Genomic DNA, 57,671 nt, shown 5'->3' on the forward strand with positions numbered 1-57,671 from the left:
GACGGCGAGGCGATCCCGCCGATCCTGGCACTCGACATCGCCCGCAAGGGATCGATCGAGGACACCCGCACAATCTATTGCGGCAGTTTTTCGAAGACGCTGGCACCGGGTTTGCGGGTCGGCTTCGTGGTCGCCAATATGACGGTGATCCGCAAGCTGGTGCTGATGAAGCAGGCCGCCGACCTGCATTCCTCGACGATCAACCAGATGGCTATCGCCTATGTGGCGGAACGCCATTTCGAGGCGCAGGTCGCCAAGATCAGGTTAGCCTATAGCGCCAGGCGCGATGCGATGCTGGCGGCCCTCGACCGCTACATGCCGGCCGCTGCGGTCTGGACGAAGCCGGAGGGCGGCATGTTCATCTGGGTGACGCTGCCGGAGGGCATGGACGGCGCCGAGCTTCTGGAGCGCTCGATCCGGACCGAAAAAGTCGCCTTCGTGCCCGGGCAGGCGTTCTTCGCCGACCGATCCGGGGCCAATACGCTGCGGCTGTCCTTCTCCTGCGCCAACGAGGAGATGATCGAGGAAGGCATCAAGCGCCTCGGTCGGCTGATCGGCGGAGCCCTTTCGGAAGCCGCCTGACAGGTGCCGGGCACGGCATTGGCTTTGCCTCACCGGGCAAAGCGTTTGGCGCCCGCAACGCATCCGACGACGCAAAGCGTGACGATCAGCAAGGACGGGCTGACCGGCTCGTGCAGCAGCGAGGCGGCCAGCGCCAGGCCGAAGAAGGGCTGCAGCAATTGCAGCTGCCCGACGGCGGCTATGCCGCCTTGCGCCAGGCCGCGATACCAGAAGATGAAGCCGATCAGCATGCTGAACAGCGAGACATAGGCAAGGCCCGCCCAGGCGGGGCTGCCGATGGCGGCAAACGACGGCGGCTGCGTGAAAAGGCTGAGGGCCAGCATCATCGGCAGCGACAGCACCAGCGCCCAGCAAATCACCTGCCAGCCGCCGAGCGCGCGGGACAGTTTGGCGCCTTCGGCATAGCCAAGCCCGCAGACCACGATGGCCGCCAGCATCAGCAGGTCGCCGACCGGCGAGGCGGCAAGGCCTTGCGACACGGCAAAGCCTGCGACCAGCGCGCTGCCGAGGCAGGAGAAGACCCAGAACACCGGCTTGGGGTTTTCGCCGCCGCGCAACACGCCGAACACCGCCGTCGCTAAGGGCAGCAGCCCGACGAACACGATGGAATGGGCCGAGGTGACATGTTGCAGCGCCAGCGCCGTCAGCAGGGGAAAGCCGACGACCACGCCGAGCGCCACGACAGCCAGCGAGACGAGATCGCGACCCGTGGGGCGCTTCTGGCGGAAAGCCATGAGCAGGCCGAGGGCCAGAAGGCCGGCGATCGCGGCACGGGCGCCGGTCAGGAAGACCGGATCGAAGTCCATCACCGCCACTCGCGTGGCCGGCAGGGAGCCGCTGAAGATCAGGACGCCCAGAAATCCATTGAGCCAGCCGTTTGTCACCTTGTTCATTGCAGTCTCCATTTCTCCGTCCATGGATATCGACCGGATGGTGGTGGCTATTCCAGAGACAGTGCAGTACAATTTCTCCAAACTGTAATGGCTCCTGGATGGGTACGGATGGATCAGAAGCTGCAGATCGACACGCAGAGTGACACGCGGATCGCCGTCGTAATGCAGGCCATCCGGCAGATGATCGGCGTGCGCAGCCTGACGCCGGGCGCCAAGCTGCCGTCGATCCGCGCCTTCGCCGCGACCATGCGGGTATCGAAATCGACCGTGGTCGAGGCTTATGAGCGGCTGGTGGCCGAAGGAGTTATCCGGTCGCGTCCGGGATCCGGTTATTTCGTCGTCGCGCCGCTGGCGCCGCTATCGCTCGTTGAAACGGGACCGAAGTTCGACCGCGCTGTCGATCCGCTGTGGATCTCGCGCCAATCGCTGGAGGCTGGCCAAAGCATGCCGAAGCCCGGTTGCGGCTGGCTGCCGGCCGCATGGATGCCGCAGGATGCCATTCGTCGCGGGCTGCGCACGCTGTCGCGCGGTGATGATGCCGTGTTGACCGATTACGGGACGCCGCTTGGCCTTCTCGCCCTGCGCCAGGTGCTGTCGCGCCGCATGGCCGGCCACGGCATCGAGGCCTCGCCCTCGCAGATTATCTTAACCGAATCCGGCACCCAGGCGATCGACCTGATCTGCCGCTTTCTGATCGAGCCCGGCGATACGGTGCTGGTCGACGATCCCTGCTATTTCAACTTCCATGCCCTGCTGCGGGCGCATCGGGCCAAGGTCGTCAGCGTGCCCTATACGCCGACGGGTCCGGATGTCGAGCTTTTTGCACAGGTGCTGGCCGAGCACCGGCCGCGGCTCTACATCACCAATTCGGGGCTGCACAATCCGACCGGCGCTGTTCTGTCGCCGGTGACGGCGCATCGCGTGCTGCGGCTGGCTGAGCAATTCGAGTTGACCATCGTCGAGGACGACATTTTTGCCGATTTCGAGGTGGCGCCGGCGCCGCGGCTGGCCGCCTTCGACGGATTGGAGCGGGTCATCCAGATCGGCAGTTTTTCCAAAACGCTGTCGGCCTCGGTACGTTGCGGCTATATCGCGGCGCGGCCGGACTGGGTCGAGGGACTGATCGACCTGAAGATCGCCACCAGTTTCGGCGGCGCCAGTCTGTCGGCCGGGCTGGTGCTGGCGCTGTTGACCGACGGCAGTTATCGCAAGCACATGGAGTCGCTACGGCAACGGCTGGCGCGGGCGATGGCGGATGCATCCAGTAGGCTGAAAGCGATCGACATCGAGCCGTGGATCGAGCCGCCGGCCGGCATGTTTTTATGGTGCAGATTGCCGGAGGGGGTCGATGCCGCCGACGTGGCGCGCCATGCGCTGACCGAGCGTATCGTGCTGGCGCCCGGCAATGTGTTCAGCCTGTCGCAGACCGCCGGCAGCTTCATGCGCTTCAACGTTGCACAATTGTCGGATGCCCGCGTGTTGGCGGTGACGGACGCCGCGATCCGGGCGGCCCGGCGCCCGACAGTCGCCCGCTGAGGAAGTGGGTCTAATCGGCAGCCAGAACGATGACCATGTCCCGGTCGGTATAGGTCAGCATCTCGGAGCGCAAGGGATTGACCGTGACGCCGCCGAGGTTGCGGGTGTCGGGATCGTCGTCGCGCTGGCGCCGATAGCCGATCGCCACTTCGCCGCGCCGCAGTGCCGCCAGGGCCACGGTGAAGAAATTCACCGGCCTGTCGATCGCCACATAGTCGGCCATCGGCCGCATGTAGATTTCCGAGCCTTCTTCGTTCAGCAATTCGTCGAAGATGGCCGCCATATATTCGTTTTCGGAGGCCTGGGCGAGCATCAGGCTGACCAGCTTGTTGCTGACGACGAAATCGTCGGCACGGGTCACTTCGGCAAGCTCGCGGTTGCGCACGTCGATCATTTCGCTGACGACGCTGATGTGCCGGCCAGCCCGCTCGGCGATCTTGCGCAGCTGCAGCAGGGTGATCAGGGTGCGCGTATCGGCCGACTGCGCCGGCATGTCGTCGCTGTAGCCGAGAACGAGAACATGGTCGAAACCAGGGATGTCGAGCGCTTCGAGCGCCAGGCGGCTGCTGGTATCGATCACCCGATGGGCGACGGTCATGGTGTCCTTGGCGATCCTCAGCGCTTCGATATCGGCCTGAAACTGCGGCGTGGAGGCGGCAATGGTCAGCGACGAGCCGGGCGCGACATAGCGGGCGAGTTCGGTAGCGATGATCGGCCCGCGGCGGTTCCAGCCGAGGATCAGCGTCCGTTCCGCCACCGGCTTCTGCTTGACGACCGGCAGGATGGCATCCTTGGCAAGGTGGATATCGCCGGTCCACGGCCGGATCGAGGCGTCGTCCTCGGCAATGATGATGGCACGTTCGCCGGCCTGGAAGACGCGGTTGGGTGCCGGGTTGAGCTGCACCTGGCCCTTGGCGTCGCAAAGGCCGATCAGGGTGGAATTCTCGTAGGTCATGACGGCGGCGGCGAAGGACTTGCCGACGAGATCCGGCTGTTCCAGCGTGTAGATTTCACATCCGTCGAAATCGAGCAGTTCCGAATAGACGGCGCTGAGGCCGGACTGGCGGCTGGTATGGACGACGATCCGCGAAATCAGATCGTCGGCCAGCACCATCTGCATTTCCCGGCCACCGACGATTCTCGCCACGTCGGCGTTCTGCGCGTCGCGGATCTCGGCGGCGATCATATAGGGCTGGGTGCGCCGGTTCGGATCGTTGACCAGCGCCAGGACCGACTTGATCACCTGGGAATCCGGATCCTCGCCGTCGGGCGACAGCACGATGATCGAGCGCGATGTCTGGGGATTGACGATGTTGAGGTCGTAAAGGTCGGTCGGGTCGCCGCTGCGGCAGATGATCTTGGTGTTCTTCAGATCCTCGACCTTGGTGGCGATCTCGTCTTCCATCTCGACCTTGTCGCGATTGGCCATGATGATGATGCGCGGGCGGCGGCGGCTCTGGTTGGCGATCACCAGTTCGGAAATGACATCGAAGATCGACGGCGACCAGTTGAGGATGATGGTGTGGTCGCTTTCGAGGATGCGCGAGCGGCCCTTGCGCAATTCGTCCAGCTTGTTTTCAAGGCCCGAGCTGATGACGCCGATCAAGGCCGAGAAGACGAAAATGCCGGCGATGGTCACGACGAGTGCGACGCCACGGAAGCCCCAGCCCTGGTCGCCGCCCATGGTGCCGGCGTCGAAGGTGCGCATCAGGGATTCCCAGGTGCCTTCGATGAAGGAGACCGGTTCGCCGCCTTCCGGCGCGATGCCGGTGACCGCCAGAAACGCGCCCGCCAGCATGATGACGATCAGCGAGATCAGCGCGAGCCAGCCGATCAGCGCGATGGCACCGCCCGCCATGCTCTTATCGAATTCATAGCGCAGACGCGCCCGCCAATCGCTGCCAGTTTTCATGTCGTTTGTTCCGGTCTTGTCAATCGATGCCCAAGCGCTTCGAATTGCAGGAAATCGCTTCGACATCAATCTCTTGGCCAAGATCGGTCGGCGCACAACCCCATAAAAGTCATGGGAAGGACATTTTTCTTCTGGTTGAAGTACAGGGCGGGCAGTGCCGGCGCCCGGGCTCGGTGTCACATGACTGTTAAAGCGGTGTGTTTATGCATCGGCTTAAGCTTTTGTCAAAAAGGATTACCCCGATGAAAACCCTGCTCTCGGCTTTTACCGCCGTCGTTAGCCTCGGCCTTCTGGCCGTCAACGCCGATGCGGCCAATCTGGTGCTCTATACGAGCCAACCGAACGAGGACGCCCAGGCGACCGTCGATGGCTTCATGGCCGCCAATCCCGACATCAAGGTCGACTGGGTGCGCGACGGCACGCCGAAAATCATGGCCAAGCTGATGGCTGAAATCGAAGCCGGCAATCCGGGCGCCGACCTGTTGCTGATCGCCGACACGGTAACGCTGGAGCGTATGAAGCAGGCCGGCCAGCTGCTGGCCTACAAGTCGCCGGAAGCCGCCAACTATGATGCCAGCCTCTATGACGCCGATGGCGCCTATTACTCGACCAAGCTGATCACCACCGGCATCATGTACAATACCGCGGCCGGCATGAAGCCGACCAGCTGGAAGGATCTGGCCAAGCCGGAAGCCAAGGGCCTGGTGGCCATGCCGAGCCCGCTGACCTCGGGTGCGGCTCTCATCCACGCCCAGACGCTGGCCGGCGTCGATGGCCTCGGCTGGGACTATTACAAGCAGTTGCAGGCCAATGGCGCGACGGCGGCCGGCGGCAACGGTGCCATCCTGAAATCGGTGGCGTCAGGCGAGAAGGCCTATGGCATGGTCGTCGACTACATGCCGATCCGCGAAAAGGCCAAGGGCGCGCCCGTCGAGTTCGTGTTCCCGGAAGAGGGCGTTTCGGCCGTGACCGAGCCGGTCGCCATTCTGTCGACCACCAAGAATGCCGATTCTGCCAAGAAGTTCGTTGATTACGTGCTCTCCGAAAAAGGCCAGGAAGGCTTCCTGAAACTCGGCTACATCCCGGCCCGCAATGGCATGCCGGTTCCGGAAGGTTTTCCGGCCCGCGACACGATCAAGCTTCTGCCGATCAACGCAGCCGAGGCCCTCAAGGCCTCCGACGCGGATCTGAAGACCTTCTCCGGCATTTTCGGCACGAACTGATCCTGACGGTTCATGCCCTTGCCCTTCACCAAAGCGAACAGCCAGCCCCGCTGGCTGTTCCCCTTTGTCGCCACCGTCGTCTTCGCCTTTTGCGTCGTGCCGCTGCTGCGCCTGTTTCAGGCCGGGCTTGCCTCGATCTGGCGGGGCAGTGCCTGGGCGCTGATCTCTGAGGGTAGCGTCTGGACGGCGGCGCTCAACACGCTGTCGACCTCTTTCTTCGGCATGGTCATTTCGGTGATCATCGGCGGCGTTTTCGCGCTGGCACTGACGCTTGCCGATATCCGTGGCAAATGGCTTTTGAGCTTCCTGTTCATGCTGCCGACCATGATCCCGCCGCAGGTGACGGCATTGGCCTGGGTCGGCATGACCGGGCCGTCGAGCCCGCTGCTCAAAACGATCGGTCTGGCGCCGCCGCTGGGCAGTCCGCAGCCGCTCTATTCGATCGCCGGCATCGCGCTGCTGCTCGGAGTGCAGCATGCGCCGCTGGTGTTCCTGGCCCTGCGCGCCGGGCTGCTGGCCCTGCCGCGCGACGGCATCGAGGCGGCAAAGCTTGCCGGCGCTTCGCCGGGCCGAGTGCTGTTCGACATCATCCTGCCGCTGTCCTTGCCGGGGCTGATTGCCGGGGCGGCCATCGCCTTCGTATCTGGCGTCGGCAATTTCGGCATTCCGGCCATTCTCGGCATTCCCGCCTCGATCTTCACTTTGCCGACGCTGATCTACAGCCGCTTTGCCAGCTTCGGGAGCTCGACATTCGGTGATATCGCCATGCTGTCCGGCATGATCGCGGTGATTGCGGTCGCCGGCATCGCCGTCCAGGAACGGGCGCTGAGGGGCCGGGACTACCGGGTGATCGGACTTTCCGGCAGTGCTGCGACGTTTCGGCTCGGTTTCATCCGACCGGTGGTGGAGGCTTTGCTGTGGCTGGTGCTGGTGGCGATTCTCGTCCTGCCGCTGCTGGCACTGATCGCCGGATCGCTGGTGCCGGCCTATGGCGTCGTGCTGTCTTTCAAGAGCATCTCGTTCCATGCCTATGAAGAGATCCTGTTTCGCCAGAGCGTAACGCGGACGGCGTTTTCGAACTCGCTGTTTCTGGCCACCGTGACGTCGCTCGGCCTGTTGGTGATGTCCGTGCTGACGGCCTATGCGCTGACCCGCGGGCCTAGCCGCTTTACGACCATCGTCTCGGCGATGATCGAAATTCCGTACGCGCTGCCGGGCATCGTGATTTCCGTCGCCTTCATCCTGGTGTTCGCAGCTCCGATCCCGTTGCTTGGCGTGACGATCTACGGGACGATCTGGATCATCCTGGCAGCCTATGTCTCGAGCTTCTTTGCCGTCGGGCTGAAGCCTGTCATCAGCGCCTTTCGCCAGCTCGATCCGGCGCTGGAGGAGGCGGCACGGCTGTCGGGGGCTGGGCTCTATCGCCGGCTGGTCGATATCATCGTGCCGCTGATTGCGCCGGCTGCCGGTGCCTCGGTCGTTCTGGTCTTCCTGATCGCCTGCAACGAGCTGACCGTCTCGGCGCTGCTGTGGTCGGCCGGCACCCAGACGCTCGGCGTGGCGATCTACAATCTCGACGACAGCGGATCCTACGATCTGGCCGCCGCCCTGTCGGTGCTGGTGGTCGGCATGGTGACGGTCCTGATGCTGCTCTTGGAACTGATGGCAGCGACGCTGCCGAAAGGAGTCGTGCCTTGGCGCAACTGATATTGCACAAGCTGTGCAAGGACTATGGCACCGGAAAACCTGCTGTCAGCGACGTCTCGCTGACCGTGCGCGAAGGCGGTTTCCTGGCGCTGCTCGGGCCGTCCGGCTGCGGCAAGACCACCGTGCTGCGCATGGTCGCCGGCTTCGAGGCGCCGACAGACGGTTCCATCCTGCTCGGTGAGCGGCTTCTGGCGGATGCCACCGGCGTGGTGCCGCCGGAAAAGCGCAATATGGCGATGGTGTTCCAGTCCTATGCGCTCTGGCCGCATATGAGCGTTGCCGACAATGTCGGTTATCCCTTGAAGGTGCGTGGCATTTCGGGTGAGCGCTATCGGACAAGCGTTCGCGAGGCGCTGGCGACAGTGCGGCTGGAGCCGTATGCGGCGCGTCGTCCGGCGGATCTTTCAGGCGGTCAGCGGCAGCGTGTGGCTTTGGCACGCTGCCTGGTGACAGCGCCCGATGTGGTGCTGCTCGACGAGCCGCTCGCCAACCTCGACCGGCACCTGCGCCAGGAAATGGAGGAGACCTTTCGCGAGTTCCATATCCGGTCCGGCGCGACGATGATCTTTGTGACCCATGACCAGAGCGAGGCCATGGCGCTGGCAACCGATGTCGCCGTGATGTCGGAAGGGCGGCTGCTGCAGGTCGCGCCGCCAGCCGAAATCTATGCGCGGCCGGAGGGCCGAGCCGTCGGCGCGCTGGTCGGGAAGGGGGCCATTCTGCGACTCCCGATGGCCGATACATCCCGCCGCGACCTCGACTGGCCGGCGCTTTCTGCAGCACTGTCGCAGCCGGACGAGCGGCTGCCCAAGGTCGATGTTCTTGTGCGGCCGCAGGATGTCGAGATCGGTGCCGAAGGCGTTGCGGCAACGGTCGAGAGCGCCATTTTCGAGGGCGAGCGCTATGCCGTACGGCTGGCACTGTCCGACGGTCAGATGCTGCGCGCCTTCAGCCGAATTTCCATTCGGCAGGATGCGCCGGTCATGGTCGCGATCAGGGCCGGCTGGCGGCTATGACCGGGAATGGATGCGGGTCAGCGCGCGCCGGAACACTGCCAGCGGATCGTGCGGCAGCCGCGCGTGTTGCGGCTGCAGACCTTCATCGCCTCATATTCGGCGCGCGCCCGGTCGTCGCCCCAGCCCGAGCCCCAGCCGTTCGGGCCGGCAGCAAGGGCGCCGCAGGCATTCTTGAACCAGATGGCCACGCGGCAGTCGTCTGCGTATTGCGCGCAACCGTCGAGGGCCGTGCGTTCGGCGGCGCGTCGCGCGGTGTGCGAGTGCGACCAGCCGGTCGATCCGGTGGCGGGCGAATAGGCGAGCGCGCCAAAGCTGTCGGCGGAGGCGTGGACGGGCAGAAGCGTGGCCGTCAGGATGGCGAGGCAGGTCATGATCTTGGTGGTCGGCAGGCGCATCATCGAATTCTCCCCCTGGAATTACGAGGGGCATGATAGCGTCGGGATAAGGCGCTCCATAGCGGAATTTCGCCATGAGCCTGGCTTTAATTGGGTCTTGCCTTTGCGATTCCAGCCGGGGTCGTTAGGCTGCGGACCGCATCAACCGAAAGCACGTTCATGTCCCTGCGACTTGCCACCTTCAATGTCGAAAACCTGATGACCCGCTTCGATTTCACCGGCTTTCGCAACCAGTTGCGCCAGGACCGGGTGATGAAGCTGTTCGAGATCAGGGACGAACGGGCCTACGAGGCGTTGGAGGCGGCACGCGTGGTGGCATCCACCGACGATACCCGCCAGCTCTCGGCGCTGGCGATCGCCGATGCGGATGCCGACATTCTCTGCCTGCAGGAGATCGACAATATGGAGGCTTTGGCAGCCTTCGAATATGGCTATCTGTTCCGCATGGTCGGCAATGGCTATCGGCAGAAATACCTGGTCGAAGGCAATGACAGCCGCGGCATCGATGTCGGCGTGATGATGCGCGAGGAGACGCGCGACGGCCAGAAGATCGAACTGGTCGACATCAAGAGCCATGCGGCACTGACCTATCGCGATCTGAAGCCTTTCGTTCCGGGCCTTGTCAGCCCGAACACCGACGACGACAAGATCTTCAAGCGGGACTGCCTGGAACTCGACCTGCGGATCGGCGGGCAGCCGCTGACGCTCTATGTCGTGCATTTCAAATCGATGAGCGGCAATCGCGACGGCCTGGACGGGCGGACATCGACCATGCCGATCCGGGAGGCCGAAGCCAAGGCCGTGCGTCACATCATCGAGAACCGTTTCGGCCGTGATCGCACGGCAAAGATGAATTTTGCGATCTGCGGCGACATGAACGACTATCAGGAGCGCGTCGACGTGATCGGCAGCCGCAGGCTCGGCTACCGGTTCGAGCATTGCGCCGACCTGCCAAGCGCGCTTGACGTGTTCAGCCAGGATGGCTTTGCCGAAAATCCCATGCTGCGGCGTGATCCGCTGGACCGCTGGACGCTTTACCACGCGCGCGGGCCGGAGGAGCAGCATCTGTGCCAACTCGACTACATCTGGCTGTCGCCGGAATTGGCCCGCATGAACGCGACGCGCGCGCCAGACATCATCCGCGGCGGCCAGCCGTTCAGAACCGTCTTTCCACCCGGACAGGAGGTCGAGCGCTTTCCGCGCATCGGTTGGGATCGGCCCAAGGCCTCCGACCACTGCCCCATTGTCATGACCCTGGACCTGATATGACCCTGCACGCCATCGACGACCATCTGCACTGGCCGCCGGAAGAAACGGTTTTTCCGGTGTCGAAGATCCGGCTGCGGATCTCTATCGACGACTATCCCTTCACGCCCGCCGAGCAGGCTGAAGCCGCGGACAACTGGCACCGCGAGACCGCGGCCAATCCGGCGCTCTACAATGGCAAGATGCTGTTTCAGCATCGTCTGACGATGGGCGGCGACACGATTGCCGGGCAGGGGCATGTCGTGCCCTATTCGGCCTTTCTATGGTGGCGGCGGCAGCAGGTGCCGTCGTCCGGCTACCATCTGTTCGGCCTGCCCGTGCCGGTTTCCAGCGATGGCGCTGTCATCGCCGTGCGCATGTCGAACCACACCGCCAATCCGGGGCAGGTCTATTGCCCGGCCGGCTCGCTCGATCCGAGCGATATCGTCGACGGTTTCGCCGATATCGCCGGCAACATGGCGCGCGAGGTGAGTGAGGAAACCGGCCTTGCCCTTGGCGAGGCGGACGCCGATCCTCAGTTCTATGCAAGCCATCTGCGCCGCCGGGTCACCGTGTTTCGGCTCTACCGCTTTGCCTTGACGGCCGACGAGATGCTGGAGCGCATCGCGGCGCATATGGCGGTGGACGAGGAACAGGAGATTTCCGGGGCCGTTGCCATCCGCTCCGCCGATCCGCAGGCCCATCCCTACAATCGTGCCATGCTGCCGATGCTCGACTGGTATTTCAACAGCTTGAATTAGTGGCTTGCTTGCATGCCAATCGATGCTCGGGCAGTCTGCGGCATAAGATTGCAGGATAGAGGGAGAATCGATTGGCCCGCCAATATAGCGTCTATGACGTCTTCACCGACAGGAAGCTTGCCGGCAATCCGCTGGCCGTGATCTTCGACGGTGAAGGCCTGAGCGATGATGCCATGCAGGCCATTGCACGGGAACTCAATCTCTCCGAAACGGTGTTCGTGCAGGCGGCAGCCAATCCGACCCATGCCGCCAAGCTGCGCATCTTCACGCCAGGGCGCGAACTGCCGTTTGCCGGGCATCCGACCGTCGGCACGGCGATTGCGCTGGCAGAGCGCTCCTATGACGGCAGCAATGGCGGTCTGGACCTGGTCTCGGTGCTGGAGGAGAATGTCGGGCCAGTGCGCTGCGCGGTGCGCATCCGCGACGGCGAGGCGAGCTTTGCCGAATTCGACCTGCCGCGGACCTCGCAACAGGTCCGGCTGCCGCTCGACAAGCAGGGGCTGGCCGATGCTATCAGCGTCAAGGTGAGCGATATCGGCTTTGAAAACCATGTGCCGTCGGTCTGGAGCGCCGGCGTGCCGTTCCTGATGCTGCCACTGCACAATCTTGCCGCCGTCGAGGCAATCGAATTCGATCCGCAGCTTTGGGAGCGCACCGCGCCGTTCTACGACGGCGCACTGGCCTCGGCCTATGTCTATTGTCGCGGCGGCGTGCATCATGCCGCGAAGTTCCATGCGCGCATGTTCGGCGCCGGCATGGGCATTTCAGAGGACCCGGCAACGGGATCGGCGGTTGCGGCGCTATCGGGTGCCATCCACCATTTCGATGGGCTGCCGGACGGCCATCATCCGCTGCTGATCGAGCAGGGCGTGGAGATGGGACGGCCTTCCTTCATTCATCTGCATATCGACGCAAAGGACGGCGAGATTTCCCGGGCCCGGATCGGCGGCCAGGCAGTGCGGATTGCCACCGGAATGCTCGAGCTTTGAAATCAAAGGGTTTTCCGGCGTTTGTGGAAATTATTTGACAGAGAAACGAAGAATTTTCGCTTGCCCGCTGGACAAGCCCGCCGATCCTGTTTATACGCCCGGTCACGCCACCAGAACGGCGCGGATGGGTGATTAGCTCAGTTGGTAGAGCAGCTGACTCTTAATCAGCGGGTCGTAGGTTCGAACCCTACATCACCCACCAAATTACAAATTTCCGCTGAAAATTCAAATGCAGAAAAATAGCCGCCAGAGGCGGTGTCCCTGTTTGTTCCGGTCCGGATAGACTGATGTTCATCGGATGTTCCGGATTTTTTTCTCAGACTGTCAAAATTTGCCTGTGGATAACTGTGGATAACCTCTGAGCCGGCTAATTGCCGGTCAGCGGTGGCGGGATTGCGGCAGCACGTAGGGTATCCGGTCGGCAGGCGGTCGGCCGACGGCGCCGGATATGCCGTAGACATCGGCGATCACCGCGTCGTGGATCGTGTCGGCCGGCGGCCCTTCGGCAAAGATCCGTCCATGATGCATGACGACGAGATGATCGGCGAATTCGGCGGCGAGATTGAGGTCGTGCAGGATGGCCAGCACGGCGCCGCCGTCTCTGACAAAATCCCGGGCGATCTCCAGCACCGCAATCTGGTGGCCGATATCAAGGCTCGACGTCGGTTCATCGAGGAACAGGGCCTTGGCGCCGTGGTCGTCCGTGGCGGTCGGCACCTGCGCCAGCACCCTTGCAAACTGGACCCGCTGCTGCTCGCCGCCCGACAGCGCCCGATAGTGCCGGCCTTCGAAGCCGGCAAGTCCAACTCTCGCCAGCGCCTGACGGGCCGACCGGCCAGGGTCGGGGCTGCCATGGGCGATGGCCCCCATGCGCACGACTTCCAGCGCCGTGAAGGGGAAGGACAGGACCGTGCTTTGGGGCAGCACGGCGCGCCGTGCGGCAAGCGCGGCCGCCGTCATGCGGGCCACGGGACGATCCTCATAAAGAACCGTGCCATGGTCGGCCCTGATCTCTCCCGACAGCACCTTCAGCAGCGTCGACTTGCCGGCACCGTTGGGGCCGATGATCACGGTGAAGGTGTTTGGCCGAAGCGTCAGGGTGATGGTGTCGATCAGCCGGCGGCCGGAGCGGATGAGGGTGACATTGTCGGCTGTTATCATCAGAGACCCTCCATGGCGGATCGGCCGTTCTTGCCGAGCAGCAGCACGAGAAAGACCGGGGCGCCGAGCATGGCGGTGATGATGCCGATCGGCAGTTCGGCAGGTGCCACCACGGTGCGGGCCATGCTGTCGGCCAGTAACAGCAGGCTGGCACCGCCAAGCGCCGAGGCCGGCAGCAGGAAGCGGTGGGACGGGCCGATCAGCAGGCGCAACAGATGCGGCACGACGATGCCGACAAAGGAGATCGATCCGGCGACCGCCACCGTCGCGCCGCAGGCAGCCGCCACGGCCAGGATGACGATGCGCTTCAAGCGTTGCACCGGCACGCCCATATGGTAGGCCGCCGCATCGCCGAGCACCAGCGCGTCGAGGCTGCGGGCGACGAAGGGGATGGTGGCCAGCACCGCCAGGATGAAGGGCAGGATCGAGCCCGCCTTGGCATAGGTGGCGCCGCCGAGCGAGCCGAGGCTCCAGAAGGTGATATCGCGCAGCGCCCGGTCATCAGCCATGAAAATCAGCAGGCCGGTGCCGGCCGCGCACATGGCGCCGATGGCGATGCCGGACAGGATCAGCACGGTGGTCGAGGTCTGGCCATTGCGGGTGGCGATCGCATAGAGAAGAACCGTATTGGTCAGGCCACCGAAAAACGCCATCAGCGGCAGGAACTGATTGCCGAGCAGCATCTGCAACGGCGCCAGCACCGTCGTGCCCAGCACGATGGAGCAGACGGCGGCAAGGGCCGCGCCAGAGGTGACGCCGACGATGCCGGGGTCGGCGAGCGGGTTGCGGAACAGGCCCTGCATCATGGCGCCGGATACGCCAAGGCCGGCGCCGACCAGCAGCGCCAGCGCCGTGCGCGGCAGGCGCACCGCTTCGAGGATGACCAGATCTTGGGTGGCGAGCCCGCCGACGCCCATGAGATGGCGCCACAGGTCGCCAAGGCCGACGCCGGTCGGTCCGCTGGCCAGGGAGACGAGGCTGGCTAGTCCCAGGAGGGCGACCAGGGCGAGATTGACGGCAAGGCCGAAACCGCTGCGGTCTCCGCTCAAGCCGGCACTGGAGCGCAGCAGTGGCGGCAGGGTCACGGCTTGATGGTCTCGGGATAGAGTTTGGCAGCCAAGTCTCGCGCGGCTTCTGCCGTCCGGGGGCCGAGCCCGAGCAGGTAAAGGCCCTCCATGGCGATGAAGGCGCCACTCTGTCCGGCGGGGCTCGATTTCAATGCCGGAACGGCAAAGGCTTCTTCTGCGGTGATATGTCTGGCGGGGTGATCCATGACCAGCACGACATCGGGGGCCGCGGCAATCAGCGCCTCGTCGCTCATCGGCTTGTAGCCATGGGCATCGCCTGCCGCATTGACGCCGCCGGCTAGGGCGATCATCGCATCGGCGGCGGTTGCCGAACCGGCGGCCATGACGCGGCCATTGGCAAAGGACAGGACGAACAGGACACGCTTCTTCGGTACTGCGAGTGCATCGATATCGCTTTTCAGGGCCGCAAGCCGTGTCTCCACGGAGCGCGCCAGCGTCGCGGCCTCTTGCGACTTGCCGACGGCTGCGCCAACGGCTTCGATCTTCGGGGCGATGCCTTCGGCGTTCGGCGGCGCAGGAATGCTGACAACAGGCGTGCCGCTCGCTTCAAGGATCGCCATGGCTTCCACCGGGCCGGCGCCGGATTCCGCCAGGATCAGGTCGGGCTTCTGGGCAAGGATGCCTTCGGCGGACAGTTGCCGCATATAGCCGACATTCGGCTTCGCCGTGACAGCTTCAGGATAGGTGCTGGTTGTGTCGATGGCGACGATCCGGTCGCCGGCGCCCAGGGCATAGAGGATTTCCGTGACCGTCCCACCGATCGACACGATGCGCCGTGCATCGGGATAGGCGGTCTCCGCCAAAGTGGGACCGGCTGCCAACATGGAGGCGCCGGCAAGGGTTGCGATGCCAAGCGACAATGCGCCGAACAATCTTCTCAAGTGCATATGATCATTGTCCTATCTGCCGATCATGCCATCACGGTCTCTAAAGGGTGAGGGCATCCGGAGCCGAAAATGCGAAGGGAATGGCGCTGTATTTCAGCGACATTTAACTTGACTATAATGCACAAGTTTAAATAAGAAGGCAACACCGCAACGGATGCGGAACAGTGCTGCCGGCAACCCCGAATGAGGGATTTTCGGCTCATGGGCTTTGTCCGTTGCCCGTTTCAGGACTACCATCGGTGACCGCTACGGCTGCGATGGTCCGCCTTGCACCAGAACCGAAAGGAATTTCGATCCATGTATATCGCTATGAACCGTTTTCGCGTCGTCCCGGGTTTCGAAGACGCGTTCGAGGCCCAGTGGCTGGGTCGGCAGGGGCGTCTGTCGGAAGTGCCGGGCTATATCGAATTCCAGATGCTCAAGGGACCGAAGGCCGAGGATCATACCCTCTATGCATCGCACACGGTCTGGGACAGCTATGACTCCTTCGTTGCCTGGACGAAATCCGAGCAATTCCGTGCTGCCCATGCGCGCACCGGCGAGAGCAAGGTGCAGTATCTGTCCGGCCCGCATTTCGAAGGCTTTGAGGTGATCATCAGCGAAGACAGCGCCGGCAATCGCCGTTCGCAGGCGGCTTGATCGGCGCCATGGACACTGATGTGACTGACATGAATAGCCGGATCGAGCGGGCGAGGGCGGCCCTGGCCGAGAAGCCTGATGGCGTGGTCGAGGCCATTGCCACCGCGGCCGATGTGACGCCGGCCGAAGTTCTGGCGCTGCTTCCCGATGGGGCGGCGAAGATCGTGCCGGCCGATCTGTTTGCCGAGATCTGGCAGGAGTTCGGCAGCTGGGGCGAGGTGCTGATGATCGTCCACACGCAGGACATCGTGCTGGAAGTGGTCGGCGCGCTGCCGGCCGGCAGTGAAGGCCATGGCTGGTTCAACATCCATGGCGATAGCCCGATCGGCGGCCATATCCGCAAGGATCGCTGTGCCTCGATCGCCTTCATCGATCGCGCCTTCCACGGTCGGCGGTCGTGCTCGATCTGGTTCATGAATGCAGACGGGCATGCGATGTTCAAGCTGTTCGTGCGCCGTGACGAGCAGAAGGAACTGCTCGCCGACCAGCTGACAAAGTTCGAGGCGCTCAGCGCCCGCCTGGCAGCGTAGTCAAGCGACGGTGAGGTCCGGCTTGCCGGGCTTCACAGCAGAAAATCCGACGCCGTCAGGTCGTGATGGCCGATCAGGACGATTTTCAGATCGGCGGAGGCGTCGCCATTGACGTCGCCTTCGATGATCGTGCGGGCGCTGCTGCCGGTTCCGGTCTGCGACCATTTGAGCTCGCCGGCATGGTGGGCAAAGGCAGACCCTTCGCTCGCCAGAAAGGTGAAGGCATGGCCCGCAGCCACGCCGTTACCGTCGATATGCGACAGGTCGATGCGGTCCTGGCCGCTCACGAAGCCGGAGATTACGTCAGCCTGGCTCGGCCGGCTGTCGGACAGGGCGTTGAAATCGAAGGTATCGCGGCCGGCGCCGCCGAAAAGCTGGTCGGCCCCTGCGCCACCCTGCAGCCAGTCATTGCCGTTTCCGCCATAGAGCCTGTCATTGCCGGCATTGCCGATCAGCGCATCGTTTCCGTTTCCGCCCTCCAACCGGTTGGCGGCGGCGCTGCCCACCAAAAGATCGGAATCATTGGCCGCACTGTCGTGGCTTGTGCCATCGCCCTTCAGGGTGGTGAGCGAACCGCCGGCGACCTGTAGTTCCTCCAAAGCGAGGCCGGAGCCGATCTTGTAGGCGAGTTTCAGCCGAGCGATGGCCGGCGATAGTTCATCGAGGATCGCTTCGATGCCGGTTTCTCCCTTGATCCTTGCGGCGTCGGTCGGCGACCAGAGCGTTTCATAGGACAGGATCTTGTCGCGATGGACGGCATACATCGCGCCGGCCTCAAGGGCCTGCTTGGTGTTGGAATTGCCGTCGGTGTCGAACAGTTGGAAGCGCTCAGCCTCGACATAGCGGCGATTGGCGATGCCGGCGATCTTGCTGCCATTGGAATTGTAGCGGATCTCGTACCAGGCTTCGGCCCGGTCGCCTTCAAGGATTGCCGCCTTCAGGTTGGGTCCAAGCAGGGAAGGGCTGTTGTAAGCCAGCGAAAACAGCACGGCCCGTTCGGTCGAGTTCGGAATGCCGGAAAGCCAGCGGTCCACATAGCTGTCATAGGTCGGGGCGATGGCGGTGAGCGCCGCGCTGATCTGGCCGGAATTGGCAAAGACGAAGGAGACCGGAACCGCGCTGTCGCGGCTGTCGTGCCAGGTCTTCATCACGGCATCCAGCCGCTTTTGCAGCAATGCGGTCTGGCCGCTTGCATAGTCGGCATCGACCACGGCCTGCAGGCGATCCAGCAGCGTGGCACTGGCGTGGCTTTTTCCGACCATCGCAGTCAGCACGGAAGAGAGATTGTATTTGAGATTGAAGCCGATGCCGATGGTCGCGTCGCCAACGACGTCGAGATACGGCTTGTAGGTGGCGCCTTCGAGCAGAACCAGGAGGTCGGAACGGGTGGCGCGGTAGGCGGCGGCGCTGCCAATCGTGTTCCAGTTCAGCACGGAGGATCTCCCAAGAATGCCTGTCCGCCTATCCTAAGGGCTGATCCGAAAGATTCGGTAAGAAAAGACGGTAAATGGAGTTTGCCGATCCCTTTGGTGCGACCGCCGATCGTGTCGGCGTGCAGGGCGACGAGGCTGTCGGATGTTGCTCCCATTCTTTTCTTCGCCATGCAATCGCCCTATGGTTCGGCCAAATGTCGGCGGCCGCTTCGATCATGGCTGAGCTAAGGAACAGATTTTGCAACGGTTAAAGCATATTCTCTCGATTTGCCGGTTGACGGCACTGCTGGTCTTGCTTGCGATTTCGGCAATGCCGCTGGGGTTACCGCGCGCGGCTGTGGCGCAGGATCCGGTTCTGACCACGCCAAGCGATCCGGTTGGCGACGCGCAGACCCGCGTCGAGGCCGCCCAGAAGCAGCTCGATTCGCTGCGCGCTGCCGTCGAGGCCGATCCTACAGACGACGCGAGGCTGGTCGATACCAAGGCGAAGTCCGATACGCTAGCCCGCGAGATGCTGCAGGTCACGGTCGACCTCCGGCCACGCTTCGAGGAAATCAAGACGCGGCTGGAGCAGCTTGGCGAAGCGCCGAAGGACGGGCAGCCCGCCGAAGCGCCTGAAGTGTCCGACGAGCGCAGCAAGCTGGTGGCCGACCGCCTGGAGATCAATACGCTGACCGGCAAGGCGGAAGATGTGTCGATCGGCGCGACGCAGCTCTCCAATGCCATCACCAAGATCCGCCGCGACCTGTTCGCAGACCAGATCCTTGCCCATACCGATCTGTCCGGGGAGGTGTTTTCCGAGGCCTGGACCTCGTTTGGGGTCGAGATCCAGACTTTCAACCGCACGGTCGGCAGTTGGCTGAGTTTTGTCTGGAAGTTCAAGCGCCTACAGTTGGGCACCGCCATCATGTTGTCGCTGGCCATGGCGCTGATCCTGCTGATGGCCGAATACCGTCTGTTCGGATCGCTGATCAAGCGCGATCCGGCTGCCCAGAACCCGGCCTATATGAGCCGGTTCTCGGTGGCCTTCTGGTCGACGATCATTCCGACCCTGGCGATCACTGCCTTCCTGGTCGGATCGTATTTCTTCCTCGAAACCTTCAATGTGCTCCGTCCGGACATTGCGTCGATCATCTCCGGAGCATTCGCGTTGATCGGCCTGATGTTTTTCGTGTCGAAGCTGACCCGCGCGGTGCTGGCGCCGAGTGAATCGAGCTGGCGGTTGGTGCGGGTGTCCGACCGCGGCGCCCGCGACCTGGAATATGCGATCTTGGCCATGGCGCTGATCAACGGTGCCGATTACGTGCTCGGTTCGATCAGCGAGACTTTGGGCTCGCCGGTGGTGCTGACCGTTATCAAGAGCCTGGTGTCCTCCGTGGTGGTGGGGCTGATCATCTTCATCATGTCCTTTATGAAGCCGGTGATCTCCAAGCATGACGAGCCTTCCGTTGACGGAAGACCATGGCCGCGCTGGGTGGCCGTGACCATGCGCCTGACCGGGGCCTGCCTCATCCTGGCTAGTCTCACCGGCTATGTCGGCCTTTCCCGCTTCCTGGCCACCCAGTTGATCCTGACCGGCGCGGTGATTGCCACCATGTATATCGGCATTCGCTCGGGCCGGGCCGTGTCGGCGCCAAACCAGTTCGGCGAGACCCTGGTCGGCCGCTATCTGCAGAAGCGCTTTGCTCTGTCGCCCGTGGCGCTCGATCAATCCGGCATTGCGGCAGGCCTGCTGATCTATGTTTTTGTGCTGGTGATCGGCATTCCGCTGATCCTGATGTCCTGGGGATTCCAGCCGCGCGATCTGCAGCTGTGGTTCTTCAATCTCTTCACAGAGATCAACCTGGGCAATATCCGCATCTCGATCGTCGGCATTCTGGGCGGTGTCCTGCTGTTCGCGCTCGGCCTGGTCGCCACCCGCTGGTTCCAGAAATGGCTCGATGGCAATGTCATGGCCCGCTCCCATGTCGATACCGGCGTGCGCAATTCCGTGCGCACCGGTATCGGCTATCTCGGCACGGGGCTGGCCGGCCTGATCGGCATTTCGGCTGCCGGCATCGATCTTTCCAGCCTGGCGCTGGTGGCCGGCGCCCTGTCTCTCGGCATCGGTTTCGGCCTGCAGAATATCGTGTCGAATTTCGTGTCGGGGCTGATCCTGCTGGCCGAACGCCCTTTCAAGGTCGGCGACTGGGTGGCCACCGGCACGACGGAGGGCTTTGTCCGGAAAATCTCGGTGCGCGCCACCGAGATCGAGACATTCCAGCGGCAGACGATCATCGTGCCGAATTCGGAGCTGATCAATGCCTCGGTCGGCAACTGGACCCATCGCAACACGTTGGCGCGCGTCGATATCCTGGTGGGTGTCAGCTACGACAGCGATCCACGTCGGGTCATCCAGATCCTCACCGAGATTGCCGGCGAGCAGCCCGGCGCCATGCGCAATCCCGAACCGTTCGTGGTCTTCCTGGCCTTTGGCCAGTCCTCGCTCGATTTCCAGCTGAGTTTCTTCGTCGCCGACGTGCTCAACAGTCTGGCGGTCAAGAACGAGACGCGGATCCGGATTGTCGAGCGCTTCCGCGAAGAAGGAATCGAAATTCCGTTCCCGCATCAAGATTTGCGTATCCTGATGCGATCGGGTGATCTCGACACCAAGCGCAAGGGTCGCGGCGACGAGGATGATGCATCCACACTTTCCAAGCGGCCCGAAGCCGGGTCTGCGTCGAAGCCACAGCCGCCGGTGGAGCAAGGGGATTTGCAAGACGAGCCCTCTGATGACACACTCGAAAGATGAACCGGACATTCAGCCTGGGTTCAGTTCCAAGGCGGTAGACCAAAGCCATGCTCTTCTCCGTGGTGCCGTCTGTCGCCATGGCTCGGGGGCGGCAATCAGAGGACGGCGCAGCGGCGCTGTGATCGACATGGCAAGACTTGTTTTGGCACTGCTTGTTTCGGCGGCAGCGGCATCCGGCGCCCTGGCGGCGTCAATCACGAATGCCGGCGAGGGGACAGTCACGCTGACCGTCGTGGAAAAAGGCACGAAGGTGAACGTTGCCATCGACGCCGGCGCCACTGAAACCATGTGCCCCGCCGGTTGTTTCGTTACCCTGCCGAATGGCGACCGTATCGGCCTGGTCGGCAACGAAACCGTGGAAATCAAGAATGGGGCCGCTTTGATCAAGTAGAGCCGGGCCGACGACATGCAACGCGTTGCGACCGGCACCAATTTGCCCGGTCTCCGGACCTGCAGTGCCGGACGGCGCGTCGCCTTGGCGCTACATCGTCGCGGTGCAACTGTCGGGGCAAAGTGCGGGCCGATCCGGCATCCCGAAATCAATGATCTCTTCTGGCTGGGTGGGTCACTGATCCTCTTACCCATTGGCACCCCGGCGCTTTGTATTTGCCGATGATCAAGACTACTGCAGAAAAACATGCTCTTCTCTTCAATTATAGGGACAAATTGTCGCCTTATGCCTCATTTCCGGCGGATTAACGGTTCTGCAAGCCGTTGGGAGTATTGTCTTGATCAGTTCTCTCACGACAAAGGCACGCCATGACTTTCTTAGGTGTTTCCGGAATGCAGTATTCCGGAGAGTCATTTCCCGACGTACGAATAATTGTCGCGGAGGATTCCAATGTTTTTACATCGATGATTGGGACCCGACTGAAGGAGCTTTTCAACATCAATGCGGAGATTTGCAGAACCTTCGAGGATCTGCAGGCGGCGAACGAGCTCTCGGACGAGCCGGTTACTTTGGCCATTTCGAACATCAACCTGCCGGGCGCCGAAAACGGCGAGGCGCTTGAATATCTTGTCGACCTGAATATTCCGACCATCGTTTTTACCGGCACTTTTCAGGAAAAGACACGTGAGAAACTGCTGGCCAAGGACATCGTTGACTATATTCTCAAGGACAACATTTTCGCGGTCGAGATGTTGGCGGAATCGATCTGCCGCTTTCTGACCAACCATCGCCACCATGTGCTGATCGTCGACGACAGCCCGACGGCGCGCGCCTTGCTATCCAGCCGCCTGAAGCGCTACAATTTCCGGGTCAGCACCGCCGAGAACGGCATGAAGGCTCTGGAGATTCTGAAAGCCAACGCGGATATCGGCCTTGTCGTCACCGACTACAACATGCCCGACATCGACGGTTTCGAACTGACCCGCCGCATCCGTTCCGTGCGTGGGTCTCATGAACTGAGGATCATCGGCGTTTCGTCATCGACCGACCGGCTTCTGTCGGCCCGGTTCCTGAAGGTGGGCGGGAACGATTTCATGCTGCGTCCGTTTATCGACGAGGAGTTCTATTGCCGCGTCAACCAGAACCTGGACACACTGGTTCAGATCAAGGCGGGCCAGCAAAGGCGGGCCTGAGGCCACAGGGCTCACATCTTCTGCTTCTCCTTCCTGGTTAGGGGGGAGACGATCCTGCTCGTATAGTGTTTTTGTATTCGACGATGTGTTCGTGCGCCGCAGTTGAGCGGCACCTTTTTCGGGAACGCCCGGCTGGCGCATCGCCAAGGGTGGGGTTTATGTCCATGTCCTTTTCATTCGACGTCTCATACCACGCTCGCAAGACCATGTTCGAGAGTTGCAATGTCCTATTGATCGAAGATTCCCGGTCGATAGCCTCGGTTCTGTCGCACCGACTGGCGGTAGAACTCGGCACGACCGTGACGCATTGCGCGTCCACCAAGGCGCTTCGCGAGGCGATCGTCGGGCGGGGCCGCAAGTACGATATCGCCGTCGTCGATCTCAACCTGCCGGATTCGCCGAATGGCGAAGTCCTCGACATGGCGGTGGAGCAGGGCATACCGGTTATCGTCTTCACCGCAACCTTCAATCTCGACATGCGCGAGCGCATCGTCGAGAGGGGCGTTTCGGACTATATCATCAAGGACAACGACCGGGCCCTCGACATGGTGGTCGCTTCCGTGGAGCGTGTGCTGTCCAATCGCGCCGTCCGGATTCTGGTCGTCGATGATGTCGCCTCGGCCCGTCGTCATCTGGTGGAACTGTTAACCCTGCAGCAATTCAGTGTGCTGGAGGCGAGTACCGGCACGCAGGCGCTCGACATGCTCCGGCAGCATTCGGACATTTCGCTCGTGCTGACCGATTACAACATGCCCGACATGGACGGTTACGAGCTGACGCGCCGCATCAGACGCAGCTATGACAGCAGCCAGTTGCGCGTCATCGGAATTTCCTCATCGTCTGACCGCCTGCTGTCGGCAAGTTTCCTGAAAGCCGGTGCCTGCGACTTCGTCTATCGGCCCTATGTGGCCGAGGAGCTGCAGTGCCGGATCAACCAGAATATCGAAACGCTGTCGCAGATCCGGCAATTGCGGGAAGCGGCCTTCAACGACTATCTCACCGGCCTCTACAACAGGCGGTATTTCTTCGAGCAGGGGCCGGTGCTGATCGACAATTGTCTGGGTCGGCACACGCCCTGTAGCGTGGCGATGCTCGACATCGATCATTTCAAGAAGCTCAATGATACCTATGGGCACGAGGGCGGCGACAGGGTGTTGAAGGCCGTGGCACTCAAGCTCAAGTCGTTGCTGAGCGAACCGGCCTGCCTGCTGGGGCGGCTCGGTGGCGAGGAGTTCGGCCTGTTGCTGCCGGGTGTCGATTCGGCAGAAGCCACGGTGATTTGCGAAAAGATCCGTCACGCCCTGTCGGAGATCAAGGTGGCGGTCGACGACAAGGACGTGGCGATCACCGTCTCCATCGGCATTGCCGAGGTTGGCGGGCGCGAGAGCTTCGACAACTACCTGAATGCCGCCGACCAGTTTCTCTATCTCGCCAAGCGCTATGGTCGCAACCAGGTCTATTCCGACCGCTCAATTGTGGCGGAGCCGGTTTCGAGGGCGAGCGGCTCATAATACCACGTCTCGATGATAGGAACCCATAGGCTTCCGTCACCGAGATTTGGTAAAGGACGCTGGCCTCTGTCGGGCATTTTTCGGGCTGCACTGGCGATCGGCGCGCCACGGCCTATATAAGGGGTCCGCTCTTACCCTTTTTGCCCCACCCCAGAAGGTGCCCATGGCTCCGATCATTTCCATTCGCGACCTGACCAAGACCTATGCCAACGGCTTCAATGCCCTCAAGGGCGTGACGCTCGATATCGAGGAAGGCGAGATCCTCGCCCTGCTCGGGCCAAACGGCGCCGGCAAGACCACGCTGATTTCCATCGTCTGCGGCATTGCCAATCCGAGCGGCGGTTCGGTACACGTCGACGGCTTCGACGTCGTCAAGGACTTTCGCAAGACCCGCGGCGTTATCGGCCTGGTGCCGCAGGAACTGACCACCGACATGTTCGAGACGGTGCTCAACACCGTCAGCTTTTCGCGCGGCCTGAATGGGTTGCCGGCCGATCCCGCCCATATCGAAAAGGTGTTGAAGTCGCTCAGCCTCTGGGACAAGCGCAACAACGCGTTGCGCGAACTTTCAGGCGGCATGAAGCGGCGCGTGCTGATTGCCAAGGCGCTGTCGCACGAGCCACGCATCCTGTTTCTCGACGAGCCGACGGCCGGTGTCGATGTCAGCCTGCGCAAGGACATGTGGCAGTTGGTGAGCCGGTTGCGCGAGACCGGCGTGACGATCATCTTGACCACTCACTATATCGAGGAGGCGCAGGAAATTGCCGACCGGATCGGCATCGTCAATCAGGGCGAGTTGCTGCTCGTGGAAGAGAAGAACGCGCTGATGCGCAAGCTCGGCCGCAAGCAGCTCATTCTCGAACTGGTCAAGCCGATCTCCGAGGTCCCGGCGACGCTCTCGGCTTTCAACCTGCTGCTTCAGGAGGGCGGGACGCAGCTGGTCTACGATTACGATGCCGAGAAGGATCATGGCGGCATTCCGGGCCTGCTGGCGGCCATCGAGGCGTCGGGCCTGCATTTTTCCGACCTTTCCACCCGCCAGACCTCGCTTGAGGACATCTTCGTTTCGCTGATCGGAGACGCATCATGAATTTCGAAGCCATCAAGGCCATCTATTACTACGAAATGGCGCGCACCGGCCGTACGCTGCTGCAGAGCGTCGTGTCTCCGGTTGTCTCGACGGCGCTCTATTTCATCGTCTTCGGCGCGGCGGTCGGGCCGCGCATGCAGGAGATCGAAGGTGTTTCCTACGGCGCCTTCATCACGCCCGGCCTGATCATGCTGACGCTGATTTCACAATGCCTCGCGAATGGCGCCAACGGCATCTATTTCCCGAAATTCACCGGCACGATCTACGAAATCCTCTCGGCACCGGTCGCCATGACGGAAATCCTGATCGGCTATGTCGGTGCGGCGACCACCAAGGGGATGATGATCGGCCTGATCATCTTGGCCACCGCCGCTTTCTTCGTCGATCTGAGGATCGATCACCCTGTCCTGATGATCGTCTTCATGCTGCTGACGGCGATCACCTTCAGCATGGCCGGTTTCATCATCGGCATCTGGGCCAAGAATTTCGAGCAGCTGAGCCTGGTGCCGATGCTGGTCGTACCGCCGCTGACCTTTCTCGGCGGGACGTTCTATTCGGTCAGCATGCTGCCGCCGCTCTGGCAGACGGTCAGCCATTTCAATCCGGTTCTTTATCTGGTGAGCGGCTTCCGCTGGAGCTTCTTTGAAGTGGCCGATGTCGATCCGCTGATCAGCGTGGCGATGGTCGGGGCCTTTCTGGCGCTGTGCCTCGCCTTCCTGGCCTGGGTGTTCCGGACCGGCTACAAGCTGCGCAACTGATCAGCCCGCCAAAACCAAGCGGTCAGTCGCGCAGGCGCAATTCGTCGGTCTGCATCTGCAGCGAGCCGAGGGTGGACAGAAAGGTCATGCCGAGCAGGCTCTGGTCGAGCTTTCCTTCCTCGGCAACGATGGCCTGAATATTCTGCCGGAGGATCGGGCCGATCGCCACCTGCGCCAGCCGGATCGGCGCGGCCATGGCGCGGCCGTTGGCGGTGATGATCGTCTGGGTATAGGTCAGGTCGGCAGGGTCTATGCCGATCCGCACCGCATCCTCGAAGCTGAGGGCCACGGAGCTGGCGCCGGTGTCGATGAGCATCGGCACCGATACGCCATCGACCTCCACCCGGGTTTCGAAGTGCCCGCCGAGCGACTTGTGCAGGATCACTTCCATGCCGCCTTCGCTGGTGGTGACCACCACGGCGCGGCCAGGCACCAGACCAGCCAGCAGGCGATTGCCGACGGTTGCGAAATCCTCGCGGTAGAGATATCCGGTGACCAGCACCAGGATGATCAGCAGCCACCAGGCTATCTGGCGAACGCTCTCGCTCAAGGAGCGGCGGCTTGCCAGGATGCCGACCGAGAGCAGGGCGGCAAACGGCAGCAGAGTGATCATCTGGCCGAAACTGTCATTGTCCATGCCGAAACTGCGACCGCTGTCGTGATTGAGCAGCAGAACGGCGAGGCCGAAGCCGAGGATGGCCAGAACGATGATGAGGCGCATCAGAGGGCTTCGCGCTCCCGCGCCATGCGGCTGCGGCGGGTTTCGCGGCGCGGCTTGCGTTCAAGTCCTTCAAGCCGTTCGGCCAATAGTCCCATGATGGCGCTGCGTTCGCTGTCGGAATAGCTGGTCCAGGCGCCGATCTCGTCGCGCGTGCGGCCGCAGCCGAAGCAGTAGCCGGTGTTGCTATCGATCGAGCAGAGGAGGATGCAGGGCGATTCCATCGTGCGGGCCTTGTTGTCGAGGCTTACCATATTGGGCCGTCAGGCGGCCATGGCAAGGGCCGTCAGCCCGACCGCTTCGCAAATCTGCTGGCAGGCACCGATCGTGTCGCCGGTGTGACCGCCGATGCGGCGGCGCACGAAGCCGAGAAAGACGACCGCCGCTCCGGCACTGGCGGCAAGGGTGGTAAAGAGGGCAAAGATCGATATTGCCGGCACGATGGTTATGGCGGCAATCAGCGCTGCCGAAATCAGGGCGGCATGAAGGGCTGTCTTTTCCGGTGATCGTAGCGAGGCTGCCACGCCGTCGGTGCGTGCCGGCGGCAGGGCCGACCAGTGCCAGACCATCAGCGCCCGGCTGAGCGCTGCAATGGCCGGCAGGCAGAGAGCCGCGGCCACCGGAGACAGTTGCTGCGCCAGCCCTGCGATCGCCGCAATGCGCATGGCAAAGACCAGAATCAGCGCGACGACCCCATAGGACCCGACCCGGCTGTCCTTCATGATGGTCAGCGCATGCTCCCGGTCGCGCCCGCCACCAAGGCCATCGGCGGTGTCGCCGAGTCCATCCTCGTGCAGGGCGCCGGTCAGCAGCGTCTGCACCGCAATGGCTGCTACCGCCGCCATCAGTGGCGTGGCGCCAAGGGTCAGCATGATGGCCAGGACCACGGCCGCGGGTACGAGAATCAGCGCTCCGGCCAGCGGAAAGCCCTGGACCGTGCGTGACATGGCGCCGCTTTGGCCGACGAAAAAATGGCCGGAAACGGGCAGGCGGCTCAGAAAAGCGAGGGACCTGACGGTATCGCCATAAAATTCGCGCAAATCCATCGGATCGCGGCACTCCATTGTCGAAGGCAAAGACATAGGCACAGGGCAGGGCGGCATTATGGCTTGTTGCGGTCCGGTCCTCTGCGTATTAGATGAGCCCACAAAGCCCGATTTCTAAGAGAAACACAAGAAAGCCTGCCTGATGAGCGTGACCGGTCTGCCATTCGATGATTTCCGTTCGCTTCTGCGTGACCTGCCCGGTCCGGATACGGCGGCGCTGGTGGCGGCGCGCGATCGGGACCGACAGCTGACCAAGCCGCCGGGCTCGCTCGGCCGGCTGGAGGAAATCGCCATGTGGCTTGCGGCCTGGACCGGCCGGCCGCCGGCGGTCAACCGGCCGCTGGTGGCGATCTTTGCCGGCAATCATGGCGTCACGAAGCATGGCATCACGCCCTATCCGTCGTCGGTCACCCAGCAGATGGTCGAGAATTTTGCCGCCGGCGGTGCTGCCATCAATCAAATCTGCGTGACCTATGATCTCGGTCTGAAGATTTTCGATCTGGCGCTCGACTACCCGACCGGTGACATCACCTGTGAGCCTGCCCTGTCGGAGCGCGACTGTGCGGCGACGATGGCGTTTGGCATGGAGGCCATTGCCGGGGGAACGGATCTCCTGTGCATCGGCGAAATGGGCATCGGCAACACGACGATTGCTGCGGCCATCAACCTTGCCCTTTATGGCGGCACGGCCGAGGACTGGGTCGGGCCTGGAACCGGATCGCAGGGCGACGTGCTGAAGCGCAAGACGGAGGCCGTCGAGGCGGCCGTGAATTTTCACCGGGATCACCTGGACGATCCGTTCGAAGTGCTGCGGCGGCTCGGCGGTCGCGAGATTGCCGCGATGGCCGGCGCGATCCTGGCGGCGCGCATGGAAAAGATCCCGGTCCTGATCGATGGCTACGTGGCGACGTCGGCCGCTGCCATTCTGAAGGCCATGAACCCGTCCGCCCTCGACCATTGCCTGATCGGCCATGTCTCGGCCGAGCCCGGACATCTGCGGGCGATCGAAAAGCTCGGTAAGACGCCGCTTTTGGCGCTCGGCATGCGTCTCGGCGAGGGGACCGGGGCAGCGCTTGCCGCCGGCATCGTCAAGGCGGCGGCGGCCTGCCATGCCGGCATGGCGACATTCGACAGCGCCGGAGTGACCAACAAATCCCATGAGTGATCGTATCACCCGCGAGGCGGGACAAAGGCATGCAAGTGCCAATCCGATCCGCAAGGTCACCGGCTTTGCCCATGTCTTCGCCGCCTCGCGCTATTCGCTGCAGGGATTTCGACGGCTGATCGGCGAATCGGCCTTTCGCCATGAACTCATCGCGTTTGCCGCCGGCTTCGCGCTGTTTGCCATTGCCGGGGCGGCACTCTGGGAATATCTGGCTTTCCTCTTGCTGATGCTGGTTCTGTTCGCCGTCGAGGCGCTCAATACGGCGATCGAGGAACTGGTCGACCGGATCTCGCCGGAAATATCGACTGTCGGCCGCAATGCCAAGGACCTCGGCTCGTTCGCGGTGTTCTGCCTGCTCGTCGCCAACGGCCTGTTTGCCGGTTACGTCGTTTTCTTCTGATCGTTCGGCAAAACCTTCAGCCCTGGTGCCGCGCAGCGCCGGGTCGCTGATTCACCGGCATTGATTTGCCCATGCCCGCTGGAAAACGCGCGCATCAAAAAGGAAAAACCATGAAATTTCTTCGCATTCTGTTGACGGTGGTACTGGCTGTCGTTCTGGTCGCCGGCTTCCGCTGGTATCGCTATGTCACCAATGTCGAAAGCCCTTACAATGAAGTGGGCATCGAGTTGAACAGCCGCATGCCCGCGCCGATCAACAAATGGGGCTGCGACAAGCTGCACACCACTTTCAGCACCATGCTGCCGCCCTATGGCTGCCAATCGACGGCTGACGCGACGCAGTGGCTGTAAGAGGGGCACTGTCCGACGGCAGCGCCTTCTACAAAAGGCTCACTGTGCCGTTTGACGCCTTGTAACCGTAGAGATCCAGAGCCGGCTTTGTGATCGAGGCTATGACATCAAACTCTCGCTTCGGCAGATCGACATTCGGAGTGAATTTGGTCTGCCGGATCGGCGCCGACAGGTCGATATCGCCATGGCCGACTGCGCCCTTGGCATAGGCCTCATGGGAATTCAGAACATCCGGCGTCCAACCGAGACCCAGCATTTCCAAGACTCGTTTCAGTTGAACGGCCGGATCGGCGACGAAGTCCTCGTAGCGTACGACACCCAATCGCTGGCTTTCCGGTGCCGTCATCTTGGCCAGGTAGAGCCGTGCGGTCGCTTCTGTCTCATCGCCTGTCCGGCACAGGTCGACCAGGGACCGGTCGATCTGCAGGGCCCATCGCGCCAGCCGCTTGCGCCTGGCGCCTTCATTCTCCTGATTGCTCAGGGCGTATTGCTTAAGGCTTTTGACAATTGCGAAAGGGTTGCGGGCAAGGACAAAATTCACATGCGGATATTTGTGGACCCATATGCCGTATTTCACCAGGATGATGCCGAATGGATGGGGATTACGGTGCGCGAGAAGCGGGTGGCCGCGCCTGATGACGGTATCGGAATATTCCCGCAGGGCATGAAACAGCGCGTTGTCCTGCGGCAGCTCCCTATCGCCCGAGACAATCTGGTTGACCACCGAGATCCGGCTATGGGCCTCCAGGCAGCGCAGCATGAGCGTCTCGCCGGAACGGGCAAAGCTCGTCATGAAAACCACGCGCAGCATGTGCGCATATGAATGTCTGAGATCCGATAGACGCATCGTTGGCCGATTGCTTTCGTAATGTTGTCGTTACAGCGCCGCCGTCACGACGAGACCGCGATGGCAGTTTCATTGCTCAGGTGCGCTCTGGAAAGGCGGGTTCTTCAAGCCGAGGCGGGTCAGCCTGCAAGCTTGATGCTGATCATCGTTGCAACTGCGCAACGATGCATCTCAAAAACCAGCAAGCATGCGATCCGTCGTTCATCTCTCGACCATTTCGTTAGGTTGCACCGCTGCTTCTCCCGGGTTTGTCGCTGCGTCGGTCGCGGCAATATCCACAGGTGAATAGACAAGGTTGAGCTTCGGGGCATTCGTCTCGGCCCAACTCCTGACGAATGCCTTATCGACTGCCCGTTCCAAGAGCCATGCCAGCCGCGCACTTGCTCTTTCGGTTCGGCCGGTCTCTGCGAGATAGCGGACGCAGCCGATGCCAAGACGGGCGTTGCGCGAGTTACCCTTCGCGACCGCCTTCCATTGACGATCGGCAAAGGCAATCTCTCCGACCGCTGAGTAATACTGCGATGCCGCCATCCATGCACGGGGAAACTCTTCGTAATTCAGGGGTGCATGCTTCAGCAATGCCGCAACCGCCTTCTTTCGCTGGCGTCGCATTAGAGCAGGGATGGCTCCCTCATAGTAGGCGGTCGAGGCTCGGCAGGACTTTCTGATATGGCGGCACTTCTCATGGTCGAGTTCGCCATTAATAGACCAGCGCGTGAAGTCCTTCAGCACACCGGCATCACGCATCGCCCCGCCGACCTTATGGCCGACAAAAGGTAGCTGCACATGGAAGATATTGTGCTGGTCGAGCCGATGCACGTGCATGGCATCTTGCTTCAACATTGGATCGTAGGCGACGATGACACGTTTCGCAAGGCGGGTACTGTCGATGGCATCGGCAAAGGGGCCGTGCCAATCATATTGCCTCCCATAGTTCCAGCGGTCTTCCCAGGGCACGATATGCGGCGCAAGGGTGCTCTGTGGCTGTATGGCAACTATCGTGGAGCCGGGATGTACGGCCGAGAACGCAAGGGAGGCATATCCACCCATGCTGCCGCCCGTGAAGACGACATTGGAAAACCCATGAAAGAACCGGGAGGCGGCCAGGAACTTGAAATATTCAACAACGTCGGGTGAGCGGTACCAATTGACGATCTTCGGCTTAAAAGCCAGCACTGAATAGCCTGAATCTGTCAAGAATTTGGTGCCAAATCCGTCCCTAGTTCCGTCTGGGCGCTCGAAGGGAGGCCCTGCACCCTCAAATGAAACAACGAGCGTATCGTATGCCTGTTTGCCGGGGCAGAAATCCACAAAGCAGGTCAGAAGGTTCACTTGGAAATAGGCCGCCCCATTTTGATAGCTCCGAGTAGGTGCACAGGCCGCAGCGGATGGCATTGCCGCGTCCTCCACGGCCGTAACAACAGTATGCTTGGACAAATCGGCAACGATGCCGCTGCTTTGTGACTTGCTAACGAAATCCACCCAGCCCCCCCCTTGATTGTAATGCTAGTATTTAACACCAGCCGGCAAGCGAGATCAACCTGTCGGTTCTTGGCTAATCGGGTGATGATCTGACAAATGCTACGCGACGTGGGAAGATTCTTGTATTGCACAGGGGGGACCAGATCGAACCTAGGACAAAGAAGGGGGCGTCACGGGTTGACCAGACAGGCTGTTTCGGTTCAATAGTTTGGCCAAAACGGAGATTTGAATTGGAACACCCAGTCTATCAGATGACGAGTTTTTCTCGTTCCGGCGAAACGCTTTTGCAGCGTTGCCTGGACGCACATCCAAAGATCCGTGCCGTCCATCAGATCGCGAAAGTTGACACCGAGAGGGACCTATCGCTGTTCGAGCATTTGAGAACCAGTGGGGCCACAACGCTGCGCTCAGGTCACGCGGCGATCAGCCACTGGGATATTGCGCCGGGAACGGCGGTACTGATGAAAAACGCCACTTTCATCGACAAACACGAGCGGCGCGGTTTTATCCTGATCCGGAACCCGTTTTCTGTCGTGTTTAGTGCGCACCGCTATCGGCAGGATGAGGAGCAGTGGAAGCGCAATAGGCTTCAGCAGGTGCGTTGGTGCAAGACGATCGACAAGGCGATGTTGCCGTACATTCAGACTGGCGAGATTCTCGACACGTTCCTTGCTCTCTACACTGCGAAAATGATGCATGATTTTAATTCTGGATTGCCGATCGTGCGGTATGAGGACTTCATCCTGAATCCAGAGGCCGAACTGCGTAAGGTCGTCGGACATTTCGGTCTTGAGTGGGATGATATGGTGATACGGTCACACGAGAAATATAGCGAAGGCGAGTTCGGACACGGCAACATCAAGCTCTGGCAACCCATCCACAACAAGTCGATGGACAAATACAACGAGTTGGATGCCCGGATGCTGAGTCGAATATACTCACTGACGCGGCCCGTGCTGGATGCCTATGGTTACGGGTGGGACGGCAAAAAGATTGATCTCGGGGCTATTGATCAGCGATTCTAGACGTGTTTTGACGAGCCTGCGCTATAGCAAAGAGGTGCCACGTGAAGATTTTGGTTTTGGGAAACTGCCAGGCGAACTCGATGGCGGCATGTCTACGGGTGATGTTGCCCTCAGACTCTATTTCTCATCTTAATATTCACAGGGCCGATGCCAAAGTCCTTCAACGCGAAATCGAGAATGCCGAAACGATCGTCACCCATCGCATTGCCGCCGGCGCTCGCCAGGATTGGGTAAATGGATCGAAAGCGAAGGTGCAGCTTTACCCTCGCGTTACGTTCATGGCTTTTCATCCCGACTATACGCATGTTCTGAGCGGCGAGAAGAAAGTCATGTCGCCGTTGGGTGATCCGCATTCGGCGCTCATTTTTCACGCATGGCGGAACGGGATTTCCAAAGCCGACACCGTGAACCTTTTCAATCGCGGAGTTTTCGAAAAGCTCGGCTATTTTGATCTCTTCGACGCTTCGATGAAGGCGGCGAAATCGGAAGGCGATGCAACAGGGTTTGACCTGCCATCGATGGTTAGGCAATGGCTGTCACGCGGCTCTTTTCTTCATACGATCAACCATGTGAAGCTCTTCGCCATCTCTGACCTGGCGCGACAGGTTTGCAAGATGATCGGTGTTCAACCGAAGATCGAATATCCTGAGGACGTTATTCCCGACCCCGCTTTGGTGGGGCCGGGTTGGCCGATCTATCCGGAAGTGGCAGACCGATACGGATTGCGCGGCAGTCGAGTCTTCAAACTGAAGGACAATGCGGTCGACGGCACGAAAGGTTCGGTTCTGGATCTCGTCGAATTCGTCGACCGGTCCTTTGCCGCCTATGCCGAAGCCAAAGGTCGTCTCGAATGCGCAGCGGCGGACACGCCGCGCTACGCTTCGATCAGTGCGGCGGATGTAGCCTTAGAGGTCAAGCCCACAACACCCAAGCCGAAGGATAACGTTGCTGCCGCTCCTGTCGGCAAAAATCCCTACAAGGGCCTGCCTGACTATCACTACTGGCGCCGGTCGGTATCAGGGATACAGCCGAGCGAACTGGACCCTGTCGTCGATCCACGGTTCCAAATCGGTATGACGGACCGGATCGGTACCGCGGGAAGCTGCTTTGCACAGCATATCGCAAACCGTCTTCAAAGTTCGGGTTACCACTATTATGTCGCAGAGGCAGCGCCTGCGGGGATGTCCGCCGAAGAGGCGGCACGGCAAAATTATGGCGTGTACTCCGCTCGCTACGCCAATGTCTATACGGCACGCCAATTGCTCCAACTGTTCAAAAGGGCGAGTGGCGGCGAGGGTTTGGACACGGCTGAATGGGTAAGGCCCGATGGGCGCATCGTGGATCCGTTTCGACCGGAAATCACACCAGATGGTTTTGAGACAAAAGACGCGATGATCCGGTCGCGTCATGATCACCTCACCGCTGTCGCCGCGGTCATGAAACAGTCCGATGTCTTTGTGTTTACGCTGGGCTTAACCGAGTGCTGGGAAGACGCCCACGGGATCGTTACCCCGATCGCTCCAGGCATCGTCGCGGCACCCACCGAAGAACAGGGGTTCCGATTTAAGAATCTGAGCGTCACCGAAGTGATCGACGACCTGACTGAAGCGCTTGTCATGCTGCGATCTGTCAATCCCAATGTGCGCGTGGTTCTGACGGTTTCGCCCGTTCCGCTTGTTGCGACGTTTGAAAAGCAACATGTGCTAACGGCGACAAACTACAGCAAGGCTGTGCTGCGCGTTGCGGCAGATGAGATGAAGCGAAAATTTGACTTCGTCGATTATTTCCCGTCCTACGAAATCATCACTAGCTCCTCTAACCGCGGGCGTTATTTCGATGATGATCTGAGGTCTGTGAAGACAGAGGGTGTTAGCCACGTCATGCGCGTGTTCCTGAACCATTATTGTGGTCAGGAAAACACAGCGGATATCGCGGCCGCCAAGGCGGCTCAAGACATCGTTTGCGAAGAAGAACTACTGGATAGCTAGAGGTTGCGGGTGTCTTCCGTGACCCCGCAGTCTATGCGGTACGCACTTTGAAACGCTGCTCTTGGTGAAATGACGACGGGTAAGCGTCTATCCCGTCGGCTTTTCGTGTGCCATCATTTCACGATCAGTGCCAAAAGATCAGGCTTATCGTCTGGGCCGATCTGAACTTCAAAAAATGCCTTGTTTCGCTGCATCTTCTGTTCATCCCAGTGCCACCATGCGGCCTTCAGCATCTGCGTCCGAACATGCTCTGAGAACCGATACCGGACCAGCTTGGCTGGCACTCCAGCCATAATGGCAAAAGGCGGAACGTCCTTAGTCACCACGCTGCTAGCCGCGATGACTGCGCCATGGCCGACACGGACCCCGGAGAGGATCGTCACGTTCAGACCCGTCCAAACGTTATGCCCGACCACGATTGGCGTGCCGCGGCTCACATTGCTTTCAAAACTCAATCTATCCTGAAGCCATATCTGCTGGTTGGCCATATCCGTCCGGTGGTTGCCGGAAACCATGGAGAGGCCGCGACCCAGCGCGCAGTACCGTCCAACCATCGCAACGCCTCTGACATGAGTCATGCCATTTGCGCTGGTACCCCGGCAAAGGCGCAGGCTTCCCGCGATCTCATAATCTGTGCGGAGCCGAATGCCGTTTCGTTTTAGTTTGTTAACGTCGTCATACTTCGTGAGGGTGTCGTCGGACGATATTTCTTTGGCGATTGCGTCGTAGTTCATCCACTGCCCTCTGGAGTTTGTCGCCGGCATCTAACACCAGCGGGCGACCGCCATCAATATCAAAAAGGAACAGGCATGGATCCGCCCAATTCTCCTCCTTGAGTTAAGATCATGTGAGTTTTAGCAATCTTTGGTTGATGTGTGGCTCTGGAAGCGCGGTCAGCTAGCGCAAGAGTCGTGCAGACTACAGGTGATGGTAGCAACGAAAGGGTTTCCACCTTATCCGTCAACACATCAGCGTCGGAACAGTGCGATCAGTGACGCCAGCGGGGAAAAACGGCGTTTTTCGGGGGCAAGATCCGGATCGTAAAACATGGTGATCGACACGTCATCGATTCCGATGGCATCGATAGAACCTTTGAATTCAATCTGGACATTCTTTCGATGCTGCGGTGGAACCTCTTTGAGTTTCGCGTTTAGCCAGACAACAGCGTCTTCAGCGTTGCTCGGGATGAAAGATGTCCCATCGTGTTTTCGGTCCCAGCCTTTTGACCATCGTCCGACAATGCTATGCCCCATGCTGTCCTCATAAGCCTAATTTCCGAAGGGCTTCTTGCACCCGCAACGGGCAACCATCAACTCCCATCAAGGAATGCAGCGCCCTTGAATTCTTGTCCGTAGAGGGCGCAGGAACCGACTGTATAAGGCATGCTGTGTTATTTTTATGGAATTGGACTTGTCCGGAGCACCGGTGGCGATTCTATGTACCACATCAACGGAATTCTGCCGGCGATTCCAAATACATATACCTGATTTTAGGAAGGGAATGGAGGCCTCGCCCGGAATCGAACCGGGGTGCAAGGATTTGCAGTCCTCTGCGTCACCACTCCGCCACGAGGCCATTCCGATAGTCAAAAGCGAGCGGTGACGGGCGTTTAGAACGGATCAAGGTTGAGCGCAAGGGGCTTCGTTATGCGGTGCCGGTTTTTTTGAGGATGCGACCTGCCGTTTGACAGTTATGCAGCGTTTTCGTCGATTTTACGGGAAGCGGCGCGGGAAGCCTTGAAAGGCGCTGCGGCTGCAATTAAGACACCTAGACGATTGCAATCCGGCGAAGATCGGCCGGCTGGTATTGGGACGACAAAAATGATGGACTTCGAAGCAGCGCGCCAAAAGATGGTCGACAGCCAGATCCGGACGACCGATGTGACTTCGTATTCGGTTCTCACCGCGTTCCTGACGGTGCCGCGCGAGGCCTTCGTGCCGGTAAATCTGAAGCAACTGGCCTATATCGACGAGGACCTGCAGATTGCGCCGGCGTCGAACGGCAATCCGCCGCGCTATCTGATGGAGCCTTCGCCGCTGGCCAAGCTTCTGCAACTGGCCGAAATCGGCAGTCAGGACGTGGTTCTGGAAATCGGCTGTGGTGGCGGTTATGCCGCCGCGCTGCTGTCGCTGCTGGCCGGCTCGGTGGTTGCCGTCGAATGTGACGAGCAACTGGCCGCCAAGGCAAGTGCGACACTGTCCGAGCTTGGTTATGACAATGTCGCTGTCGTTACCGGCGATCTCGAAGCCGGCTATCCGGACGAGGCGCCTTACGATCTGATCTTCGTGAACGGCGCCGTCGAATCCGTTCCCGAGAGCCTGCTCAAGCAGTTGCGCGAAGGCGGCCGTCTGGTTGCCGTGGTCGGTTATGGCAATGCGGCGCGGGCCACGGTCTTCCAGCGGTCGGGTGGATCGACCTCGCAGAGCGCCTATTTCAATGCCGCCGTCAAGCCGCTTCCGGGCTTCCGCCAGGCGGCCGAATTCGTCTTCTAAGGTTCGCCGTCCATTTTTCCAACGCAAGCATTTGCAGGCCGCTATTGCCCGAAACGGTGATATCGGCCTGTTTCCGTTTGTTGCTGAACGGCAACTTTTCTGTGGTTTCTCCCCCTGACTTGGCCGTGACGGTTGCGGCTGGCGTTTCTCCGGTTCATCTAGTTGCTTAGGATCTTGTTAACGGATCGAGCGCGAATCAGCTTTTGCTGCCGGGTGACCGGATGTCGCTTTCGACCCGTGGGTGCCGGATGATCCGGATGCTTTGGCAAACCCGATCTGGAGCGTGGAGTTGAGAGCCGTGTCGATCATTCGCAAAACCGCCTTCGCCGCTGCGCTTGCGCCAGTCCTCATCTTGACGCCCGGCTCGGTTTCGGCGGAAACCATATTCGGGGCGATGGCCAAGGCCTACCAGAACAATCCCGATCTCAACGCAGTGCGCGCAGCACTCAGGGCATCCGACGAGAATGTCACTATCGCCAAAGCCGGCATGCGCCCTCAAGTCTCAGCCACGCTGACGGGCACGTCGGTCGGGGGTTATAACTATTCCGAGACCGGATTTAACAATGGTGCCGGTTTCGATTACCAGACGGCCAGCGGCGGTTTGACGATCACGCAGCAGATCTTTGACGGTTTTCAGACGCTGAACAATGTGCGTTCCGCCGAATCCGGCGTGCTGTCCAACCGCGAAAACCTGCGTGCCAACGAAATTTCCATTCTTCTGGCCGCCGCCCAGGCCTATAGCGACGTCGCCCGCGACCAGCAGATCGTCGTCATTCGCAAGCAGAACCTGCAGTTCCTGAAGGAGCAGTTGAACGCCGCCAATGCACGGCTGCAGGTTGGCGAAGGCACTCGCACCGATGTCAGCCAGGCAGAGGCGCAACTGGCCGGGTCCGAGGCGCTGCTGGCGGCTGCCATTGCGCAGCTGAAGCAGAGCGAAGCGACCTATGTGAAGATCGTAGGCGACATGCCGTCCGGTATCAAGCAGCCGGCGCCGGCCAGCAAATCCTTGCCGCCAAGCGTCGATAGCGCCGTTGCCATCGGCATTCGCGAACATCCCGCCGTGCTGTCCGCCCTCCATGCGGTCAATGCCGCCGGCTATGAGGTCAAGTCGGCAGAAGGCACGCTGCTGCCGGGGGTGGTCCTCCAGGGCAACGTGTCCCGCAACTGGACGAACCAGGAGAGTAGCTTCTTCGATTCGAATAGCGACAATGATGTCGGCACCGTGACCGCGCAGGTCCGCATCCCGATCTACCAGGGCGGCGCCGAATACGGCCGGATTCGACAGGCCAAGGAAAGTCTCGGCGAGCAACGCATCCAGGTGGATTCGGCCCGGGCCGATGTTCGCCAGCAGGTGGTCTCCGCCTATGCCCAGATGGAGGCGGCCATTTCGGCGATTTCAGCGGCGCGCAAGCAGTTGACTGCGGCCAATCTGGCGCTCGACGGCGTCATCGAAGAACGCAATGTCGGCCAGAAGACCACGCTGGATGTGCTGAATGCGCAGCAAACCGTGCTGGAGGCCAAGGAGAGCCTGGTCGGTTATCAGCGAAACTCCGTGGTGGCCAGCTATTCTGTCCTGGCGGCGAGCGGCAAGCTGACGGTCATCACCCAGGGGCTCGACGTGGCCGAATACCGCTCGGAAGAGCATTACGAGGCGGTCAAGGATGCCTGGTTCGGCCTTCGTACCGTCGATGGCCGCTGAGCGGGCCGGTTAACCGCGATCCAACAAAGCTGTGTATCAAGGCGAATCCGTCGCCGGCAGTGATTTTATTCCCGGAAAGCGTATCCTAAGTTGAAAACGAATCATCCGCCCGATGTGCCCGGCGTATGACGTTCCAGAATGTAACGGGGATAATAATGGCTCAGCCAAGTGTATCGCGTGAACCGTCGATGGAAGAAATCCTGGCATCGATCCGCCGGATCATCGAGAGCAACGAGCCCGGCGCTGCCAAGGGGCTCGGTGCATCACTGCCGCCGCTTTATGGGGGTGACGAGGATGAGTCCGACGACGATCTTCACCTGACGATGGAGGATGACGACGAGGCCGGCGGAGACATGATCTCGGCTGCCAACGGCATGATGGATTCCTATATGCCGCTCGCCACCGCCGACCGTCGCGAAGAGCGCGCCGCTGAGGAGGAGCGCTCCGCTCCGAAGAGCGTGTCGTTGGCCGATCTTGCCGCGCGGGTTCGTGCCGCCTCGGAGCGCGTTGCCGATCATCCCCCCGTCGCCACGCCGATGCCGGTTCAGGCCAATGAAAACTCCGCGACTAACCCGGTATTGACCACGCGCATGGCCGAACTGCGCGGCACTGCGCCGCAGCCGAGTGCGTCGGTCCAGCTTGTCCAGGTCGAAACCGTTTCCGTTTCGCAGACAGAAAGCCAGCCAGAGACGCGCGGAGAGACCGAATCCTTCCAGCATACACTGCCGGCCGAACCTTCCGAGCCGAAAGGCCTGCTGTCGCTTGCGACCGGCGAACAGGTTGCCCGGTCGTTCGGCGAGCTTGCTGCTGCCATCGACGGCACGCAGCGCCGTTCGCTCGACGAGATGGCGGAAGAGATGCTGCGGCCGATGCTGCAGGAATGGCTCGATGATAATCTGCCGACTCTGGTCGAACGGCTGGTGCGCGAAGAGATCGAGCGGATCGCCCGCGGTCCCCGTCGCTAGTCGCCGCCGACCCGCCGCAAAGATGTGAGAAGACAGCCGCTCCGGACTTCGGGGCGGCTTTCTTGTTGACACTGGCAGGCGCGTCCGGTTTACAGACCCGGTCAACTTCATCAAATGCTTGGTCCTAAAATGCTCGAAAAGACCTATGATTCCGCCGCCGTCGAACCGAAGATTGCCAAGGCTTGGGACGAAGCCGACGCGTTTCGCGCCGGAGCCAATGCCAAGCCGGGCGCCGACACCTTCACGATCGTCATTCCGCCGCCGAACGTGACGGGCTCGCTGCACATGGGCCATGCGTTGAACAATACGCTGCAGGATATCATGGTGCGCTTCGAGCGCATGCGCGGCAAGGATGTGCTGTGGCAGCCTGGCATGGACCATGCCGGCATCGCGACCCAGATGGTGGTCGAGCGCAAGCTGATGGAACATCAGCTGCCGGGACGTCGCGAGATGGGCCGCGAGGCCTTCATCGAGAAGGTCTGGGAGTGGAAGGACGAATCCGGCGGGTTGATCTTCAACCAGTTGAAGCGTCTCGGCGCATCCTGCGACTGGTCGCGCGAGCGTTTCACCATGGATGAGGGCCTGTCCGAGGCTGTTCTCGAGGTTTTCGTCTCTCTCTACAAGGAAGGCCTGATCTATCGCGGCAAGCGGCTGGTCAACTGGGATCCGAAGTTCGAAACGGCGATTTCCGATCTCGAAGTCGAGAACAAGGAAGTCGAAGGCCATATGTGGCACTTCAAGTATCCGCTGGCCGGTGGAGAGACCTATACCTATATCGAGAAGGATGCCGACGGAAACGTCGTGCTGCAGGAAGAACGCAACTACATCTCGATCGCCACGACCCGCCCGGAAACCATGCTGGGCGACGGTGCCGTCGCCGTTCATCCGTCCGACGCGCGTTATGCCTCGATCGTCGGCAAGCTCTGCGAGATCCCGGTCGGGCCGAAGGAACATCGCCGTCTGATCCCGATCATCACCGACGAATATCCCGATCCGACCTTCGGCTCCGGTGCCGTCAAGATCACCGGCGCGCATGATTTCAACGACTACCAGGTCGCCCGCCGCAACAACATTCCGCTCTATCGCCTGATGGACGGCCTGGCGCAGATGCGTGCCGATGGGGAGCCCTACGGCTTCTATGCGGCGCAGGCACTGGAAATCGCCAAGTCGGGCCATGTTCCGAGCGAGGAGGAAGTCGATGGGATCAATCTCGTTCCCGACGAGTATCGTGGCCTCGACCGCTATGCGGCGCGCAAGCTGATCGTCGAGGCGATCAATGCCGAGGGCCTGGCGGTCACCGTCAAGGATGCCGAAGGCAATGACGTCCCCTATGTCGAGAACAAGAAGATCATGCAGCCGTTCGGCGACCGCTCCGGCGTCGTCATCGAGCCGATGCTGACCGACCAGTGGTTTGCCGATGCCAAGACGCTGGCCCAGCCGGCCATCGCCTCGGTCAAGGAAGGCCGCACCAATTTCGTGCCGAAGAATTGGGAAAAGACCTATTTCGACTGGATGGAAAACATCGAGCCGTGGTGCATTTCGCGCCAGCTCTGGTGGGGTCACCAGATCCCGGCCTGGTATGGCCCGGACGGCCAAGTGTTCGTCGAGAAGACCGAGGAAGAGGCGCTGCACGCTGCCATCCAGCATTACATCTCGCATGAAGGCCCCTGGAAGGCCTGGGTCGAGGAAAAGCTCGAGAATTTCGAACCCGGCGAGATCCTGACCCGCGACGAGGATGTTCTCGACACCTGGTTCTCGTCGGCGCTGTGGCCGTTCTCGACGCTCGGCTGGCCGGAACAGACGCCCGAGCTGGCGCGCTACTATCCGACCGATGTGCTGGTGACGGGTTTCGACATTATCTTCTTCTGGGTGGCCCGCATGATGATGATGGGCCTGCACTTCATGAAGGACGAAGACGGCAATCCCGTCGAGCCGTTCAGTACGGTCTATGTGCACGCGCTGGTCCGCGACAAGAACGGCCAGAAGATGTCGAAGTCGAAGGGCAATGTCATCGATCCGCTCGAGCTGATCGACGAATACGGCGCCGACGCGCTGCGCTTCACGCTGGCGATCATGGCGGCGCAGGGGCGCGACGTGAAGCTCGACCCGGCCCGCATTGCCGGCTATCGTAATTTCGGCACCAAGCTGTGGAACGCGACACGCTTCGCCGAGATGAACGGCGTGAAAAGCGATCCTCATTTCCTGCCGGAAACGACGACGTTGACTATCAACCGCTGGATCCTCACCGAGCTCGCCCGCACCGAGCGCGATGTGACCGAGGCGATCGAGAATTTCCGCTTCAACGATGCGGCGAGTTCGCTCTATCGCTTCGTCTGGAACCAGTTCTGCGACTGGTATTTGGAATTGCTCAAGCCCATTTTCATGGGTGAGGACGAGGTGGCCAAGACGGAAGCGCAGGCTTGTGCTGCCTATGTGCTGGAAGAGACCTACAAGCTGCTGCATCCCTTCATGCCCTTCATGACGGAAGAGCTGTGGGGCCATACGGCGGAGGAAGGCACCGAACGCGACCGGCTGCTGTGCCATGCCGACTGGCCGGCGCCCGACTTTGCCGACGATATCGCAGCGGCCGACATCAACTGGCTGGTCGATCTGGTGTCGGGCATCCGGTCCGTGCGCTCGGAGATGAACGTGCCGCCGGGCGCTATCGCACCGCTGGTGGTGGTGGCGGCAAACGGGGTCACCCGCGAGCGGTTGCTGCGCCACGAGGTGTCGATCAAGCGGCTGGCGCGCGTGGAGAGCATCGCACTGGGCGACGAGGCCCCGCGCGGTGCGGCACAGGTGGTGATCGGTGAAGCGACCGCCTGCCTGCCGCTCGGCAGCCTGATCGATGTGGCAGCCGAGACGGCGCGGCTTGAAAAGGCGATCGCCAAGACTGATCAGGAAATGAGCCGCATCGGCTCCAAGCTTGGCAACGAGAAGTTCGTCGCCAATGCCAATCCGGAGGTGGTGGCAGCCGAGCGCGAGCGCTTTGCCGAACTGGAGGGGCAAAGGGCCTCGCTGGTAACCGCGCTGGCGCGGGTCAGCGAAGCCGGCTGACGACTGAAAGGATGGGGTGCGCTGAAAGCGGCGCATTCCCGTCGGTCGCAAGCAACGCGGCCGCAAAATTATTCCTCCGGATGCTGCGCTGCAATGTCGAAGCGCTCATGTCGCGCGACGCGCAGCATTCGCCGAAAAGCGAGATAAACGCTACCGTTTTTTATTTGCGTGCATGATTCGGCGGTAAATTCGGGAATTTTCGGCAAATTCGGCGCCGCATATGCCAATAACGTGAATGTGCCACACAAAGCGGGTAGTGTGTTCAATTGGCTACATCGATCCCTGGATTAGAAAATATTTTCTAAGATTTGAAAATTGAGTCGATTGTGGCGCAAATTTGATCCAAATCAGCCGTGTAAACCTGCTGGTGTCGAGCAGTTTACGTAAATCAATTGACCGAGCGGTGAGGTCAGGCCCGGTAAAGCAATGATTGTCATTCCTTTCGACATGGCTACACTCAAATTCCTAGACATGCCTGGAGTGGGGAGACAAATGGCAAACACGATCATTAAGACAGGCTTATTGAGCCTTCTGGGCGCTTGCGCGTTGGTGACATCGGTTCAGGCGGGAGGATTTTCCAGAGGCGAAGCCGATACCGACATCCTCTTTGAAGAGGGCAACGTGGTCGTCCGGGGAGGGGTGACCTACGTTAATCCGGGACGGACGTTCGATACCGTCGGCGGTGCGGCTTCGTCCGACGATGCATTCTCGGACGACTATGTCATTCCGAATTTTGCGGCGAAATTTAAGCTCACCGACAATCTGGGCTGCGCTTTGACCTACACGCAGCCTTTCGGTGCGTCGTCGACCTACGGGCCGGATGCGCAGCTTGCCGACCAGTTGGCGGGTATTCCGGACGGCAGCGTCAATTATTATACCGGCAAGGAATTCATCACGAATGAGTTCGGCGCTACCTGCGACGTGAAGTTCCAGGCCGGCCCAGGTGATTTCCACGTCTTGGGCGGTGTTTTCCTGGAGGATTTCGACTACACAGCGAGAGCCTATTACGGCACCCTTCATCTGGAAGATGACTCGGCGCTGGGTTATCGCATCGGAGCAGCCTACGACATCAAGGAATATGCTCTCCGCATCCAGTTGATGTATCGTTCTGCGGTCGATCACGAGGCGGACGGTGATTTCACACCCGGCTTCCTCGATTTCCTTCTCGGCCCAGACCCGGTTTTCGCGGATGGCTATGGAACGCTGCCGCAGTCGCTCAAACTGAGTGCTCAGACAGGCGTCGCACCGGGTTGGCTGGTTTACGGATCGGTCAAGTGGACCGATTGGAGCGTCTTGCAGGCGCTGAACTACAACATCACCGGCCTCGGCGACCAGCAGGACATCTATAATTGGAAAGACGGCTGGACCCTGCAGGCCGGTGTTGCGCATGCCTTCACGGAGAAGGTGGCTGGCACGATCAACCTGACCTGGGACAGCGGCGTTGGCAATGGTGCCGACATCATGACCGACACTTGGACGCTTGCGACCGGCGCATCGATCAAGGCGGGGCCTGGTGAGTTTCGTGTCGGCGGTGCCGTCAGCTACCTCACTGAAGGCAGCCAGAGCTATGCCGAAGGTGCGACCTTCGATGCCACTGCTGATGGCGACTGGGCCTATGCCCTGTCTGCATCCTACAAGATCGCATTCTGATCGCCTGCCGATCACTTGATGATCAGCGAGCCACCTTCAAGATAAAGGAGCCCGGCATGCCGGGCTCCTTGCTATCTGCGACGGGGCCGTCTCGTGTTTTGTGATGAAATTGCAACACTTGCTCTATCGTCACTGGACAGTCCGGGTTCCGCCCAATTTGTCCATTTCCCGCCACAAACGAAGCGCAGCGAAGAAGCACGGAAATGCCAAGAGACCGGGGTTTTGCAGTGCATCTGAGTAAAGCGTGGGCGTGTTCGCGGGTAATACATCCGAAAATTCAAGGAATTCCTGTCTGGGACGCGGCTTCTCGGGTCAGCGCCGGTAAGCTTGCGCAGGCCCGAGGTGGACAGTCGCAGTGTTGCCCGAAAGACCCGCTATGTTTCTGAATAAGGCGATCGAGTGCGGTGGCGCGATTTTCGGGCGTGAACGCGGTGTTCACGAGTCATCGGGTATCGCTTTTAGGACTATCGAAATGCTTGCATTTCAAACTGGGATCGCTTCGTAATGTTTGCGGCAAATTGGAAGACAAACGGAAACATGGTGAAATCTGACTGGAAGCTGCCGGCCGTGCTGTTGTGCTCCGCGGTTTTGTCCGTGTTGAGCAATACCGCCGCCCATGCATTCGACATCAATGCCGGCGTCAGCCGCGAATCCGGTCCTTTCGATCTCTTCAAGTTCGGTTTCAACGCCCACAAGAAGGGTCAGAAGGAAGAGGCTGTCGAGGCCTATCGCTATGCTGCCGAGAAGGGCCATACCGGGTCGCGCTGGGCGCTTGCCAATATGTATGCCGATGGCGATGGCGTGGTGCAGAACGACTTCGAGGCCTTCAAGATCTATTCGGAAATCGCCAGCCAGGGCGTCGAGCCGGGTTCGGAAGATACGGTCTATTTCGTCAATGCGCTGCTGTCGCTGGCCCATTATTACCATCAGGGCATTCCCGGCAGTCCGGTCGGCATCGACCTGGCCCAGGCCCGCCAGCTCTATTTCCAGGCGGCGTCGACCTTCGGTTTCGCCGAAGCGCAGTTCCAACTGGCGCGGATGATCCTGGCCGGCGAGGGCGGCAAGGCCAATGTGCAGCAGGCCAAGAAATGGCTGAATCTGGCGCGCAAGAGCGGCCATGCCGGCGCCATGGCGGTGTTCGGCAATGTGCTGTTCCAGGAGGGGCAGGCGGTTCGCGGCCTGGCTTTCATGACGGCGGCCATCGACAAATGCAGTCCGAAGGATTGTCTGTGGATCCAGGACATGCAGGAGCGGGCGTTTTCGCTCGCCGACGAGCAGGACCGCCGCGTGGCGGTGGCGCTGGCGCCGCAGATCTTCACCGAAGTCGAATAAATCCCGGCGCCCATCGGGCCGCCGGTTTCACCATAATTGAGCGGCTTTCGCCGGGCTCTCAGGCCGCGAAATCGAAACGGGCCGTGACCGGAACATGGTCCGACGGCTTTTCCCAGCTACGCACATGCTTTTCGATCTGCGCTGATTGCAGCCGGTCGGCGGCCTCCGGCGACAGCAGGAGGTGGTCGATGCGGATGCCGTTGTTCTTCTGCCAGGCGCCGGCCTGATAGTCCCAGAACGAATAAAGCGGAACCGTGTCGCAAGTGGCGCGCACCGCGTCCGTCAGTCCCAGGCTCTCAAGGCGCTGGAAGGCCTGTCGGGTGGTCGGGAGAAAGAGCGCGTCGCCGGCCCACACCGCCGGGTCGTGGCAGTCGTGGGGCTGGGGAATGACATTGTAATCGCCCGCCAGGATGAAAGGTTCCTCCAGCGCCAGACGGTTTTCGGCAAACCGTTGCAGCCGCTCCATCCAGGCCAGCTTGTAGGGGTATTTCACCGGATCGTCCGGCGGGTTGCCGTTCGGCAGGTAGAGCGAGCAAACGCGCAACACGCCGCCTTGGACGGAGAACACACCCTCGATGAAACGGGCCTGCTCGTCGGCATCGTCCCCGGGCAGGCCGCGGTTGATTTCGTCGGGCCTGAGCTTCGACAGCAGGGCGACGCCGTTGAAGCCTTTCTGGCCATGGGTCTCGACGTGATAGCCGAGCGCCTCGATCTCGGCGCGCGGAAAGCCCTCATCGACGGATTTGATCTCCTGGAGGCAAACGATGTCGGGAGCGGAGCTTTCCAGCCATTGGCACAGATTGGCGATGCGCGCCTTGACGCCGTTGATGTTCCAGGTGGCAATCTTCATCGGGTCGTTCCTTTGTCCTGCCCCTTACATAAACAACCCCTCGAATTTTGCCACAGGCTTTTGCCTCAAGTGGCCGGTGTTATCCGCAGGTTTGTCCTGCGTGACTTTCTTCCACCCGCAATGCGATGCGTCGCCGAGGCTTGCAATTTCTCCTGGTCATGCCAATGCTGCAGCCGTGAATATTTTGCTCTTTGAGGAGGATTCATGCGGATCATTATTTCGGTATTCTTGGCCGTTCTTATGTCTACACCCGCAATGGCAGAGATGTCGGCGAGCTTCGAATGGGGCCCAACGACCAAATGCTTCGACAGCAAGTCGCCGCCCTTCAGCGTCAAGAACGTGCCAGAAGGCACCAAACGGCTGAGCTTTTCGATGACGGATCTGAATGCGCCCGATTATCGGCACGGCGGCGGAAAAGTCGATTATGCGGGGAAGTCCGCCATCCCTTATGGTGCGTTCCGCTACAAAGGGCCATGCCCGCCGGCGCCTCACAAATACCGGTTCACCGTCAAGGCGCTGGACGCCAAGGGCAAGGAAATCGGCAAGACGACCGCCACGCGGGTTTTCCCGTAAGCCTGCACAAAACAATGGCCGCGAGTCCGCTTGCCCTGAGGTAGGCGGGCCATGGGGCCCTGTCGATCGACGGATCAGTGACGGTCGAGTACGGCGGTCACTGATCTGATATCAAACCGAGAAGCTGGTGCCGCAGCCGCAGCTGGCCACCGCATTGGGGTTCTTGATCTGGAAGGACTGGCCGAGCAGGTTGTCGACGAAGTCGATTTCCGAGCCTGCCATGTAGATCAGGGAAACCGGATCGATCAGAAGCTTGGCGCCATCGCGCTCGATGACCAGATCGCCGTCCTGCGGCGCGCCGTCCAGATCGAACTTGTAGGAAAAGCCCGAACAGCCGCCGCCCTCGACCGACACGCGCAGGGCGCTTTTCTCGCTCTCAGTGGCCACGATTGCCGCGATCCGCTTGGCGGCTGCTTCCGATACCGTTACGTTTACACCAGTCATTTTGCCTCCTGTCGGGTTCAAGGCCCGCAGAAAAAGAGATGCCGCACCGCTTCGAACAAGCTCCGGTCAAGACGAACAGCCATAAAGATACTATATATATGGCAAGTGCGTCGGGGCTCGCGGCGTACCCACCATAGGTATGAATGCGCAGCGGCGCCGTCAATGGGCAGATAGCAGGACAGGCAATGACGATTGATAAAAATGCACTCGGTTTCGGTTTCGGTCAGCGGGCCATCTATGCGGCCGACCCCTGGACGACGCGCGGCCGACTGTTTCCCGAAACGTCGAGCCCGACCCGCTCCGATTTCCAGCGCGACCGCGACCGTATCGTCCACACCACGGCCTTCCGGCGGCTGAAGCACAAGACGCAGGTGTTCATCGGCCCGGATGGCGACCATTATCGCACGCGCCTGACCCATACGATCGAGGTGGCGCAGATCGCCCGGGCGCTGGCGCGGGCCTTCAAGATCGATGAGGACCTGGCGGAAGGCGTGGCGCTGGTCCATGATTTCGGCCACACACCCTTCGGTCATACCGGCGAGGATGCGCTGGACGAAATGCTGAAGCCCTATGGCGGGTTCGATCACAATGCCCAGTCGCTCCGGATCGTCACCAAGCTCGAGCGGCGCTATGCCGAATTCGATGGACTCAATCTGACCTGGGAGACGCTGGAGGGTCTGGTCAAGCACAATGGGCCGCTGCTGACGAAGAGCGGCGAGGGGGTGCGCGGTCCGGTGCCGCTGCCCATTCTCGAATATTGCGCAGGTCACGACCTGGAGCTTTCCAGCTTTGCCAGCCTCGAGGCCCAGGCGGCGGCCGTGGCCGACGACATCGCCTACAATACCCATGACATCGACGATGGCCTGCGTTCCGGTTACCTCAGCTTCGAGATGCTGGAGGATGTGCCGTTCCTGGCGGGGCTGATGGCGGAGGTGCGCGACCGTTATCCGGGGCTCGAGGATGACCGCTTCACCCATGAAATGATGCGCCGGCAGATCACCCGCATGGTCGAGGACGTTATTTCGGTGGCGCAGGACCGGCTGAAAGCCGTCAAACCGCTCTGCGCCCAGGATATCCGCGATGCCGGACAGACGATCGTCACGTTTTCGCCTGAAATGGCCGAGACCGACCGGCAGATCAAGAAGCTGCTGTTCAGCCGTATCTATCGCCATCCCGATATCATGCGCATCCGGGCCGGTGCGGCGCAGATCGTCTGCGATCTGTTCCACGCCTATATGGCCGATCCCGAACTGATGCAGAGCCACTACTGGGTCAAGCACATCGCCGGGCTGGAGACCCCCGCCAAGGCCCGCCATGTCGGGGATTACCTGGCCGGCATGACGGACACGTATGCCGTGAATACCCACAGGCGTTTGTTTGACCAGACTCCCGATTTGCGGTAGGCAGCGGCAACGAAGCGAGGCGTCAGACGCCGTCGCTCGGTTCAGCACGCGTGGAACAACGATATGAATCTGTTTGCCGATTTCGAACATCGAATCAAGAATGCTCTTGAAGATATTGATATCGTGAAGGAACGACGGTCCGAGATCACCTTCGACCGCATCATCGTCGAACCGCCGCGCGATGCCAGCCATGGCGACGCCGCAACCAATGCGGCCATGGTTCTGGCCAAGCCGCTTGGCACCAATCCGCGGGCGCTGGCCGAGATCATCGGCGAAAAACTGAAAGAGGATGCCGACGTTGCCGAGGTATCGGTCGCCGGGCCTGGTTTTATCAATATCCGCCTTTCGACCGGCTACTGGCAGCGGCTTCTGGCCTCGATGATCCTGGCCGGGACGGATTACGGCCGCTCGACGCTTGGCAAGGACCGCAAGGTCAATGTCGAATATGTCTCGGCCAATCCGACCGGCCCGATGCATGTCGGCCATTGCCGTGGTGCTGTCGTCGGCGATGCGCTGGCCAATCTGATGGCCTTTTCGGGCTATGAGGTCACCAAGGAATATTACATCAACGATGCCGGCGCGCAGATCGACGTGCTGGCCCGTTCGGTGTTCCTGCGCTATCGCGAGGCGCTCGGCGAGACGATCGGCGAAATCCCGGCCGGCCTCTATCCGGGCGATTACCTCGTGCCGATCGGCCGGACGCTGGCCGAGGAATACGGAACGAAATTGCGCGGCATGCCGGAAGAGCAGTGGATGGAGATTGTCAAGGATCGTGCCATCGCCGCCATGATGGTGATGATCCGCGAGGATCTGGCCATGCTCAACGTGCACCACGACGTGTTCTTTTCGGAGCGGACCCTGCATGCCAATGGTGCGGCGCCGATCCGCACGGCGATCAACGACCTGACCTTCAAGGGGCATGTCTATCGCGGTACGCTGCCGCCGCCAAAGGGGCAACTGCCGGAAGATTGGGAAGACCGCGAGCAGACCCTGTTCCGCTCCACCGAAGTGGGCGACGATATCGACCGCCCGCTGATCAAGTCGGACGGCAGCTATACTTATTTCGCGGCGGACGTTGCTTACTTCAAGGACAAGTTCGACCGCGGCTATAGCGAGATGATCTATGTGCTCGGCGCCGACCATGGCGGCTACGTCAAGCGGCTGGAGGCCGTGGCGCGGGCTGTTTCGGAAGGCAAATCCAAGCTGACGGTACTTTTGTGCCAATTGGTGAAGCTCTATCGCAACGGCGAGCCGGTGAAGATGTCGAAGCGCTCCGGCGATTTCGTCACGCTGCGCGAGGTTGTCGAAGAAGTCGGGCGGGATTCCGTTCGCTTCATGATGCTCTATCGCAAGAGCTCCGAGCCGCTGGACTTTGACTTTGCCAAAGTGACGGAACAGTCGAAGGACAATCCGGTCTTCTACGTGCAGTATGCCCATGCGCGCTGCATGTCGGTGTTGCGCCAGGCGCGCGAAGCCTTCGGCGACTTCGATCCGCAGCCGGCGGAGCTGGCGGCGGCCGTTGGCGAGATTGTCGATCCTGCCGAAATGCAACTGGTCGCCAAGGTGGCAGAATACCCGCGTATTATCGATGCCGCCGCCCAGTCGCAGGAACCGCATCGGGTTGCATTTTACCTCTATGATCTGGCAAGTTCGTTCCATGCCCATTGGAATAAAGGTAAAGATCATCCGGAATTACGATTTGTTAACGATAAAAACCGACAATTGAGCATTGCCAGACTTGGGCTGGTGCATGCTGTCGCCTCCGTATTGAAGTCCGGCCTGTCCATAACAGGCACGGACGCTCCGGTAGAGATGCGATAGTACTGTCACCATTTCCCCACATTGCGCTGGCATGCGTCTTGTTGCGTAAGTGAGTGGAATCCAAGTGATGGTGCAAAAGCAGGCCACGTATAACCGAGATCTGGGAAGCAATGCTTTCGCGGACGATGATCCGTTGGCAGAACTGGCCCGTATCGTCGGCTATGATTCTCCCGCTTCCCGCGAACCTGAAGCGCCCGTCATCGAGACGGCGGCCGCCTTCAATCTTGAAGACGAACTGCTTCGCGAATTCGAGACCTATGATACTGCGCCGGCTCGCCCGGCGGCGGTGTCGCCTGTGGCCCCGGTTCAACGCTATGTCGAGGAATTGCCGCCCGTCGCTGACGAGCCGGCAGCCTATGCCGATGTCGAGGACGATTTGGTGCCGACCGACCATGGGTCTGAGCCTTATTGGTCCAATGAGCCGGAGGCTATCGCCATTGCCGAGCCGGAGGTTGTCGACGATCTGGCCAGCGAGTTGGAATGGGCCGTTGCCGAATCCAGCGCGCCTGAGGTGTCGGCGCCGGAAATGCCTGAGCCGGCGATGCGCGATACGGTTCAGCCCACGCCGATCGGCGATGCGATGGGATATGGCCGTTTCCGCCTGCCGATTGCCAATTTTCATTCGGTGAGCCGCGAGGCGCCGCGTGTCGAGCCTGAAATGGCTGCCGAGCCGATCGCCAAGGTGGAACCACCGGCGCCCATCGAGCCGGAAGTTGAAGCCTGGGCCCCCGCCGAGGAAGAGTTCCATTCGCAGGCGGCCTTCGATCTGCCGGCCGATTTCGATCTGTCCGCTGAGCCGTCCCTGTTCGAAGACGCCGAACCGCGGCGCGAAGAACCTGCCACGGAGCGGCAGGAGCCAGCTTTTGACAATGCCGGGCAGGAGCCCGCTCTGGACGACTTCGGGTTCGATGACCTGATGGACGATCTGTCGGCGCACGATACCCGCGACGCCGCGCCGGAGCCGGTTCTTTCAGCCGTGGCAACGCCTGTACCGGCGCCGCAGGCATGGCAACCGGACACTGGCTTCAGCTTTGCCGATGAACTGGCCGAAAGCGAGGCCGTCGCCTCTCCCTACCGGGTCGCAGAGCCCGCCGAGGATAATGTCGTTTCGGCCGGCAGCCGAAATACGGCCGATGATGCCGACCTGTTCGATCCCTTTGCCGATGGCGAGTTCGAACTGCAGTTGGACGATATCGATCTGAACCTCAATGATTTCGACGTCGAGGACGACGTCGTGCCCGCCGTTCCCGTGACGCCAGTGGCGCCCGTGACCGTGCAGCAGCCCCGCGTTGCGGTTCAGGCGCCGGTTGCCGCCCCAGAGGCCGTCATGGCGATGCCTGTCAGCTACGAACAGGTTCTGCCGTTCGATGCTGCGGAGATTTCCGAGCAGGAGGATCATCCTGAATCGATCTCGGCCGTCGACGTGCCGGAATTCCCCGTGGTCGAGGCAGCCGAGCCGGTATCCTTCCCGCAGGACTACGATATCGACATCGACTCGGAACTGGCGACGCTCTTCGATACGACGCCCGATACCAGTGCCACGCAGCGCACGGCACCTGCTGCCACCGCTGCTGCGACTGTCGCCGCTGCCACACCGGCCGCATCGGCCGCATCGCCGGCCGATGATTTCGACGATTTCGAGCGGGCGCTTGAAGAGGATTTCCGTCGGACGTTGCATGAGCCGCAGACTTTTGCCGCACGGCGCGGCGGCAGCATTCCCCTGCCGCAGGACGATGAGCCGGCCCTGCTGCCGGAAGACAGGCCACGGTCGCGTGGCTGGATGCTGGCGGCCTCCGTCGCAGCCATTGCCCTGCTGGGTGGCGGCGGCATCTACGCGTGGATGAGCGGCACGGCCGGCAATGTCATGACATCGGGCGAACCGCGCGTGGTTATGGCCGACAAGGATCCGATCAAGATCGTGCCGGAAGACAAGGGCGGCAAATCGGTCCCGAACCAGGACAAGGCGGTCTACGACCGCGTTGCCGGCGCTGCGGTCGAGGATCCGAAGCAGGAGAGCCTGATTTCGTCGAACGAGGAACCGGTCGACGTGGTGCAGAAGACGCTGATCCCCGAGACCTTGCCGCTTGAGGGCGAGGACGATGCCGAATTCATGCCGACACCGGTTGGCGAGACCGAGGATCCCCGCTTGCTGCCGGGCCAGACGGCCGAAAATGCCGAGGCTCCGTCGGGCGCTGCCGATCCGGTGACGATTACGCCGCGCAAGGTGCGGACCATGATCGTCAAGCCGGACGGAACGCTGGTGGCGCAGGAAGTGCCTGTGCAGGAGCCGGCCGCGACGCCTGTGGCTGAGCCGGCTCAGGCCGAGACGGCCGCCCTGCCGCAGGCTGAACAGCCGCCAGTGACGCCTACGACCAATTCCGCGCCTGTCGAGGGAACCGCCGCACCGGCTCCCGCCGTTCAGGCGCCGCCGGTCGTTCAACCGACCGAGCCGGCCGCACAGCCGGCAACCCCGCCTGCAGCGCCGGAACCGGCGGCTGCGACAGCGACGCCTGCGCCAAGTATGCCGATCCCGACCGCTCGACCGGCCGAGCAACCTGTCAATGTCGTGGGCCGGGTCACCGATCAGGGCAATGTCGCACCCGTGGCGCAGAAGCCGGCCGAACAGGCGTCAGCGGCACCTGAGGCAGCGCCGCCGGCTGCGTCGACCGTGCCTGCTGGTGGTTACGTGATCCAGATCGCCTCGCTGCCGTCGCAGGCCGAGGCGCAGAAGTCCTACCAGAGCCTGTCGGCGAAATTCTCCGGCGTCATCGGCGGCAGGGGTGTCGATATCAAGCAGGCCGATATCGCCGGCAAGGGCACGTTCTACCGTGTCCGCATTCCGGCCGGCAGCAAGGCGGATGCCGTCGCCCTTTGCGAACGCTATCGTGCCGCTGGCGGCAACTGCCTTGTCGCGAGGTAAGCTTTTCGCTGCCTGAATTGTATCAGTGGCGGAAATCCCTTGAGGTTTCCGTCATTTTTCTGTGCATGACCGGCAGTTCAGTCTTTCGGCATCTTGCCGCAGGCTTTTATGATTCGGGGATGAGCGAATCAAAAGCAATGATCCTGGGCTGCGCAGGCCTTTCCCTATCCGCCGACGAAATTGCCTTCTACCGGGACGAACAGCCCTGGGGGTTCATCGTCTTTACCCGCAACCTGTCGGAGCCGGCGCAAATTTCCGATCTGGTCGCGGCCATGCGCGACACGGTCGGCGGACGCAATGCGCCGGTGCTGATCGATCAGGAAGGCGGCAGGGTGCAGCGCATCCGCGAGCCGATGATCCCGCGTTATCCGTCCGGTGCCGATCTCGGCGATATCTACCGCCAGGATCGCGACAAGGGCCTGCGCGCCGCCTGGCTGATGTCGCGGCTGCATGCCTTCGATCTCCTGCGTTTGGGTATCAATGTCGATTGCCTGCCGGTTCTCGACGTGCCGATCGAAGGCGCCAGCAATGTGATCGGCTCGCGCGCCTATGGCAATGATCCGGTCACGGTCGGCGAGATGGGAGAGGCCGCGGCCAACGGCCTGAAGGCCGGTGGCATGCTGCCGGTGATGAAGCACATTCCCGGCCACGGCCGCGGCATGGCGGATTCGCATGTGGAATTGCCTATCGTGCCGACGCCGCGCGCCGACCTGGAAGCCCATGATTTTGCGCCGTTCAAGCGGCTCAACAAGGAATTGATGGCGATGGTCGGCCATGTGGTATATTCCGACATCGACCCGGATTTTCCGGCGACCGCATCGAAGACCGTGATGTCGGATGTCATCCGCGGGTCTATCGGATTTGAGGGGCTGCTGATGACCGATGATCTGTCGATGAACGCCCTGAAGGGCTCGATGGGCGAACGGGCCAAGGCCTTTATCGCCGCCGGCGGCGACATCGTGCTGCATTGCCACGGCATCATGGACGAGATGAAGGATGTTGCGGCCCATGTGCCGGTGCTGTCCGGCCGCGCGCTTGCGCGGGCGCGGGCCGTCGAAGCGGCGTTTGGGTTCGATGACGGGGCCGATGAGGCTGCCATTCGTGCCGAATTCAACAGCTTGCTGGCGGTTGCCTGATGGGAACCGGGCCTTCCACACCGACCGTTTCGCCAGCCGGCCCGGCGCCGATGCCGATGGACAGGCTGTGGCAGGACAACAGCCCGGAGCGCGCGACGGGCGAAGCGGCACTGGTCATCGATGTCGCCGGCTTCGAAGGACCGCTCGATCTCCTGCTGTTCCTGGCGCGCAATCAGAAGGTCGACCTGTCGCGGATCTCCGTGCTGGCGCTCGCCGAACAGTATCTGCTGTTCATCGAAAGCGCGCGGCGCATTCGCATCGAGCTTGCCGCCGATTACCTGGTGATGGCGGCCTGGCTTGCCTTTCTGAAATCGAAACTGCTGATCCCGCAGCAGGCCAAGGATGACGGTCCGTCGGGCGAGGAAATGGCCTCGGCGCTGGCCTTCCGGCTGAAGCGGCTGGAAGCCATGCGCGATGCCGCGACCCGGTTGATCAACCGCAATCGCCTTGGCCGCGACGTCTTTCGCCGCGGCGCGCCCGAACACATGCCCGATCGCGTCCACTCCGCCTTCGAGGCGTCGCTCTACGACCTGCTGACAGCCTATGCCGCCCTTCGGCAACGCCAGGCCGTGACCCAGGTGACGATCGCGCGCCGGCAGGTCTGGTCGCTCGCTGATGCGCGCGTCATATTGACACGGATGATCGGCGAAATCACTGACTGGACGGCGCTCGAACATTACCTGTTGCGTTACATGACCACCGCGGAAGAGCGGGTAACGGCGATTGCCAGCGCCTTTGCGGCTTCGCTGGAACTGGTGCGCGAAGGCAAGCTGGAAATCCGCCAGGACGGTGCCTTTCAGCCGCTCTACATGCGCCGCGGCCAGGCGCGTGTGGTCGTGGTGACGGAATAGGGCAGGGCGATGGCGCAGTCCGACATGGACGACAGGATGCCGATGTTTGAGGACGACGCGCCGGTAGCTGCCGGGGACAGCCGCAGCGCCGCTGAGGCGTTGCGGATTGTCGAGGCGCTGGTGTTTGCCTCTGCAGAACCGGTTTCGGAAGGTTTCCTGGCCGAGCGCCTGCCGCGCGACACCGACGTGGGCGCCCTGATGCGGCAGCTGCAGGCCGACTATGCGCCGCGCGGCGTCAACCTGGTAAGGGTCGGCGATCACTGGGCTTTTCGTACGGCCGCCGACCTCTCCTTTGCCATTCGCAAGGACGATACCGAAGTCCGCAAGCTGTCGCGGGCCGCGCTCGAAGTGCTGGCGATCATCGCCTATCACCAGCCGGTGACGCGGGCCGAGATCGAGGACGTGCGCGGCGTGCAGACCTCCAAGGGGACACTTGATGTGCTGATGGAGGCAGGCTGGGTGCGGTTTCGCGGTCGCCGGCGCACGCCGGGCCGGCCGGTGACGCTCGGCACGACCCGCGATTTTCTCGATCATTTCGGCCTGGAGGAACTGCGCGACCTGCCCGGCATGGAAGAGCTCAAAGGGGCCGGCCTGCTGTCCGGGCGCATCCCGCCGAATTTCAACGTGCCCATTCCGATGGGCTCCGACGAGTTGAACGACGACGAGGATCCGATCACCCAGCTCGACCTCGAAGAGCTTGGCCTCTTGACACCGGGCGGTGAACCGGAGGAATAGGTTCATCTTTATGGCAATCGCTGCTTTTCCGGAGACCTGTCTGCGGGTGGCCGCGTCAGGTTGGACACCCGGTTCCAGGCGAGCAACGGAATGACTTCAGACCCCGCACGGATATCGACCGGCAGCGCCAGACGCTCGGCAGCGGTGACATTTGCGGCAAGGCTGAGCTTCGAGAACATCATCCACAGCTATCACGGCAAGGAAACCATCCGCGATGTGTCGCTGACCGCCGAGCCGGGCGAGGTGCTCTGTCTGCTCGGGCCTTCCGGCTCAGGCAAGACGACATTGCTTCGCATCGCCGCAGGGATCGAGGCGCAGACCTCCGGACGCCTGCTGCTCGATGGGCGCGAAGTCGCTGGCCCGACCTGCTTCCTCCCGCCGGAGCGGCGCGGCATCGGCCTGATGTTTCAGGACTTTGCGCTGTTCCCGCATATGAGCATTCTCGACAATGTGCGATTCGGGCTGACAGCCCTGCCGGGGGGCGAGGCGGCCGCCGAGGCCATGGCGGCGCTCGATCGGGTCGGCCTCGGGCACTATGCGTCAAAATATCCTCATGCCCTGTCGGGCGGCGAGCAACAGCGGGTGGCGCTGGCACGGGCGCTGGCGCCGCGGCCGGGCGTTCTATTGATGGACGAGCCGTTCTCCGGCCTCGATTCCCGGCTGAAGGACACGATCCGCGCCGATACGCTGGCGATCCTGCGCGACACGAGGGCCACCGCCATCGTCGTCACTCACGATGCCGAGGAGGCGATGCGCATGGCCGATCGCATCGCCTTGCTGAAGGACGGCAGGCTGGTGCAGGTCGGCACGTCGGATGACCTCTATCGCCGGCCACGCGACCTTTTCACGGCTGGCTTCTTTTCCGAGATCAACGAGTTCTGCGGCACGGTCCGCGGCGGATTGGTCGAGACGCCGCTTGGCCGGGCCAAGGCGCCGCATCTCGCAGACGGGACGGCCGTGTCGATTGCCGTGAGGCTGTCGGGGGTCAATG

At 61.3% G+C, this 57,671-nt stretch carries 51 protein-coding genes and 2 tRNA genes (2 of these 53 running past the window's edge); 36 read left to right on the forward strand and 17 right to left on the reverse strand.

Annotated elements, in window-relative coordinates; all coding sequences use genetic code 11:
* Window positions 1–582, forward strand: the end of a protein-coding gene (locus tag HFC70_RS07990; protein ID WP_168472706.1) for a PLP-dependent aminotransferase family protein. 645 nt of this gene lie to the left of the window's left edge; 582 of the gene's 1,227 nt are visible here — the last part of the coding sequence; its start codon lies beyond the left edge, outside the window; its stop codon occupies window positions 580–582.
* A gap of 29 nt (window positions 583–611) precedes the next feature.
* Here HFC70_RS07990 and HFC70_RS07995 read toward each other — a convergent pair whose 3' ends face one another.
* Window positions 612–1,475 carry a DMT family transporter gene (locus HFC70_RS07995; RefSeq protein WP_168472707.1) on the reverse strand — a complete coding sequence of 288 codons (864 nt, stop codon included), beginning with the start codon at window positions 1,473–1,475 and terminating at the stop codon, window positions 612–614.
* 108 nt (window positions 1,476–1,583) lie between these two features.
* On the opposite strand from HFC70_RS07995, the gene HFC70_RS08000 reads away from it, so the two are divergent.
* A complete protein-coding gene (locus HFC70_RS08000) occupies window positions 1,584–3,011 on the forward strand; it encodes a PLP-dependent aminotransferase family protein (protein ID WP_168472708.1) in 1,428 nt (475 codons plus the stop codon).
* A 10-nt stretch (window positions 3,012–3,021) separates the two neighbouring features.
* On the opposite strand, the gene HFC70_RS08005 is transcribed toward HFC70_RS08000, so the two are convergent.
* Complete coding sequence (locus tag HFC70_RS08005; RefSeq protein WP_168472709.1) at window positions 3,022–4,923, reverse strand: hypothetical protein; 1,902 nt, start codon at window positions 4,921–4,923, stop codon at window positions 3,022–3,024.
* A 242-nt stretch (window positions 4,924–5,165) separates the two neighbouring features.
* On the opposite strand from HFC70_RS08005, the gene HFC70_RS08010 reads away from it, so the two are divergent.
* The 3 genes from HFC70_RS08010 to HFC70_RS08020 are packed head-to-tail and all read left to right on the forward strand — an operon-like array spanning window position 5,166 to window position 8,869.
* Entirely contained in the window at window positions 5,166–6,146 is a 981-nt protein-coding gene (locus HFC70_RS08010; protein ID WP_168472710.1) for an ABC transporter substrate-binding protein, read from the forward strand.
* 12 nt (window positions 6,147–6,158) lie between these two features.
* Window positions 6,159–7,853, forward strand: a complete 1,695-nt coding sequence (locus HFC70_RS08015) for an iron ABC transporter permease (protein ID WP_168472711.1) — start codon at window positions 6,159–6,161, stop codon at window positions 7,851–7,853.
* Window positions 7,841–8,869, forward strand: coding sequence for an ABC transporter ATP-binding protein (locus HFC70_RS08020; RefSeq protein WP_168472712.1), 1,029 nt, complete (start codon window positions 7,841–7,843; stop codon window positions 8,867–8,869). The genes HFC70_RS08015 and HFC70_RS08020 overlap by 13 nt, the downstream gene beginning before the upstream one ends.
* Window positions 8,870–8,886: 17 nt before the next feature.
* On the opposite strand, the gene HFC70_RS08025 is transcribed toward HFC70_RS08020, so the two are convergent.
* Complete coding sequence (locus tag HFC70_RS08025; protein WP_246735684.1) at window positions 8,887–9,267, reverse strand: DUF4189 domain-containing protein; 381 nt, start codon at window positions 9,265–9,267, stop codon at window positions 8,887–8,889.
* Between the two features lie 156 nt (window positions 9,268–9,423).
* Between HFC70_RS08025 and HFC70_RS08030 the strand changes: the two genes are divergently transcribed.
* The 4 genes from HFC70_RS08030 to HFC70_RS08045 all read left to right on the forward strand — a co-directional run bounded on the left by HFC70_RS08030 (window position 9,424) and on the right by HFC70_RS08045 (window position 12,461).
* Window positions 9,424–10,533 (forward strand): endonuclease/exonuclease/phosphatase family protein, encoded by a 1,110-nt coding sequence (locus tag HFC70_RS08030; RefSeq protein WP_168472713.1) that lies wholly within the window; start codon window positions 9,424–9,426, stop codon window positions 10,531–10,533.
* On the forward strand, window positions 10,530–11,270 hold the full coding sequence (locus HFC70_RS08035; protein ID WP_168472714.1) for an NUDIX hydrolase: 741 nt from the start codon (window positions 10,530–10,532) through the stop codon (window positions 11,268–11,270). The genes HFC70_RS08030 and HFC70_RS08035 overlap by 4 nt, the downstream gene beginning before the upstream one ends.
* A 71-nt stretch (window positions 11,271–11,341) precedes the next feature.
* Window positions 11,342–12,259, forward strand: coding sequence for a PhzF family phenazine biosynthesis protein (locus HFC70_RS08040; RefSeq protein ID WP_168472715.1), 918 nt, complete (start codon window positions 11,342–11,344; stop codon window positions 12,257–12,259).
* Between the two features lie 126 nt (window positions 12,260–12,385).
* A tRNA-Lys gene (locus HFC70_RS08045) sits at window positions 12,386–12,461 on the forward strand.
* Between the two features lie 176 nt (window positions 12,462–12,637).
* Here the strand turns inward: HFC70_RS08045 and HFC70_RS08050 are convergent.
* The 3 genes from HFC70_RS08050 to HFC70_RS08060 are packed head-to-tail and all read right to left on the reverse strand — an operon-like array spanning window position 12,638 to window position 15,332.
* Entirely contained in the window at window positions 12,638–13,420 is a 783-nt protein-coding gene (locus tag HFC70_RS08050) for a heme ABC transporter ATP-binding protein (RefSeq protein ID WP_168472716.1), read from the reverse strand.
* A complete protein-coding gene (locus tag HFC70_RS08055) occupies window positions 13,420–14,499 on the reverse strand; it encodes an iron ABC transporter permease (protein ID WP_168472886.1) in 1,080 nt (359 codons plus the stop codon). The genes HFC70_RS08050 and HFC70_RS08055 overlap by 1 nt, the downstream gene beginning before the upstream one ends.
* 2 nt (window positions 14,500–14,501) lie before the next feature.
* Entirely contained in the window at window positions 14,502–15,332 is an 831-nt protein-coding gene (locus HFC70_RS08060; RefSeq protein ID WP_168472887.1) for a hemin ABC transporter substrate-binding protein, read from the reverse strand.
* A 360-nt stretch (window positions 15,333–15,692) separates the two neighbouring features.
* Between HFC70_RS08060 and HFC70_RS08065 the strand changes: the two genes are divergently transcribed.
* Together HFC70_RS08065 and hutX are read left to right on the forward strand one after the other, a co-directional pair.
* Complete coding sequence (locus tag HFC70_RS08065; RefSeq protein WP_168472717.1) at window positions 15,693–16,034, forward strand: antibiotic biosynthesis monooxygenase; 342 nt, start codon at window positions 15,693–15,695, stop codon at window positions 16,032–16,034.
* A 29-nt stretch (window positions 16,035–16,063) separates the two neighbouring features.
* Window positions 16,064–16,564, forward strand: coding sequence for a heme utilization cystosolic carrier protein HutX (gene hutX / locus HFC70_RS08070; protein WP_246735696.1), 501 nt, complete (start codon window positions 16,064–16,066; stop codon window positions 16,562–16,564).
* A 32-nt stretch (window positions 16,565–16,596) separates the two neighbouring features.
* On the opposite strand, the gene HFC70_RS08075 is transcribed toward hutX, so the two are convergent.
* Entirely contained in the window at window positions 16,597–17,997 is a 1,401-nt protein-coding gene (locus HFC70_RS08075; RefSeq protein ID WP_168472719.1) for a M10 family metallopeptidase C-terminal domain-containing protein, read from the reverse strand.
* A gap of 238 nt (window positions 17,998–18,235) precedes the next feature.
* On the opposite strand from HFC70_RS08075, the gene HFC70_RS08080 reads away from it, so the two are divergent.
* The 6 genes from HFC70_RS08080 to HFC70_RS08105 all read left to right on the forward strand — a co-directional run bounded on the left by HFC70_RS08080 (window position 18,236) and on the right by HFC70_RS08105 (window position 25,731).
* Window positions 18,236–20,788, forward strand: coding sequence for a mechanosensitive ion channel family protein (locus HFC70_RS08080; RefSeq protein ID WP_246735685.1), 2,553 nt, complete (start codon window positions 18,236–18,238; stop codon window positions 20,786–20,788).
* Between the two features lie 127 nt (window positions 20,789–20,915).
* A complete protein-coding gene (locus HFC70_RS08085) occupies window positions 20,916–21,179 on the forward strand; it encodes a hypothetical protein (protein ID WP_168472889.1) in 264 nt (87 codons plus the stop codon).
* A 368-nt stretch (window positions 21,180–21,547) separates the two neighbouring features.
* Window positions 21,548–22,372 carry a response regulator gene (locus tag HFC70_RS08090; protein WP_168472720.1) on the forward strand — a complete coding sequence of 275 codons (825 nt, stop codon included), beginning with the start codon at window positions 21,548–21,550 and terminating at the stop codon, window positions 22,370–22,372.
* A gap of 164 nt (window positions 22,373–22,536) precedes the next feature.
* Complete coding sequence (locus HFC70_RS08095; RefSeq protein ID WP_168472721.1) at window positions 22,537–23,883, forward strand: diguanylate cyclase; 1,347 nt, start codon at window positions 22,537–22,539, stop codon at window positions 23,881–23,883.
* Window positions 23,884–24,046: 163 nt separating this feature from the next.
* A complete protein-coding gene (locus HFC70_RS08100; protein WP_168472722.1) occupies window positions 24,047–24,973 on the forward strand; it encodes an ABC transporter ATP-binding protein in 927 nt (308 codons plus the stop codon).
* Window positions 24,970–25,731, forward strand: a complete 762-nt coding sequence (locus HFC70_RS08105) for an ABC transporter permease (protein ID WP_168472723.1) — start codon at window positions 24,970–24,972, stop codon at window positions 25,729–25,731. The genes HFC70_RS08100 and HFC70_RS08105 overlap by 4 nt, the downstream gene beginning before the upstream one ends.
* Window positions 25,732–25,753: 22 nt before the next feature.
* Here HFC70_RS08105 and HFC70_RS08110 read toward each other — a convergent pair whose 3' ends face one another.
* From HFC70_RS08110 to HFC70_RS08120, 3 genes are read right to left on the reverse strand one after another with little or no spacing between them, the layout of a single operon-like run.
* Entirely contained in the window at window positions 25,754–26,455 is a 702-nt protein-coding gene (locus tag HFC70_RS08110) for a TIGR02281 family clan AA aspartic protease (protein ID WP_168472890.1), read from the reverse strand.
* Entirely contained in the window at window positions 26,452–26,673 is a 222-nt protein-coding gene (locus HFC70_RS08115) for a DUF1289 domain-containing protein (RefSeq protein WP_168472891.1), read from the reverse strand. The genes HFC70_RS08110 and HFC70_RS08115 overlap by 4 nt, the downstream gene beginning before the upstream one ends.
* 39 nt (window positions 26,674–26,712) lie before the next feature.
* A complete protein-coding gene (locus tag HFC70_RS08120; RefSeq protein WP_168472724.1) occupies window positions 26,713–27,495 on the reverse strand; it encodes an adenosylcobinamide-GDP ribazoletransferase in 783 nt (260 codons plus the stop codon).
* 142 nt (window positions 27,496–27,637) lie between these two features.
* On the opposite strand from HFC70_RS08120, the gene cobT reads away from it, so the two are divergent.
* The 3 genes from cobT (at window position 27,638) to HFC70_RS08135 (ending at window position 29,410) form a co-directional block, all read left to right on the forward strand.
* Window positions 27,638–28,660, forward strand: a complete 1,023-nt coding sequence (gene cobT, locus HFC70_RS08125) for a nicotinate-nucleotide--dimethylbenzimidazole phosphoribosyltransferase (protein ID WP_168472725.1) — start codon at window positions 27,638–27,640, stop codon at window positions 28,658–28,660.
* Entirely contained in the window at window positions 28,653–29,060 is a 408-nt protein-coding gene (locus HFC70_RS08130; protein ID WP_168472726.1) for a diacylglycerol kinase, read from the forward strand. The genes cobT and HFC70_RS08130 overlap by 8 nt, the downstream gene beginning before the upstream one ends.
* Window positions 29,061–29,170: 110 nt before the next feature.
* Window positions 29,171–29,410 (forward strand): hypothetical protein, encoded by a 240-nt coding sequence (locus HFC70_RS08135; protein WP_168472727.1) that lies wholly within the window; start codon window positions 29,171–29,173, stop codon window positions 29,408–29,410.
* 28 nt (window positions 29,411–29,438) lie between these two features.
* Here HFC70_RS08135 and HFC70_RS08140 read toward each other — a convergent pair whose 3' ends face one another.
* Together HFC70_RS08140 and HFC70_RS08145 are read right to left on the reverse strand one after the other, a co-directional pair.
* Entirely contained in the window at window positions 29,439–30,203 is a 765-nt protein-coding gene (locus tag HFC70_RS08140) for a sulfotransferase (protein WP_168472728.1), read from the reverse strand.
* A gap of 255 nt (window positions 30,204–30,458) precedes the next feature.
* The gene (locus tag HFC70_RS08145; protein WP_168472729.1) at window positions 30,459–31,739 is read right to left on the reverse strand and encodes a hypothetical protein; all 1,281 of its coding nucleotides are present in this window, start codon (window positions 31,737–31,739) and stop codon (window positions 30,459–30,461) included.
* Between the two features lie 230 nt (window positions 31,740–31,969).
* On the opposite strand from HFC70_RS08145, the gene HFC70_RS08150 reads away from it, so the two are divergent.
* A complete protein-coding gene (locus HFC70_RS08150) occupies window positions 31,970–32,764 on the forward strand; it encodes a sulfotransferase (RefSeq protein WP_168472730.1) in 795 nt (264 codons plus the stop codon).
* 41 nt (window positions 32,765–32,805) lie between these two features.
* Window positions 32,806–34,752, forward strand: coding sequence for a GSCFA domain-containing protein (locus HFC70_RS08155; protein WP_168472731.1), 1,947 nt, complete (start codon window positions 32,806–32,808; stop codon window positions 34,750–34,752).
* A 113-nt stretch (window positions 34,753–34,865) separates the two neighbouring features.
* Here the strand turns inward: HFC70_RS08155 and HFC70_RS08160 are convergent, their stop codons facing one another.
* The 3 genes from HFC70_RS08160 to HFC70_RS08170 all read right to left on the reverse strand — a co-directional run bounded on the left by HFC70_RS08160 (window position 34,866) and on the right by HFC70_RS08170 (window position 36,327).
* The gene (locus HFC70_RS08160; protein ID WP_210259185.1) at window positions 34,866–35,486 is read right to left on the reverse strand and encodes a CatB-related O-acetyltransferase; all 621 of its coding nucleotides are present in this window, start codon (window positions 35,484–35,486) and stop codon (window positions 34,866–34,868) included.
* 234 nt (window positions 35,487–35,720) lie between these two features.
* Window positions 35,721–36,005, reverse strand: coding sequence for a hypothetical protein (locus tag HFC70_RS08165; RefSeq protein WP_168472733.1), 285 nt, complete (start codon window positions 36,003–36,005; stop codon window positions 35,721–35,723).
* Between the two features lie 248 nt (window positions 36,006–36,253).
* Window positions 36,254–36,327, reverse strand: a tRNA-Cys gene (locus tag HFC70_RS08170).
* A 248-nt stretch (window positions 36,328–36,575) separates the two neighbouring features.
* Here HFC70_RS08170 and HFC70_RS08175 point away from each other — a divergent pair.
* From HFC70_RS08175 to exoR, 6 genes are all read left to right on the forward strand, one after another.
* Window positions 36,576–37,244, forward strand: a complete 669-nt coding sequence (locus HFC70_RS08175) for a protein-L-isoaspartate O-methyltransferase (RefSeq protein ID WP_168472892.1) — start codon at window positions 36,576–36,578, stop codon at window positions 37,242–37,244.
* A gap of 298 nt (window positions 37,245–37,542) precedes the next feature.
* A complete protein-coding gene (locus HFC70_RS08180; protein WP_168472734.1) occupies window positions 37,543–38,943 on the forward strand; it encodes a TolC family outer membrane protein in 1,401 nt (466 codons plus the stop codon).
* A 155-nt stretch (window positions 38,944–39,098) separates the two neighbouring features.
* Window positions 39,099–39,908: a PopZ family protein gene (locus tag HFC70_RS08185; protein WP_168472735.1), complete on the forward strand. Its 810-nt coding sequence runs from the start codon at window positions 39,099–39,101 to the stop codon at window positions 39,906–39,908.
* Window positions 39,909–40,037: 129 nt separating this feature from the next.
* Window positions 40,038–42,965 (forward strand): valine--tRNA ligase, encoded by a 2,928-nt coding sequence (locus tag HFC70_RS08190; RefSeq protein WP_168472736.1) that lies wholly within the window; start codon window positions 40,038–40,040, stop codon window positions 42,963–42,965.
* Between the two features lie 492 nt (window positions 42,966–43,457).
* Window positions 43,458–44,615 carry an OmpP1/FadL family transporter gene (locus HFC70_RS08195; RefSeq protein ID WP_168472737.1) on the forward strand — a complete coding sequence of 386 codons (1,158 nt, stop codon included), beginning with the start codon at window positions 43,458–43,460 and terminating at the stop codon, window positions 44,613–44,615.
* 537 nt (window positions 44,616–45,152) lie between these two features.
* A complete protein-coding gene (gene exoR, locus HFC70_RS08200) occupies window positions 45,153–45,947 on the forward strand; it encodes an exopolysaccharide production regulator ExoR (RefSeq protein ID WP_168472738.1) in 795 nt (264 codons plus the stop codon).
* A gap of 58 nt (window positions 45,948–46,005) precedes the next feature.
* On the opposite strand, the gene xth is transcribed toward exoR, so the two are convergent.
* Window positions 46,006–46,797, reverse strand: coding sequence for an exodeoxyribonuclease III (gene xth, locus HFC70_RS08205; RefSeq protein ID WP_168472739.1), 792 nt, complete (start codon window positions 46,795–46,797; stop codon window positions 46,006–46,008).
* 204 nt (window positions 46,798–47,001) lie between these two features.
* On the opposite strand from xth, the gene HFC70_RS08210 reads away from it, so the two are divergent.
* Window positions 47,002–47,370 (forward strand): YbhB/YbcL family Raf kinase inhibitor-like protein, encoded by a 369-nt coding sequence (locus HFC70_RS08210; protein ID WP_168472740.1) that lies wholly within the window; start codon window positions 47,002–47,004, stop codon window positions 47,368–47,370.
* Between the two features lie 111 nt (window positions 47,371–47,481).
* On the opposite strand, the gene erpA is transcribed toward HFC70_RS08210, so the two are convergent.
* Entirely contained in the window at window positions 47,482–47,814 is a 333-nt protein-coding gene (gene erpA, locus HFC70_RS08215) for an iron-sulfur cluster insertion protein ErpA (RefSeq protein WP_168472741.1), read from the reverse strand.
* A gap of 185 nt (window positions 47,815–47,999) precedes the next feature.
* Between erpA and HFC70_RS08220 the strand changes: the two genes are divergently transcribed.
* The 7 genes from HFC70_RS08220 to HFC70_RS08250 form a co-directional block, all read left to right on the forward strand.
* Window positions 48,000–49,217, forward strand: a complete 1,218-nt coding sequence (locus HFC70_RS08220) for a deoxyguanosinetriphosphate triphosphohydrolase (RefSeq protein WP_168472742.1) — start codon at window positions 48,000–48,002, stop codon at window positions 49,215–49,217.
* A gap of 63 nt (window positions 49,218–49,280) precedes the next feature.
* Window positions 49,281–51,038, forward strand: coding sequence for an arginine--tRNA ligase (argS, locus tag HFC70_RS08225; protein ID WP_168472743.1), 1,758 nt, complete (start codon window positions 49,281–49,283; stop codon window positions 51,036–51,038).
* A gap of 133 nt (window positions 51,039–51,171) precedes the next feature.
* Window positions 51,172–53,958, forward strand: a complete 2,787-nt coding sequence (locus HFC70_RS08230; protein ID WP_368669582.1) for an SPOR domain-containing protein — start codon at window positions 51,172–51,174, stop codon at window positions 53,956–53,958.
* A gap of 119 nt (window positions 53,959–54,077) precedes the next feature.
* Window positions 54,078–55,094: a beta-N-acetylhexosaminidase gene (nagZ, locus tag HFC70_RS08235; RefSeq protein ID WP_168472745.1), complete on the forward strand. Its 1,017-nt coding sequence runs from the start codon at window positions 54,078–54,080 to the stop codon at window positions 55,092–55,094.
* A 56-nt stretch (window positions 55,095–55,150) separates the two neighbouring features.
* The gene (locus HFC70_RS08240) at window positions 55,151–55,945 is read left to right on the forward strand and encodes a ScpA family protein (RefSeq protein WP_168472893.1); all 795 of its coding nucleotides are present in this window, start codon (window positions 55,151–55,153) and stop codon (window positions 55,943–55,945) included.
* Between the two features lie 36 nt (window positions 55,946–55,981).
* Entirely contained in the window at window positions 55,982–56,680 is a 699-nt protein-coding gene (gene scpB, locus HFC70_RS08245; protein ID WP_246735699.1) for an SMC-Scp complex subunit ScpB, read from the forward strand.
* A 90-nt stretch (window positions 56,681–56,770) separates the two neighbouring features.
* On the forward strand, window positions 56,771–57,671 hold the 5' portion of the coding sequence (locus HFC70_RS08250; RefSeq protein ID WP_168472746.1) for an ABC transporter ATP-binding protein. Its footprint extends 233 nt past the window's final position; 901 of the gene's 1,134 nt are visible here — the first part of the coding sequence; the start codon lies at window positions 56,771–56,773; its stop codon lies off the right edge, out of view.

It is taken from the genome of Agrobacterium sp. a22-2 (genome assembly GCF_012276985.1).
GTDB lineage: Bacteria > Pseudomonadota > Alphaproteobacteria > Rhizobiales > Rhizobiaceae > Allorhizobium.

Coding starts and splice junctions, on each gene's coding strand:
- erpA (WP_168472741.1), bottom strand. CDS start 47,814: ATGACTGGTGTAAACGTAACGGTATCGGAAGCAGCCGCCAAGCGGATC.
- HFC70_RS08120 (WP_168472724.1), bottom strand. CDS start 27,495: ATGGATTTGCGCGAATTTTATGGCGATACCGTCAGGTCCCTCGCTTTT.
- HFC70_RS08140 (WP_168472728.1), bottom strand. CDS start 30,203: ATGACGAGCTTTGCCCGTTCCGGCGAGACGCTCATGCTGCGCTGCCTG.
- HFC70_RS08105 (WP_168472723.1), top strand. CDS start 24,970: ATGAATTTCGAAGCCATCAAGGCCATCTATTACTACGAAATGGCGCGC.
- HFC70_RS08240 (WP_168472893.1), top strand. CDS start 55,151: ATGGACAGGCTGTGGCAGGACAACAGCCCGGAGCGCGCGACGGGCGAA.
- HFC70_RS08005 (WP_168472709.1), bottom strand. CDS start 4,923: ATGAAAACTGGCAGCGATTGGCGGGCGCGTCTGCGCTATGAATTCGAT.
- HFC70_RS08025 (WP_246735684.1), bottom strand. CDS start 9,267: ATGATGCGCCTGCCGACCACCAAGATCATGACCTGCCTCGCCATCCTG.
- HFC70_RS08210 (WP_168472740.1), top strand. CDS start 47,002: ATGCGGATCATTATTTCGGTATTCTTGGCCGTTCTTATGTCTACACCC.
- HFC70_RS08160 (WP_210259185.1), bottom strand. CDS start 35,486: ATGAACTACGACGCAATCGCCAAAGAAATATCGTCCGACGACACCCTC.
- HFC70_RS08135 (WP_168472727.1), top strand. CDS start 29,171: ATGAAATTTCTTCGCATTCTGTTGACGGTGGTACTGGCTGTCGTTCTG.
- HFC70_RS08175 (WP_168472892.1), top strand. CDS start 36,576: ATGGACTTCGAAGCAGCGCGCCAAAAGATGGTCGACAGCCAGATCCGG.
- HFC70_RS08115 (WP_168472891.1), bottom strand. CDS start 26,673: ATGGAATCGCCCTGCATCCTCCTCTGCTCGATCGATAGCAACACCGGC.
- HFC70_RS08195 (WP_168472737.1), top strand. CDS start 43,458: ATGGCAAACACGATCATTAAGACAGGCTTATTGAGCCTTCTGGGCGCT.
- HFC70_RS08000 (WP_168472708.1), top strand. CDS start 1,584: ATGGATCAGAAGCTGCAGATCGACACGCAGAGTGACACGCGGATCGCC.
- HFC70_RS07995 (WP_168472707.1), bottom strand. CDS start 1,475: ATGAACAAGGTGACAAACGGCTGGCTCAATGGATTTCTGGGCGTCCTG.
- HFC70_RS08095 (WP_168472721.1), top strand. CDS start 22,537: ATGTCCTTTTCATTCGACGTCTCATACCACGCTCGCAAGACCATGTTC.
- HFC70_RS08190 (WP_168472736.1), top strand. CDS start 40,038: ATGCTCGAAAAGACCTATGATTCCGCCGCCGTCGAACCGAAGATTGCC.
- HFC70_RS08220 (WP_168472742.1), top strand. CDS start 48,000: ATGACGATTGATAAAAATGCACTCGGTTTCGGTTTCGGTCAGCGGGCC.
- HFC70_RS08100 (WP_168472722.1), top strand. CDS start 24,047: ATGGCTCCGATCATTTCCATTCGCGACCTGACCAAGACCTATGCCAAC.
- HFC70_RS08050 (WP_168472716.1), bottom strand. CDS start 13,420: ATGATAACAGCCGACAATGTCACCCTCATCCGCTCCGGCCGCCGGCTG.
- hutX (WP_246735696.1), top strand. CDS start 16,064: ATGAATAGCCGGATCGAGCGGGCGAGGGCGGCCCTGGCCGAGAAGCCT.
- HFC70_RS08060 (WP_168472887.1), bottom strand. CDS start 15,332: ATGTTGGCAGCCGGTCCCACTTTGGCGGAGACCGCCTATCCCGATGCA.
- exoR (WP_168472738.1), top strand. CDS start 45,153: ATGGTGAAATCTGACTGGAAGCTGCCGGCCGTGCTGTTGTGCTCCGCG.
- HFC70_RS08015 (WP_168472711.1), top strand. CDS start 6,159: ATGCCCTTGCCCTTCACCAAAGCGAACAGCCAGCCCCGCTGGCTGTTC.
- HFC70_RS08165 (WP_168472733.1), bottom strand. CDS start 36,005: ATGGGGCATAGCATTGTCGGACGATGGTCAAAAGGCTGGGACCGAAAA.
- HFC70_RS08035 (WP_168472714.1), top strand. CDS start 10,530: ATGACCCTGCACGCCATCGACGACCATCTGCACTGGCCGCCGGAAGAA.
- HFC70_RS08085 (WP_168472889.1), top strand. CDS start 20,916: ATGGCAAGACTTGTTTTGGCACTGCTTGTTTCGGCGGCAGCGGCATCC.
- argS (WP_168472743.1), top strand. CDS start 49,281: ATGAATCTGTTTGCCGATTTCGAACATCGAATCAAGAATGCTCTTGAA.
- xth (WP_168472739.1), bottom strand. CDS start 46,797: ATGAAGATTGCCACCTGGAACATCAACGGCGTCAAGGCGCGCATCGCC.
- HFC70_RS08130 (WP_168472726.1), top strand. CDS start 28,653: ATGAGTGATCGTATCACCCGCGAGGCGGGACAAAGGCATGCAAGTGCC.
- scpB (WP_246735699.1), top strand. CDS start 55,982: ATGCCGATGTTTGAGGACGACGCGCCGGTAGCTGCCGGGGACAGCCGC.
- HFC70_RS08185 (WP_168472735.1), top strand. CDS start 39,099: ATGGCTCAGCCAAGTGTATCGCGTGAACCGTCGATGGAAGAAATCCTG.
- nagZ (WP_168472745.1), top strand. CDS start 54,078: ATGAGCGAATCAAAAGCAATGATCCTGGGCTGCGCAGGCCTTTCCCTA.
- cobT (WP_168472725.1), top strand. CDS start 27,638: ATGAGCGTGACCGGTCTGCCATTCGATGATTTCCGTTCGCTTCTGCGT.
- HFC70_RS08090 (WP_168472720.1), top strand. CDS start 21,548: ATGACTTTCTTAGGTGTTTCCGGAATGCAGTATTCCGGAGAGTCATTT.
- HFC70_RS08010 (WP_168472710.1), top strand. CDS start 5,166: ATGAAAACCCTGCTCTCGGCTTTTACCGCCGTCGTTAGCCTCGGCCTT.
- HFC70_RS08065 (WP_168472717.1), top strand. CDS start 15,693: ATGTATATCGCTATGAACCGTTTTCGCGTCGTCCCGGGTTTCGAAGAC.
- HFC70_RS08030 (WP_168472713.1), top strand. CDS start 9,424: ATGTCCCTGCGACTTGCCACCTTCAATGTCGAAAACCTGATGACCCGC.